This window comes from Agrobacterium sp. lyk4-40-TYG-31 (genome assembly GCF_030209855.1).
Classification (GTDB): Bacteria; Pseudomonadota; Alphaproteobacteria; order Rhizobiales; family Rhizobiaceae; genus Agrobacterium; species Agrobacterium vaccinii.
In genome coordinates this window covers 1-57,671 of sequence record NZ_JARVRE010000019.1, presented here as the reverse complement: position 1 = coordinate 57,671, position 57,671 = coordinate 1, and the positions used below count along the sequence as shown (strand labels likewise).

Here is a 57,671-nt window from a genome sequence, read left to right as displayed (position 1 = left end):
GATCCGGCCATCCGCCGGCGCGTCATGACGTTGCAGGCGGGTGGAGCACGTGTGAGCCTTGCCGGGTTCACCCGGGGTGAAAACAAGCTCGCTACGGTCGATGGTGTCTCCCCCATCGTGCTGGGCGAGACGGCGGATGGACGGTTTGCCCAACGCATCCTGTCTATCCTCAAGTCCAGCCTTGCGCTGCGCAGCGCGCTGAAGGGTGTGGCCAAGCCGGATGTCGTCATCGCTCGCAATCTCGAAATGCTGGCGCTCGCACGTCGGGCATCGGCTATCTACGGTCGCAGCGTTCCTGTTGTCTACGAGTGCCTCGACATCCACCGTCTGCTGCTGAATGATGGTGTTGTCGGCAAGCTGGTGAATGCGGCGCAGCGTTATTTCGCGCGCGATGCAAAACTGCTGATCACCAGTTCACCCGCCTTCGTCAGCCAATATTTTGCGCCGCGCTCCGGCCTGCAACTGCCGGTCCTGCTGCAGGAAAACAAGGTTTTGATGCTGGATCAAACCACGCTGGCGGCACCCACCCCGCGCCTGCCAAAGGCCGGAGAGCCCTGGAAAATCGGTTGGTTCGGCGCACTTCGCTGCCGCAAGTCCCTCGAAATTCTCGCTGATTTCGCAAAGCGTATGGATGGCAAGGTGGAAGTCATTCTGCGCGGACGTCCGGCTTATTCTGAGTTCGATGATTTCGATGGCTTCGTCGCCAACGCGCCGCATCTCAGCTTTCAGGGTCCTTACAAAAACCCCGAGGATCTCGCGTCGATCTATAACGAGGTGCAATTCACCTGGGCCATCGACTTCTTTGAGGAAGGCCAGAATTCCAGCTGGCTGCTGCCCAACCGTCTTTATGAGGGCTGCCTCTACGGCACGTTGCCCATCGCAGTCGCGCAAACGGAGACGGCTCGCTTCCTTGAGACGAGAGGTATCGGTCGTATCCTGCCATCAGCGGATGCCGCCACGCTCGAAGCTCTGATCCGGGGCCTCAGCGAACAGGTTTATCTCGATGATTGTCACAAGCTTGCAGCAATCGACCGTCAGCAATGGGTCACTGACAAGTCGGATTGCATTCAGCTCGTTCATAAACTCGCTTCCCTGGCAGCGCCGCATGATGGCCGCGCCGTGGAAGCGTCTCTCTCACCAGCTTGACGGGGGTTAAAGCCATGAAACTCACCAGTATTCCAGATGTCAAAACGCTCATCGTCATCCCCTGCCTCAATGAGGCACGGACGATTGACGATCTCCTGCTGAAGTTTTCCAGCACGCTCAACCATGCCCAGGACCGTATCATCGTCGCCGATGGCGGCAGCACGGATGGCACACGCGATATCGTGGCCAACTTCTCTATGCAGGACCCACGCGTCATTCTGCTGGCCAACCCCAAGCGTATCCAGAGCGCCGGTATCAACCTCGCGATTGAAATGTTCGGCGCGGAATACGACTACCTCATCCGCATCGATGCCCACGGCGATTATCCCGATGACTATTGCCATCGCCTGATCGAGGATGCCGTCAAAACCGGCGCGGACTCGGTCGTTGTTGCCATGGATACGGTCGGCCACGGAACGTTCCAGAAGGCGACTGCCATCGCCCAGAATTCAAAGCTCGGCAATGGCGGCTCCAAGCACCGCGAAGGCGCCAAGGGTCACTGGATCGATCACGGCCACCATGCCTTGATGCGTATATCGGCCTTCACCAAGGTCGGAGGTTACGATGAAAGCTTCAGCCACAACGAAGATGCCGAGCTGGATTATCGCCTGCGCAAGGCCGGCTTCCGCATCTGGATGACCGACAAGACGCGCATGACCTATTATCCCCGCTCCAATGTGCGCCCACTGTTCAAACAATATATGGCCTATGGTCGTGGACGGGCTAAAAACCTGATCAAGCACCGCTCATTGCCGAAGGTGCGCCAGATGATTCCGTTGGCTGTCATGCCGGTCGCGCTGTTTGCGCTGTTGGGTGTTTTCCACTGGGCGGCGGTCATTCCGCTCTGCCTTTGGATTGCCGCATGCCTCGGCTACGGCCTGTGGATGGCTATAGCGCAGAAAAATCCCCTCGGCCCCCTGGCGGCATTTGCAGCCATGGTCATGCATTTCGCCTGGTCCACCGGCTTCTGGCTGGAACTTGCGGGCTCGTTCAGTGCACCGGCCCCCGTACCGGGAAAGGCAGTTTCATGACCGGCACATCGCTCGCAACCGCCCCCGTGAGAGTAGACATCGGCACCTGCACCTTCCGCCGCCCCGCCGTGGTCGCGACGCTGCAATCGCTGTTCAATCTCGACATCCCCGAAGGCGTGACGGTGCGCCTGATCGTTGCAGACAACGACGCAGAACCGACGGCCCAGGCATCGATAGAACGCCTGCGCGAGGCATCACCCTTTGAGATCATCTATGTCCATTGCCCCAAGTCGAATATTTCGATTGCCCGCAATGCCTGCCTTTCCGCGTGCGACGCAGACTTCCTGGCCTTCATCGACGATGATGAAACCGCTCCCCGCGAGTGGCTTTCCGAACTGCTGAAAACCGCGCAGGAAACCGGTGCGGAAACCGTTCTCGGTCCCGTAACCGCCGTTTACAAACCCTCGGTGCCGGACTGGATGCGCAACGGTGACTTCCATTCTACGGCCCCCGTCTGGGTGAATGGCGAGATCATAACCGGCTACACCTGCAACACACTGCTGCGCATGGCCGCGCCGTCTTTGGCCGGTCGTCGTTTTGCCCTTTCACTGGGCCAGAGCGGTGGTGAAGACACGCATTTCTTCTCGCATATGCATGCTGCCGGTGGCCGCATCGCCTTTGCCGAAAAGGCTGTGCTGACCGAACCGGTGCCGGACACGCGCGCCAGTTTCATGTGGTTGGCCAAGCGCCGCTTCCGTTCCGGGCAGACCCATGGTCGTCTGCTGGCCGAGATGAAGCCCGGCATTCGCCGCATCGCGCAGGTACTGACGGCGAGCGCCAAGGTCGTCGCCTGTGCAGGTCTTGCGCTGATAGCCGTCTTCGATCCTGTCCGCCGTAGCCGACAGTTGCTGCGCGTTGCCCTGCACATGGGTTCCGTCAGCGGCGCCATCGGCGTGCGGGAAATCCGCCAGTACGGCACGGTGGAGGCGACGTGATGGATGCATCTGTAAATCCCGACGTCACCTTCGTCATCGCAGCCTACAATTCCGCCGATTGCATCGTTCCGGCCATCGAGAGCGCGCTCGCGCAGCAGTCGGTTACACTGGAAGTCATCGTCGTTGACGACTGCTCGGCAGACGACACGCGCGATGTCGTCGGCGCAGTTGCAGCGCGTGACCCACGCGTTCGGTTAATCGCGCTCGAAACCAACCTCGGCCCCGGCGGCGCGCGTAATGCTGGAATCGATGCGGCAACCGGGCGATGGATCGCGGTGCTGGATTCGGACGATGTTATTCATCCACACCGAACGGCGCGGATGATCGCGCGGGCAGAACAGATGTCGGCGCAGATCGCGGTCGATAATCTCGATGTCGTCTATACCGATGGGCGTCCGACCGAAACGATGTTCGAAGAGGCGTTCCTCCAGCAGCGTGGCACGCTGACGCTGGAGGATTTCATAGCCTCTAACATCCTTTTCCGCTCCACCTTCAATTTCGGCTACATGAAGCCGATGTTTGACCGCGCGTTTCTCGCCGCCAACGACTTGCGCTTCCACTCGACCCTGCGCATTGGCGAAGATTACCTCCTGCTGGCCTCCGCATTGGCGGCGGGTGGCATCTGCGCGATCGAGCCAACATCCGGCTACGTCTACAACATCCGTGAGGGATCGATTTCCCGGGTTCTGGAGCTTCGCCATGTCGATGCGATGATCGCGGCGGACGCGGAATTTCTCGCCCGGTATCCGCTGTCACCAGCCGCCCGCATGGCACAAACGCAGCGCAGCCGCAGCCTCATCGAAGCGCGGCATTTTCTCATGCTCGTCTCCGGCATCAAACGCCGGTCTCTGCCGGATGTGCTGAAGATCGCCGTGCGCGATCCTGTCGCCCTGCGGCATCTGCGCATGCCGATCGAGGTGCGGTTGAGAAAGCTACGGGACACCATCTTTACGCCCTCTGTCCAGACAGACGTGAAAAGGCAGGCTTCTTGAGCCCGCTAAACCGACACATGATCAAGGAGAATGCCATGGACCTAAATAGGACTGTCAGAAAGGCTGTTATTCCTGTTGCCGGCAACGGAACCCGCTTCCTGCCCGCAACCAAGGCGATGCCGAAGGAAATGCTGACGATCGTTGACCGGCCCGTTGTGCAATATGCCGTCGATGAAGCCATGCAGGCCGGTATCGAACATATCATCTTCGTGACCAGTCGCAACAAAACCGCCATCGAAGACTATTTCGACAGCGCGCCCGAACTCGTCAACACGCTGACGAAATCCGGCAAGACCATGCAGGTGCTTCAGCTCGAAAAGATGCTGCCGGTTGCCGGTACGGTCAGCTACACCCGCCAGCAGGTGCCGCTTGGCCTTGGCCACGCCGTCTGGTGCGCGCGCGAACTGGTGGGCAAGGAGCCCTTCGCGCTGCTGCTGCCGGACATGGTGTCCTATGGCGCACGCGGCTGCATCGCTGGTCTGATGGAACTTTACGACGAAGTGGGCGGAAACATTCTCGGAGTAGAGGAATGCTCGCCGGAGGAAACCTCGTCCTATGGCATCGTCGGCGTCGGCAACACGGTCAGCCATGGTTTCAGTGTCACTGAAATGGTGGAGAAGCCGGAACCATCCAAGGCCCCTTCGAATTACTACCTCAACGGTCGCTATATTCTGCAACCGGAAATTTTTGATATTCTCGCAAAGCAGGAACGCGGCGCGGGCAATGAAATTCAGTTGACGGATGGTATGAAGCGTCTGGCCGAAACACAGCCATTCCATGGCCAGAAATTTATAGGACGTACATTCGATTGCGGCAGCAAGCAGGGCTTCATCGCCGCCAATGTTGCATTTTCCTTGATGCGCTCGGATATGGAAGCCCAGGTTCTGGCCTCCATCAAGGAGCTGGTTCTGAACCATGAAAGCCGTGTAAAAGCGGCCTGAAACAAACAGTAGTGGGAGACGGGGAGGCAGGAGAACGGCCTTCCCGTTCGCCGTTTTTAATCACAAGGTGGGTCCATGCACCACAAGACCTTTAAATCGAACATGAATTTCCCGGATCAGTCCAAGGATTCCGACACGTTTATCGACCTCGACCGCCTTTGGGCCGCCGTGGTGCGACGTGCGAACATCATTGCGGCCTGCGTCATCGCAACGATGGTGCTTGCCGGGGCTTATCTCATAATGGCAACGCCGGTCTATACGGCGATGACGCAGGTGCTGCTCGATGACAGCCTGTCACGTTACGCAGAAGAAGAATCGCCGGTGCCTGCGGCGCAGGTCATCGATAACCGCATTGCCAGTGCCGTCGAAATCCTGAAATCCAAGGAAATGGCCGTCACTGTCGTTGACAAGGCGCGGCTGGACGAAAACGAAACCATCGTCAACCCGCCCATGTCGCCTGCCGATCTGGTCAAGGCGTCTGTGAAGGGTCTGGTCGATCTTCTGACCCCGAGCGACCCACCTGCTTCCGAAAATGCGATGCGCAATGGCCGTCGTGAGAAGGCAGCCGCCGTCATTCAGCAAGCGCTGACTGTCGAGCGCGTGGGCCGAAGCTCCGTCATTGCCATTTCCATCCGCTCCATCGACCGGCAACTGGCAGCCCAAATCGCCAAGACCTATGCCAATTCCTACCTGACGGAACAGCTTAACGCCAACTTCGATGCAACAGAACGTGCGTCCGTCTGGCTTCAGGAACGTCTGACAGACCTGAACCAGCGTTCGCAGGCCGCCTCGCTTGCGGTGGAGAAGTACAAGGCTGCCAACAACATTGTCTCGTCGCGCGGCGAGTTGATGTCGGAAAGCCAACTATCCGACCTGAACGGCCAACTCATCGCCGCCCAGGCAGATGCCGCCACGGCGTCCGCCCGCTATACCCAGTACAAATCCATCATCGATCAGGGCCCAGACAATGCCGTAAACAACGCCATCGTCTCGGCGCGTGATACGGATAACACCGTGATTCAGGATTTGCGCAAACGCTACATCGCCATTTCCGACCGGGAACGCGGCGTGGTGCAGCAGTTCGGCAAGGACCATCCGCAGGCCATTGCGCTTGAAAGTGAAAAGGGCGATCTCTCCCGCCAAATTTTCCAGGAATTGCAGCAACTCACCGGCAGCTTCAAGAATGACTACGACGTGACGCAGTCCCGCGTTCAGTCCCTGCGGGACAATATCGATCGCGTGGCCGGACGTAATTCCGAAGCCAACATGACGCTGGTCAAGCTGCGCGAGCTCGAGCAGCAGGCAGCGGCACTTAAGACGCTCTACGAATCCTATCTCGGTCGCTTCGAGGAAGCCGCGCAGAAGCAGTCCTTCCCGATTGCCAAGGCCCGCGTCATTTCCGAGGCAGGTCTACCGACCTCGCCGTCCAGCCCGAAGAAAACCATGACGATGGCGCTTTCCATCGTGCTTGGTCTGATGCTGGGTGGTGGCGTGGCAGCCGTCCTAGAGTTCCGTGACCGGTATTTCCACACCGGAAACGATGTGCGCGATAATCTGCGCATGCGTTTCCTCGGCTACCTGCCCTTCATCGGGGAGAAGGGCGTCGATACTGGAAAGTCCGAAACAGGCGCTGCGACGCCGGAAATTCCCGATAGCGATATCGAGGATAACGGTCAGGTCTCGTTCCAGAAAATGCTGCGGCTTGCGGTGGATAGCCCTCGTTCCAGCTTCACCGAGACGCTGCGCAACGTCAAACTAACGGCTGATGTGGTCATTCAGGAAAAGCAATGCCGGGTGATCGGCGTGGTGTCCTGCCTTCCCAACGAAGGCAAGTCCGTGGTTGCCCTCAACCTGGCTGGCTTGATCGCCACGACCGGCAAGCGGACACTGGTGGTGGATGCCGACATCCGCAATCCCGGCCTCAGCCGCATGCTGACCACGCGCCAGTCCGCCGGTCTGGTGGAAGTGGTGCTCGATGAAGTCCCATGGACGAAGGCCGTCAAGGTCGACAGCCGCACCAAAATGGGCATTCTGCCGGTCTCGACCAGCAACCAGTTTGCCCATTCCAGCGAGCTGCTTGCCTCTTCCGGCATGCGCAAGTTCATGGAACAGGCGCGTGAAGCCTGCGACTACATCATCGTCGACCTTGCACCCGTGGTACCGGTCATCGATGCCAAGGCCTTCGCATCGCAGGTGGATGGTTTCGTGTTCGTGACGGAATGGGGCAAGACGCCGATCCAGATGGTCCAGAACCTCATGAGCCACGAGCCGCAGATCGCCAACAAGACGCTGGGTATCGTGCTGAACAAGACCGATATGACCGAGCTGCAGCGCTACGCAGACCCGGGTGGCTCGGAACATTATCACGAGCAGTTCTCGGCCTATTATGGCGACGCCAAAAAGCCGGTGACAGAACCGGCCTGATCATCAAAACGAAAATGCCCGCATCCAGCGGGCATTTTTTTGAGCGCTGTCAGCCAATATTGCTGGATTTGACACCGGCTTTTCCGCATTGATGTCGCGGTACAGACACCAGCGCAGGATTTCCCCCATGGCCTCCCCCATCGCTTTCGTTGCCCGCACCACGCCAGAAAATGAGGCGGAGTGGCTGGAGATGTTGTCGGCAGCACTGCCGGGCGAGACCGTCATGTCGATCAAGTCGATGAGCGAAGAGCAGCGTGCCCAGGCGGAAATCGCCATCGTCGCTAACCCTGATCCTGCCGATATTGCAAAGCTGACTGAGCTCAAATGGATTCACAGCCTCTGGGCTGGCGTCGAGCGTCTCGTTGCTGAACTCGGCACATCGGCCCCCCCTATCGTGCGCTTGACTGACCCGGAACTTTCCCGTGTTATGGCAGAAGCCGTGTTGGCATGGACCTATTATCTGCACCGCGACATGCCAGCCTATAGAGATAACCAGCAGCGCACAGTGTGGAAAGAGATCGAATATAGACACCCCCGCGAACTCACAGTCGGCATTCTCGGGCTCGGCACCTTGGGCGCGGTCGCGGCGCAGAGGCTGCTTGATGCTGGCTTCAACACCATCGGCTGGAGCCGCTCACCCAAAGAGATCGAGGGCGTGGAGAGCATGGCGGGCGAGGAAGGGCTGACGGCGCTGTTGCCACGCAGCGATATCCTCGTTTGCCTCGTCCCACTCACTGCCGATACGAAAGGCCTGTTGAACCGGCACCGTCTCAGCGCCATGAAATCAGGGGCTTCTATCATCAATTTCGCGCGTGGAGCCGTGATCGTGGCCGACGATCTGCTGGACGCTCTGGATAGCGGCCATATCGCGCATGCGGTTCTGGATGTCTTCGAACAGGAGCCGCTGGATCGCGCCTCCCCCTTCTGGACCCACCCGAAAGTCACGGTGCTTCCTCACATCTCCGCGCCAACCAACCGCAAGACATCGGTCGGCATCGTGGCCGGAAACATTAGAGCATGGCGGGAGACTGGCAGATTGCCAGCGACCGTGGATATGACGCGCGGCTACTGACACGTCAGGAACCGCGCCATGCGCGAGATGATCACGCGCCCATCGTCTGCCCGATAGCAGAGCGCACGTCGCTCTCATTGTATGGCTTGCAAAGCAGTACCGAACCGGCTGGCGCATTGCTGGGCAGGAAGTTGTCGCCGGTGGCGAAAACCACGCCGATCTCTGGCTTCCGTTCCTTGATCAGCACCGCGAGATCGGCGCCGCTCATGTCAGGCAGGCCGACATCCGTCACAAGCACATCGATATTTTCGCGGTCGATGAGATCGATGGCCTGCGTGGCGTTCGCCGCCTCGACCACGATGTGGCCACCCTCGAGCAGAATGTCGGTGGTGTTCATGCGGATCAGGTCATCGTCTTCCACCAGCAAGACCCGCACGGCAGGCCGCGAGCGCAATTTGGCGATCGCATCCTGATTGGCTTCGCGGTCCTTGCTCGATTCGGCTCGCTGCCTCTGGTTGGCAATGACGTGGCGCAGACGTCTCGCCAGGGCTTCGCGCGTGTAGGGCTTGGACAACAGTTCTACGCCCGCATCCAGCTTGCCACCGTGGACGATGGAGTTTTCCGTATAGCCGGAGGTGAACAGAATGGCGAGGTTGGGCAGTCGCTCCTTGGCGCGCCGTGCCATTTCACTGCTCTTCAACGGACCCGGCATCACGACGTCGGTAAAGATGACGTCGATGGGAATGCCGCTTTCCGCAACGGTGAGACCAGCCTGCGCGTCGCGCGCGGTCAGCACCCGATAGCCCAGATCCGTCAGGGTTTCGACAACGATGCTTCTGACCTCGTCGTCATCCTCGACCACGAGAACCGTCTCGTTACCGCCCACGACAGGGCCGTCCTGCACCACGACTTCGCGATCTTCATCCGAGAGCGAGCGCGGCAGATAGACCTTGACCGTCGTTCCCTGCCCTATCTCGCTGTAAATCTTGACGTGCCCACCAGACTGTTTGACGAAGCCATAGACCATGGAAAGGCCAAGACCCGTGCCCTTGCCTTCCGGTTTGGTCGAGAAGAACGGCTCGAACACCTTGTCGACGATATCAGGGGCCATGCCGGAACCGGTGTCGGTCACCGCCAGCATGACATATTGCCCGGCCTCAACCTCGGCATGGGTGCGCGCATAATCCTGATCGAGCGATGCATTGCCGACTTCGATGGTCAGCTTGCCGGAGCCATCCATGGCATCACGTGCGTTGATCGCAAGGTTCAGCAGCGCGTTTTCCACCTGCGCCGGATCAGCGAATGTGTTCCAAAGACCGCCCGCCGTGATGACCTCTACCTCGACAGCCTCACCGATGGAGCGGCGCAGCAGATCGTCCATCCCCGCCACGAAACGACCGACATTGATGACGCGCGGCTCCAGCGCCTGACGGCGACCGAAGGCCAGCAACTGGCTGGCCAGTTTCGCGCCACGGCTGACACCGGCAAGCGCATTGCCCACCCGCCGCTCGGCGCGTTCATTGCCTGCGACATCCTTGACCAGAAGCTGGAGATTGCCCGCAACCACCTGCAACAGGTTGTTGAAATCGTGCGCCACTCCACCGGTCAACTGGCCGATGGATTCCATCTTCTGCGCCTGCTGCAAGGCGCGCTCGGCCTGCCGACGCTCGGCGATTTCGGAGGCAACACGCGCTTCCAGCCCCTCGTTCAACTGCCGAAGCTGGTCTTCCGCGCGTCTGCGATGGCGAATTTCACGCTCCAGATTGGCCGAGTGCTCCTGCAAGGCAGATTCTGCGGCACGCTGGTCGGTGATATCGGTGTGAACGCCCACCCACTCGATGATCTGAAAATTCGCATCCAGAATGGGAACGCTGCGCACGGCAAAGGTGCGGTAAACACCATCGCAGCGGCGAACACGGTGTTCCCAGATATAGGTGGACTTGGTGGCGACGGCTTCGTTCCAGCTTGCCAGCGATCCCTCACGGTCATCCGGGTGGACGGCATCGGCCCAGCCATAATCCTGATATTCTTCTGGCGTCTGGCCGGTCAGCCCGGCCCAGCCGCTCTGCACGCCCAGCATCTTGCCATCGGGACTGTTGGTCCACAACACGCCGTGAACCGCGTCAACGGCGGCGCGGAAGCGGTTGTTGCTGACGGTCAGCTCCATTTCCACGCGCTTGCGGGCGTCGATGTCGATGATCAGAACGTAGCTGCCGTCGATATCGCCCTTGGAGGTGTAGCGCGGCACATAGCGAATTTCCGCTGCCCGCGACGTTCCATCCGGGCACAGAATCGTCGTGTCGTTGATGACGGTCTCGCCAGCAAGCGCCCGTTCGATGAACGGCAGACGTTCCTGATAGAAGTGCGCGCCAACCACATCCGCAGCCTTGCGACCCAGCACATCTTCAGGCCGCTGGTTGAACCAGTCGAGATAACCCTGATTAGCAAAACGGTAGACGTGATCACGATCGATGAAGCCCACCAGAATGGGCAAAGCGTCCGTAAGACGGCTCAGTTCTTCGCGGCTTGAGGCCAGATCGGAGACGGCGCGCACCTTTTCGGTGTTTTCCAGCACCGTGCACAGCACGCCCCCAACAGTCCCATCCTCATTGTGAATCGGGGTGTAGAACAGGTCGAATACGACGTCCTCCGGCCTGCCGTTGCGGTTCAGCACCATCGTCTGGTCACGGTAGGACTGCACGGCTCCCTGAAAACCGGCTTCCAGTATTTTCTGGTTCCAGTCCCAGATTTCGGGCCATATGGCAGGCACGGTGCTGCCCAGTGCGGCAGGGTGATAATTCCCGGCAATTTCGATGTAGCCGTCATTATAGATCATGACGTGGTCTTGGCCCCACATCAGCACCTGGGGTATGGGCGAGTTGACGACGGAATTGACCTTGTGGCGAAGATTGGCCGGCCATGATGCAATGGGACCGAGCGAGGTTTTCGACCAGTCGAAGGCGCGCACCAGCGCACCGGCCACACCGCCACCAATCGGCCATGTGCCGAATACAGAAATATCAGTCATCATCATCACCAACGAAAGCCGAGGCTTTCATCCACCCAGAGCTCCGGCCAAATCACTGGCCAGAAACTTACCCACTTTATTCGAAGAAACTTATCAAGCGTTTTTTTAGGCCGGACGCAATAGGCACCTGCACGATATGGTTATCGCGCATGATCAAGCTGTGCAATAATGCCTTTTGCGGCGGATTTTCCCATCGCAAAACAAGCGGTTAAGAGATATCCGCCCGTTGGCGCCTCCCAATCCACCATCTCGCCTGCGACAAAAACATTCGGGCTGGAGGTCAGCATACAATGTGAGTCGATCTCTTTCCAGTCGATGCCGCCAGCGCTGGAAATCGCCTCGGCAATCGGCCTTGGCGCGTCGAGAGCAATCGGCGCGGCCTTGATGAGTGCGGCCAGTTCAGCCGGCGAAAGGGCGGTCAGGTCTGGGCGGCATTCCCTCAGCAGTGCGACTTTGACCGGCGAGAGGCCGGCAGCCTTGCGTAACCGGTTGGAAAGACTGTCCTTGCGTGGATGCCGCTCCAGATCCGTCACCAACCGCTCCACCGTTCTCCCCGGCATCAGATCAACGATCATATCAGACTTGTGCGAACCGTCGAAAGCGTCTCGCAACACCGCCGAATGCGCATAGACCAGACTGCCCTCGACGCCGTGACGGGTCACCACGAACTCACCTTCGAAACGTCCGGCAAGCGATGTGATGGCAACGGATTTCACGGGCACGCCCGCGAACCGCTCGCGGAAATAATCGCTCCAGCGCACGTCAAAGCCGCAGTTGGCGGGCTGGAAGTCGTTGACCGCGACACCGCGCTGCCGCAGCCAGGGCACCCACTCCGCATTCGAGCCCAGCTTGGGCCAGCTTGCACCGCCGAGCGCCAGAAGCACCGCGTCACTGTTGACCGTTACCGGCCCTGCTGGCGTCTCAAAGGCCAGCGCATCGCCATCGAAGCCGGTCCAGCGATGCCGGGTTTTGATCTGCACGCCCTGTCCGTCCAGCCGCGCCAGCCAGGCACGTAACAGCGGCGACGCCTTCATCGCCACCGGAAAGACCCGACCCGACGTGCCGGTAAATGTTTCCTCCCCGAGTGACAGCGCCCAGTCGCGCAGCATGGCCGGTGTAAAATCATCCAGCGCCGTAAGAAGTCGTGTGCCCGCCTGTCCGAAGCGGGTGACGAAGTCGGCATATGCCTCGGCGTGGGTGATGTTGAGACCGGATTTACCGGCCATCAGAAATTTGCGCGCCACCGTCGGCATCGCCTCATAGACCGTCACCGCAACGCCTGCCGCCGACAGCACTTCCGCCGCCATCAGCCCTGCGGGTCCGCCCCCAATGATTGCCACTTGCCTGCCATGCATGACACAATTTCCAACGCGGTTTGACTACATCCGCCTTATAACGATTTGCCCGCTGCGGTACATGCGCTATTGACGGTCCCATGTTCACGCTCAATCGCCTCGAGACCTATTCGCAAGACATCAAGAAAAGCCGCTTCATCGCCTTCGCCAGCCCGGTCGCGGATGAAGAGGCGGCGAAGCGTTTTATCGAAGCACAGTCGGATGTTACTGCAAACCACAATTGCTGGGCGTGGCGGATCGGGCAGGTCTATCGGTTCAGCGATGATGGCGAACCATCCGGCACCGCAGGCAAGCCGATCCTTCAAGCCATAGACGGGCAGTCGCTGGATGCCGTTGCCGTGGTCGTTATCAGGTGGTTCGGCGGCATTCTGCTGGGCAGCGGCGGGTTGATGCGGGCCTATGGCGGCACCGCTGCGACCTGCCTTCGCAACGGCGAGAAAACCCTTGTCATCCCCACGCTGTCCACCGAAATCGAGTGCGGCTTCTCCGATCTGGCGCTGGTGAAATCGAGACTGGCTGGAGTGCCCGACCTGACCATCGAGAAGGAAGCGTTCACGGCAGATGGCGCGCGGCTGAACCTCTCCATTCCCGTCGCCAGCGCTGACGATGTCGCCAGAATGGTGATGGACCTCACCAGCGGGCGTGTTACCGTTCCGCTTCCAGAACGATGAGCAAACGGCACTCGCCACGGCCACAAACCATGCTATGAGGCGGCATGACATCTGAGCTTGATAATCCGGTCTACAATCCCCCAATGGAACCCTATGTGTCCATCGTGCATCAGGATGAGGATTTCCTCGTTCTCGACAAGCCGAGCGGATTGCTGTCGGTTCCAGGCCGCGACCCCGCTTTGTTCGACAGTCTGGCCACGCGCGTCCAGAAGACGTTTCCCAAAGCGTTGATGATCAACCGGTTGGACAAGGACACATCCGGCATCGTGCTGATGTCGCTGAACCGCAAGGCGCATGCTTTCATTGCCGCCCAATTCGAAAACCGCACCACCCGCAAATCCTATACCGCTGTGGTCTGGGGCCACATTGCCGAAGACGACGGCCATATCGATCTGCCGCTGGCCATCGATCCCAACAACAAGCCGCGCCACCGTGTGAACCATGCAGGCGGTAAGTCCGCGCAGACGGAGTGGCACGTTATCGAACGCCTGCCACTGCCCGCCACACGCCTGCGGCTTCACCCGCTGACAGGTCGCACCCACCAGTTGCGCGTTCACATGCAGGCCATCGGCCATCCCATTCTGGGCGATGCGTTCTACGCCGACGGCGAGGCGCTTGCTGCCTCTTCCCGCCTGTTGCTGCACGCGCAGGAACTCGGTTTCCGCCAACCCGATGGCCACGATGTCACGTTCACCGTGCCCTGCCCCTTCTGAGATGACTATGACGGACAAACAACGCGACGAGACCTTCACCATCGATTTCGTAGGCGGCGCCGTGGGCCATCGTCTGCGGTCGGGCGAAGGACGCGGTCAGGCACTGGCAAAGGCCGCAGGTCTGAAAAACGGCAAAACCCCGAAAATTGTGGATGCCACGGCGGGCCTGGGACGGGACGCATTTCTGCTGGCGTCCCTCGGCGCAGAGGTGACGCTGATCGAGCGATCACCCGGCATGCATGCGCTATTGGCCGATGCCATGGCACGGGCAGACGCAGAAGGCGGCATATACCGCGAGATCGTCTCGCGTATGAACCTATTGCATGGTGATTCCCGTGCGCTCATCCCCACGCTGTCGCCGGAAGTGGTGGTCATAGACCCCATGCATCCGCCACGCCAAAACACGGCGCTGGTCAAAAAAGAAATGCGGGTTCTGCGGGAATTGGTGGGTGCTGATCTGGATCAGGCGGAGTTGATGGAGATCGCTTTGGCCCATGCTGCGAAGCGTGTCGTCTTGAAGTGGCCCTTGCGTGCCGAGCCTATGCCCGGCATCCGCAAACCCTCTCATCAGCTTCCTGGAAAATCGACGCGTTATGACGTCTTTATGATCTTGGTCGAAAAACCGGCCTGACTTCGTCTCAGCGGAACGTCGCCTTGCGTTGCGCATTCATCAAAAGCTCGTGGCGCGATGCGAAATCGCCAAACAGTGTGCGAAGCCGTGATTCCTCTGTCTTATCAAGGCGGTAGCGACGGCAAAACTCGACCACGCTCTGAATAGGCTTTATCTCTGTCGCCTCTATTTCCCTGTTGTCTATGACTTGCATGGTGTCCTCCTGCGTATTTCGACGACACAAAACAATTTCAGGCCCGTTATGTTCCTCACCAGTTCTCGCCCGCAAAATATAAGCGAACGATCATTTACACTTTGGAATCAAGTTTTGTTGAGACCGGGCAATGAAACGAAAATCTCACCTACATGTTTGCTGCTCGCAACTCATCCATGGAAGGGAGACCTATGCCACGCGCTATCCATCTGCTGACGACGACAGTTCTTTCGATGTGCCTCATTGCCCCGCTGGCCCACGCTCAATCGCAACCGCCCGCAGAAACCAAGCAGGCCAATGCGCCGGACCAGAAGCCCGCATTCGAAGGCCAGACCCGCGCGGCCCAGCCGGATAAGATGCCATCGCTCCAGAAGACCGTCATTGCAGATGACCTGCCGCATTTGTGGTCCATGGAAATCCTGCCCGACGGCCGCATGATCGTCGCCGCCAAGGAAGGCGCGATGCACATCGTCAAGGATGGCAAAGCAGGCCCGGCACTTGAAGGTGTCCCCGAGGTCGCCTCTGCCGGACAGGGCGGTCTGCTCGACATCGCACTCGCCCCCGATTTCGACAGCTCGAAAATGATCTATTTTTCCTTCTCCGAGCCCCGTGAAGGTGGCAACGGTACGTCGGTCGCATCGGCCAAACTGGTCGGGAGCGGCGACAAGGCCGTGCTGGAGGATACCAAAGTCATATTCCGTCAGATGCCGACCTATGATGGCGACAAGCATTTCGGTTCTCGCCTCGCCTTCGGACCGAACAACGAGCTTTACGTCACCGTGGGCGAACGCTCCGACAAGGAACCGCGCGTCCAGTCTCAGGATTTGGCCAGCGGTCTCGGCAAGGTCTTCCGTATCGACACATCCGGCAAAGCTTTCGAAGGCAACCCCTTCATTGGTCAGCAGAACGCGCTGCCGGAAATCTGGAGCTACGGCCACCGCAACATCCAGTCCGCGGCCATCGATGGGCAGGGTCGTCTGTGGACGGTGGAGCATGGCCCCAAGGGCGGCGATGAGCTGAACCTGCCCAAGGCTGGCCTCAACTACGGCTGGCCCGTAATTACCTACGGTATCGAATATAGCGGCGGCGCAGTCGGTGAGGGCGCGACGGCTAAGGACGGTATGGAACAGCCGGTCTATTACTGGGACCCCGTCGTCGGGCCGTCCGGCATGGCCTATTACGATTCGGACGCCATTCCCGAGTGGAAGGGCTCGCTGATCATCGGTGGGCTGGTCAGCCAAGGCATCGTCGTGCTGAAGATCGAAAACGACAAGGTCGTCTCCGAGGGACGCTTCCCTCTTGAAGCCCGCATTCGCGATGTGAAGATCGGCAGCGATGGCGCCGTCTACGCCGTGACCGAAGAACGCGGCGGTGGCAAGTCGCAGATTCTCAAGCTCGCACCCGACGCCTGAGACATGAAAACGAAGGAAGCGGCCAAGGTCGCTTCCCTTCTGCCCGCTGGCGGGAACTGACGCAGGGGCAGGCGCATTATTCCTCACAATGGTGAGGAGCAAAACAATCCAATGAACGAGCTTCCAATTCGCATCCTGAAAAAAGTCGGCCTGACCTATGTCAGCGATCAGGAGCCTGGTATTTCGCGAGAAAGACGCGGCAAGGGCTTTTCCTACCGCCTGCCGGACGGCGGTCTTCTCTCCGACAAGATCGAGATTACCCGCCTGAAATCTCTCGGCGTGCCGCCCGCCTACGAGCGGGTCTGGATTTGCATCGATCCCTCTGGCCACTTGCAAGCCACCGGTTACGACGCGCGGGGTCGCAAGCAATACCGCTACCACCCGGACTGGCATGCTTTGCGTGGCGAAAACAAGTTCTATCAACTCAAAACGTTTGGAGAAGCGCTGCCCGCCATCCGCCGACGCGCAACCGCTGATCTTTCGAAAAATGAACGTAGCGCCGATGTCACTCTTGCGGCACTCGTGCTGTTGCTGGATGCCGCCTATCTGCGCGTCGGCAACAAGACCTATCTCGAAACCAATGGCACCTACGGCGCAACCACGCTGTTGAAAAAGCACGTGTCGTTTGGAGAAACCATCGAACTGCGTTTTGCAGCCAAGGGCGGACAGAAGGTTCAGCGCAAGCTAAAGCATCCGCGCCTCCAACGTATTCTCGAAAACATCGCTGATTTACCGGGCAGGCAGCTGTTCGTCTGGCAGGATGAGAGCGGCATGGTCCATCCCGTCGATTCCAGCGCGCTCAACGCCTATATTTCGCAGAGCGCTGGCGAAGGCATTTCGGCCAAGACATTCCGCACCTGGGGCGGCACGCTTGCCGCGTTTGGCCACGCCGTCCGCGCCCTTGGCAGCGCCGAGCGCCCAACCATCAAGGGCATGTGCGTGGCCGCGTCCGAAGAGCTTTCCAACACACCGGCCATCTGCCGCAAAAGCTATGTCCACCCCGCCGTGCTGGACCTTGCGACGGAAGAAAAGTCGGTGAAGCGTCTGGAGAAAATTCTGGGCAGCGATCTGAAAGCGATAACCGGGCTCAGGGCCGATGAGCGCAGGCTGCTGGAATTCCTGCCATAAGCCACATTAACGGAGCGACACGTCCACCACCATCTTTGCGGGATCGATAATCTCGTATGTGCACTGAAACGCTTCGGCAGCGACGCGGTAAGTATCGCTCTCATCGTCTTCCACCTGCACGATGGCGTCGCCGGGTAACGCGATCATCGTCTCGCCCCACGGCGCGCGGAAGTTGAATGGGCCAATCTCATCGCTCACGATGAAGTAGCGCATATTGCCGCCCTTGGGTTCGAAAGTGCGATACCCGGCCGCGTCGGCCTCACTCAGAGGTTCGCCATAGCGCGTCGGAAAATTCCGCGCCTTGACCAGAATTTCTTCGTTTCCGGTTTCCTCACAGCGATTGCGCACCACCCAATCGCCGTCTTCGGCAGGCTTCGATCGGGTTTCCACGCCCTGTCCCTTAATGAAGGTTATGACGATTTCACCCAGCGATGCCGGACGCGCATCGACCAATTTCGTCTTTCGCGCAACGCCTGTCATGTCGGTTTTCTTGGCTTCTGCCATCAGCGCAATCTGGTCCTTGCGCGGCACTTCATCGAACGCAGACGCCGCAACCGGAAACAGCAAAGGGGCGAGCAAAAGCAGCTTTTTTGACAGAACCAACGGAGCCATCTGAATTCCATTCATAGCGGCGGGACGTGACCTGAGAAGTTTGGCCGTGTGTGCAATGCAAAAAAGTGACGGGAAGATCACGCAGAAATGACTTTACAGATATGCCGCCAAAGGAAAACGGCGCGTTTTGAAGGGTAGATTTTAACAATCCTTAACAGGCCGATTTTCCGCAGCGCAGCATGCACCGACCCTGCACCTGACAGGTTCGTTCAGTTTCATGTCAGGTAGATGACACATCCCGTGCTCATTCGCCGATGATGCCAGCACTCAGTGCCTTGCGCATCCCACGGCACAGGCAGTGGAAAGATAAGACATATGGCACTTTCGGTTCAGGGAATAAAAAGCGGGCGCAGCGAGGTCAGACGCCCGGTTGTCGGCAGCGTGACACTCAGCGTCATCACTGCTCTCTACCTGTTGTTTTTCACCAATCACACATTCTGGGCCAAGGTTCACACCTATCTCTCCGCCTATCCCGTAGCGATTTTCGGCCTATACGTCGCAATGATCGCAGCCTTTTCTGCGGTGTTCATCTTCTTTTCGGTCAAGTATCTAACCAAGCCCATCTTCGCGATACTGATCGTTATTTCAGCGGTGTCGTCCTGGTTCATGGATCGGTTCGGCGCGGTTATCGATAGTGATATGGTGCGCAATGCGTTTGAGACGACGCAGGCCGAAGCGGGCAACCTGATGACGCCAGCCTTCGCGCTGCACCTTGCGCTCTTTGCCGGCGTTCCGCTTCTCCTACTAGCCATCGTGAAGATCGATCACAGGCCGTTTTTCAGCAAGGTCCTGTGGAATTCGCTCAGTATCATCTGCTGCCTTGCCGTCGTGGTTGCCGTTGCTGCGGCAAACTCCAAGACCTTCACCACCGCCGTCCGCCAGCACAAGGATATCGTCAAGAGCCTCAACCCGATGACGCCGATCTCCTCGACTGTCCATTATTTCTCGCTGGCGGATAAGGAAGCGAAGCTCACCGTTTCACCAACGGGTCAGGATGCCAAGGTCATGCCAGCGCTGGGCGGCGTTACCAAACCGCGCATCACCGTTATCGTAGCTGGTGAGACCGGACGTGCCGTCAACTTCTCGCTCAACGGTTATGCCCGCGAAACGAACCCCGAACTGAAAAAGCGCAACGTCGTTTATTTCCCCAGCACGGTCAGTTGCGGCACCTCCACCGCCATCTCCATCCCCTGCATGTTCTCCCGCTTTCCGCGTTCGGAATACACCCACAGCAAGGCGCTTTCCAACGAGAACGTGCTCGACGTGCTGGTTCATGCAGGCGTCGATGCGCGCTGGTGGGACAACAACACCGGCAGCAAAAATGTGGCCGACCGCATACCCTATTTCGATCTGACGGCGTCGCTCGATCCAAAATTCTGCCCCACCGGCGAATGCCGTGACGACATTTTCCTCGATCGGTTGGATAGCTGGCTGGATGGCATCACTAAGGACAGTGTCATCGTTCTCCACCAGCTCGGAAGCCACGGCCCGACCTACCACCTGCGCTATACGGACGAGTTCAGAAAGTTCACGCCGGACTGTCAGACCGCCGAATTGCCCGACTGCAAGGACAATGAAATCGTCAACGCCTACGACAACACCATCCTCTATACAGACCATTTCCTCGCAAGCGTCATCGACAAGCTGAAGGCACGCTCCAACAAGCTGGCAACCGGCATGATCTACGCATCAGACCACGGCGAGTCGCTCGGCGAAAATGGCATCTACCTGCACGGCGCGCCCTATCTTCTCGCCCCTGCCGAACAGACCCATGTTCCATTCCTGGTCTGGTTCGATGACGATTTTGCCAAGTCGATGGGTCTGGATGCCTCCTGCATGATGAAGGAAGCACAGGCAGGCGGACGCTCGCACGACAACTTCTTTCACAGCATTCTGGGCATGATGAACATATCGACTTCGGTCTACGATCCATCGCTGGATGTGTTCAGTGCCTGCAAAAGCCGACCCTCGGCTTAGAAACAGGACGCTTGACGGGGCAAATCACGCAGCATACCCACTATCAGGGCCATGGATATTCTGGTCTGAAAGCGAGGTATGCTTGCGTGTTCTGCTTGTCGAAGACGACCATGTTCTGGGTGAAGCGCTGCGCGACCACGTGGCCGTCGCCGGGCACGCCGTGGACTGGTTCAAGACCGTGGCAGATTCCATCGCAGCAACCGAGACCGTCGGCTATGGCCTGATCCTGCTCGATCTTCGCCTGCCGGATGGCGAGGGCCTGACGATCCTGCGGCAGTTGCGGCAGCGAAACGATCCGGTACCGGTCATCATTCTCACCGCCCATGATCAGGTATCCGACCGCATCGAGGGCCTGAATGCCGGTGCCGACGACTATCTCGTGAAGCCGTTCAATCTGGGCGAACTCACCGCGCGCATGCTGGCGGTTTCGCGTCGTTACGAGGGGCGTTCCGCGCCGGTGGTCAAGCTGCCGGGCATCGAGATCAACCAGGTGGCCCGCAACATCGTCGTCAATGGCACGGCGCTGACGCTGAGCGCCAGAGAGTGGGCCGTGCTGGAAAAGCTGGTGGAGCGACCCGGTGCCGTGGTGTCCAAGGCGCAACTGCACGAGACGCTTTACGAATTCGGCGCTGAGATCGAAAGCAACACGGTCGAGGTCTATGTCAGCAGGTTGCGCAAGAAAATCGGCTCCGACAGGGTGGAGACAGTGCGTGGCCTTGGTTACACGATCAGGTAGACAGATGAAGCGTAGCGACAGCATGACCCGCCGCATGGTGATAGCGCTGACGAGCGTCGTGGCGCTCTCATGGCTCGTCGCATCGTCTCTGGGCATCATGGTCATGCAGGACGAATTCGCCGAAATCTTCGACAGCAGCGTGCAGGAAACCGCTGAAAGATTGCTCCCTTTGATCGCCGACGATCTCAAGGAACGAACACCCGAAGCAGAACGCGCGCTGGTTCAGCCGACCGTCGGCGAGGAATACCTGACCTATCAGGTGCGCGACAGCGAGGGTGAGGTTCTGCTGCGCTCCCGCGACAGCGCCTACGAACCCTTCGACGTGCCGCTGACACCCGGCTTTGCCGATACGGCGACCCAGCGCATCTACACGGTCGCGACGGAAGACGGCAGCATGGTCCTTCAGATGGCGGACGCCTTCGCCAATCGTCGCGAAGCCATCATTGAGGCTGGCACGGCGCTCATCCTGCCGCTGCTGCTTCTCATTCCTGCCAGCATCATCGCGGTTGTTCTCGTCGTCAGGCGAACGCTTGCGCCCGTGCAGACCCTTCGCGACGAAATCGGACGCAAGGACAGCGGCAACATGGTGCCAGTCGATGACGCGCATTTGCCCGCCGAACTGCATCCCATCGCCCGCTCGGTCAATCTGTTGCTGGAGCGATTGCGGGCGGCACTGGAATCGGAGCGCGCCTTTGCATCCAACAGCGCCCATGAGCTTCGAACGCCGATTGCCGGTGCACTGGCACAGGCGCAGCGCTTGCAGGCAGATATTCCCCCTGAATTTGCCCCCCGCGTCGGCCAGATCGAGCGGTCGCTGTCGCATCTTGCGCAACTGGCGGAAAAGCTGTTGCAGATGTCCCGAGCCGAAGCGGGCATCGGGGCCGCCGATACCGAGACGGACCTCCTGCCGATCGTCGAACTCGTGCTGGAGGACATTGGCCGCTCGAAACTTGGCGCAAAACGCATTCAGCTCCATCTGCCCGCGGAGGGCCAGCTTCGCGGCATGATCAACGCCGATGCGTTCGGCATCGTGGTGCGCAATCTGCTGGAAAATGCGTTGGTCCACAGCCCGTCCGGCAGCACCGTCGATGTCCACATCGGCACGGACAATACCTTGCGCGTCGTCAACCACGGCGCCATCATCGACAGGGCGCTGTTGCCGAAGCTGACCACCCGCTTCATGCGGGGCGCAACCGAGGCCTCCGGCTCCGGGCTTGGGCTAGCCATCGTCCACCACCTCGTTCAGCAGATGAATGGAACGTTGCACCTCGCTTCCCCCGCCACCGGCCGCAATGACGGTTTTGAAGTGAAAGTCACACTGCCCAACTGATAAAGACGGGCATAAAGCTTATGAAAGTCAATTCCCAGATTGTTTTCATATCGCCCGCATTCTATCAAATCCCATGCTTTACGATGTGAACCGATTGCCGTTCGCCACCTTGATGTCGCCCTGCGCCCGCGCAACGGATGCACTGGCGCGGCTGGATGAACGCATCTCACGCTCACCCTTCAGGGAAGGCTTTCTGGAACGGCAGGATTTCCAGGACGCAGCGGCCTCCATGTGGGTGGATGGCGAGCTTGTCCATATCGAAGACCTCGTTCTCCACGATTCCCATATGGACATCCGCGCACCAACCCACGAGCTGACCATCGCCAATCGCATATTGCGGGCGCGACGGCAGATTTTCACCCATGAACCGAAATGGGCGCTGAGCCCGCCGGGCCTGTCGCGTCTGCGCGGTGAAGAGCCGGTGGCCGAGACAACACCGGTTCCACAACAGATCGCATATCTGGACGAAGACGCCGAGGACACCCTCCTCAGCGACGAGCTTTCCGCTATCGACCGGCTCATTGCGCGCAGCACCGCCACGCTGGAAACCATCGCCAGAGACGAGCGCCCGCCATCTCACGCAACACCAGAGCCTCTGACGCGTGATACTGATTGGAACGAAGACGAGCGGCTGGATGAGTGGCGAACTATCCTCAAATCCACGGCAGGGCTTCCGGCAACTTTGCGTGCCGTTATCGCTCTTGATGCCTGGCAGCGGCTGGAAGTGCTTCAACGCAGCCCATGGCTCGGGCGTCAGCTCGCGGCGGCTCTGCTGCGGGAGGATGGGCTGACGCAGGCGCATCTCATCACACTCAATACCGGTCTGCGCGCCATTGCCAGAGAGCGGCGCAATGCCGCCAGCCTGCCAGAACGGCTCACCGCTTTTCTGGATGCCATTCATGAAGCAGCAACGCTCGGCATGAAGGAACATGACCGTCTGTTGAACGCCCGCAGCCGCATGGAGCGAAAGCTCGTCGGGCGCCGCTCCAATTCGCGCCTGCCCGATCTTATCGCCCTCGTTCTGGCCCGCCCGGTCGTCTCGACCTCGATGATTGTCAAAGCACTGGGCACCACGCCGCAGGGCGCGGTGGGTCTCGCCAACCAGCTCGAGTTGCGCGAGATGACAGGGCGCGGTCGTTTCCGCGCATGGGGTGTGCTCTGAGCCGCACCCGAAGCGCGCCCACCGCCCAGAATTGCAGCTTCACCATGCCTTCAGCAAATTGAGCATCTGAGGGTTGAAGCGTTTCTAAATTATTGGTCATAAAGCAGAATTCGGGCTATCCGGCACCCACCCGGCTGAACCAAATGCCATGCCGCAGCGTTTATCGAGCGCTTTCACGGAGTGGCATGCATGAAAAAACCTTTGGTTCAATTGCGTGCACTGTCAGGCACGGGCAAATGGGTTTCTCTTCTGGCTGGAATCGCGGCCTTCCTCCCCAGCCCATCGCATGCCGACGACGCCCCCGCAGTTCCTGTCACCGCCATAAAGGCAACCACCGAAACACTCGACCGCGTCATCAACGGTATCGGAACGGTGGCGCCCTTGCAGTCCGTCAATGTGCGCCCGCGCATCGATGGTCAGGTTTTGGATATCGCCTTCACCGAAGGCCAATTCGTGGAAAAGGGAGCCGTGCTGCTGACGATCGATGACCGCGAACTGGTCTCTTCGCTCACCTCCGCCAAGGCCAAAAAGGCGCAGGACGAAGCGCAGCTCAACAGCGCACGCACGGATGCCCAGCGTTATGCAGCCCTTGCCGAAAAGGGTGTCGCCTCAGCCTCGACGCTGGAGCAGAAAAACGCAGCCAGCGAGCAATATGCGGCAGCGGTGCAGTATGACGATGCGCAGATCAAGAACGCCGAAACGCAACTCAGCTTCGCTACCGTCACCGCGCCGATCTCGGGCCGCACCGGCTTCAAGCAAACCGATGTCGGCAGCATCATCAGTGCCAATTCCACCGATGGCATCGTCACCATCACGCAGATGGATCCCATTGCCGTATCCTTCGTCGCACCCGGCGACCGGTTCGGCGATATCCGCGAAGCGATGAAGCGCGGCATTGCGCAGGTGAAGCTGGTCAGCACGGACGGCAGCCAGACGCTGGCCACGGGCAACCTCACGACCATGGACAACGCAGTGGATGCCTCCACCGGCTCCATTCACCTGCGCGCCACCTTCGACAACAAGGACGGCAAATTGTGGCCCGGCCTTCCAGTGGCAACGATCCTGACCGTCGACAAAAAGGATGGCGTGGTCGTTCCCGACAAGGCGCTGGCGCGAGGCCGTGACGGGCTCTACGCCTATGTTGTCGACCCCAAGGGAAAGGTCGCGAAGAAAACCGTCAAGACGGCTTATGTCACGGATGCGCGCGCTTTGGTGACGGAGGGTATCGGCGATGGTGATCAGGTCGTCATGGATGGCCAGTCGCGCATCGGTGACGGCGATCAGGTGACTGTCACCCCATGGACGGGATCGCCGACCGGCGAGCTAGCGGAACAGGCAAAGCCATGACCGAAACGCCGCAGCCAGCACCAGACAAGACCAAGGCAGGTTTCTTCGATTTCTTCATTTTGCACCCGATTGCCACCAGCCTGATCATGGCAGGCATTTTTCTGCTCGGGGCGATCTGTTACCCCTTCATGCCGGTATCGGCACTGCCGCAAATCGATTTCCCCACGGTGCAAATCGCGGCCAATCTTCCCGGCGCATCACCTGACACAATGGCTTCCAGCGTAGCGCAGCCCATAGAAGAGGCCTTGTCGCGCGTCAGTGGCATTACCGAGATGACCTCCAACAGCTCGCTCGGCACCACGTCGATCACCGTACAATTCGGGCTGGATCAGGACATTCAGACGGCGGCAAGCGATGTTCAGACCGCCATCAGCGAAGCCGCCGGTCAGTTGCCCAAGGACATGACCTCGCTTCCGACCGTGCGCAAGGTCAACCCTGCCGATGCGCCCGTGATGCAGCTGTCTGCCAGTTCAGACACGCTGACCCTGCCGGAACTGGATGAATATATCGAACGCAATGTGGCCTCCAAGATCGGTCAAGTCTCCGGCGTTGCCTTCGTCAATATCGGTGGAAAGCAAAAGCCCGCAATCCGCATTGCGGTCGATCCGGGCCGGTTGGCGCAGGCCGATGTCACCATGGAAGACGTCAGAACCGCCATCGGCAATCTCAGCCTCAGCGCCCCCAAGGGCAACATAGACGATGCCACCCGCACCTTCCCGATCTACACCAACGACCAGATCGGCACCGCCGCCGAATGGAACGATGCCGTCATCGCCTATCGAAATGGCGGTCCGGTGCGCATTCGCGATATCGGACAGGCGGTCAACGGCGCCGAAGACAACAAGATGGCCCACTGGACCAACGGTGAACGCGGCATAGCGCTCGACGTTTTCCGCCAACCCGGTGCAAACGTCATCGCGGTGGTCAACGCAGTCAAGGACCAACTGCCTGCGTTGCAGGCGTCGCTGCCCAAGTCCGTCAAACTCGAACTCGTCACCGACCGCACCTCGACGATCCGCGCGTCGGTGGAGGACGTTCAGTTCACGCTCATCCTGACCATCGGCCTCGTGGTCGTCGTCATCTTCCTCTTTCTGCGCAATCTGCGCGCCACCATCATTCCGGTTCTCACCCTGCCCATTGCGCTGGTCGGTGCGCTCGCGCCGATGTGGCTGCTGGGTTTCAGCCTCGATAATCTGTCCCTGATGGCGCTCGTCGTTGCCGTCGGCTTCGTGGTGGACGATGCCATCGTCATGCTGGAAAACATCACGCGCCATATCGAAGACGGCATGGAACCGCTGGCAGCGGCACGCCAAGGTGCGGGCGAAATCGGCTTTACCATCGTCTCCATCAGCCTGTCCTTGATTGCGGTACTGATCCCCATTTTGTTGATGGGCGGCATTGTCGGACGCCTGTTCCGCGAATTTGCCGTGACGCTCACCCTCGCCATCATCATCTCCGCCGTCGTCTCGTTAACGTTGACGCCCATGCTAGCTTCGCGCTTCATCCGCCCAGTCGATGAGGGCAAGCGAGGCCGTTTCTACAAGGCCGGTGAAGCCTTTTTCGAGGGCCTCACTACGCTCTACATCCACAGCCTGAAACCCGTGATACGCCACAGATACATCACGCTGACGGTTTTTCTCGCCACCATTGCGGCTACGGGCTACCTCTTCGTCATCGCGCCGAAGGGCTTCTTTCCCGAACAGGATACCGGCTTTATCGCCGGTCTCTCGCAGGCATCGCCCGACATTTCCTTCACCGAAATGGCCAAGTTGCAGGAGCGCGTCAGTGCCATCATCATGAAGGACCCAGCGGTCTACAGCGTCTTCATGGATATTGGCGGCGGCAATGGCGGCAATGCGCTCAATCAGGGTCACGTCAACATCACCCTGAAACCGTTGGAAGAACGCGATGCCAGCGCCAAGCAGGTGATCGACCGGCTGAGTTCAGCGCTCAATGTGCAGCAGGGCATCAAGCTTTTCATGCAATCCGCGCAGGACATCAATATCGGTGCCCGCCCTGCCAAGACGCAATATCAATTCACCCTTCAGGATGCCAATATCGAGGAACTGGGGGATTGGGCCGGAAAGATCACCAGCCAGTTGCAGGGCCTGTCCCAACTGCGTGATGTGGGCAGTGACCAGCAGGCCGAAGCGCCCAATCTGTCCATCAAGATCGACCGCGCCGCCGCCACGCTCTTCGGCGTGCTGCCATCTGCCATCGACGATACGCTCTACGACGCCTTCGGCCAGCGGCAGGTCGCGTCCTACTCCACACAGACGGACACGTTCCGCGTCATCCTCGAAATCCTGCCCAGTCTGCAACGAGACATCGCCACCCTTGAGCGACTTTCCGTGCGCGCCAGCAATGGTACGCTGGTGCCGCTCTCCAATGTTGCGAAGTGGTCAACGGACGGCGTTTCGCCGGTCTCCATCTCGCACCAGGGCCAGTCACCCGCCGTTACCGTCTCGTTCAATCTGGCACCAGACGTCGCATTGGGCCAGGCCACCGCATCCATTGAAAACGCGGTTGCGCAGATGCAGCCACCAGCTTCACTGCAAACCAGTTTCTCCGGCAGCGCCAAGGCTTTCAAGGATTCGCTCGGCACCGTGCCCCTTCTCATCCTCGCCTCGCTCGTGGTGGTCTACATCATCCTCGGCGTTCTCTACGAAAGCCTCATCCATCCGCTGACCATCCTGTCCACCCTGCCCTCGGCTGGCCTCGGCGCGCTTCTTGCCCTCCAGATCGCAGGCTTCGATTTCGGGCTCGTCGCTATGATCGGGGTGATCCTGCTGATCGGTATCGTCAAGAAAAACGGTATCATGCTGGTGGACTTCGCCATTCAGGCAGAACGTGAAGAGGGCCTCAGCAGCGAAGACGCCATCATGAAGGCAGCCCATATGCGTTTTCGCCCCATTCTCATGACGACGATGGCAGCGCTTCTGGGCGGGCTGCCACTCGCCATCGGCCACGGCTCAGGCTCGGAACTGCGCCAGCCTCTCGGCTACGCCATCGTCGGCGGGCTCCTCGTCAGCCAGTTGCTGACGCTCTACACCACGCCGGTCATCTATCTTCTGCTCGACAAACTGCGCGGTGGAAACAAGACTGAAAACATATTGAGCGAGGCAAAGCCAAGCGCAGCATGAGGACGTTCCTCACTCCTCTCGAAAGGCGCGGTTGATCTGGTCTGTCAACGGTTTGACCAGATAGGACAGCGCCGTTCGATCTTCCGTTTTGATCATCGCCTCGGCGGGCATGCCTGGGACGATCCGCAAGCCTTTCAACTTGTCCAGTTCAGCCTTCGTAACCATGAGCCGGACGGTGTAGTAGCTAGCACCAGTCCTCTCGTTGGTCGCGAGATCGGCTGCGATTCGCGTCACATGCGCCTTCACCTGCGGCGTCGTTCGCTGGTTGAAAGCAGACAATCGCAACATTGCTTCATGTCCGAGGCTGATCTGATCTATATCCTTCGGCGCGATCTGCACCTCCAGCGTCAATTGATCATCTTCCGGCACGATGGACATGATGGCCTCCGCCGGACTGATGACTCCGCCCACCGTATGAACCGCAAGCTGATGGACGATGCCGGATTGCGGTGCGATGATATCGATGCGTTTCAGGCTGTCTTGCGCAGAAATCCGCCGCTCGACATATTCGCCCATCTGCGCCTGCACGTCGCTCAGTTCGCGCCCGACTTCGGATTTCAGATCCTGATCCACCTGTAGAATTTGCAGCCGCGTCTCGGAAATGCGCCCCGCCGCCTGCGCTTGATAGGCGATCTTTTCGCCCCGCTCGCCGCCAAATGTCGCCATCTGCGTCCTCAAGCCGTTCAGACGTTGGTCGGAAACGATGCCCTGCTGCTTCAGATTGGTGAGCGAGTTGATCTCCGTATTCAAAACCGCGATGCCATCCGTATACGCCACTTCCTGCGCCTTCAACCCGTCGATCTCGTGCTGAAATTGCGCAACGCGCTCCAGCAATTGCGCCTTCTTGCCCTCACGAGATTGTCTGCGAAACTCGAACAGCCGCATTTCGCTGTGAATGGCGGCGGCGACATCCGGGTCATCGCTCCGCGTTGCGAGTGCATCGGGAAAGTCGATCTGCGGCAGGTCGTCCCGCTCGGTTTCCAGCCGCGCCAGCCGTGCCGTCAGCTCATCCAGCCGCTTGGTGACGATGGCAAGGTTGGCGCGGGTCTGCGTCGCATCCAGCCGCATGACGACATCCCCGGCCTTGACGATATCGCCATCCCTCACCAAAATTTCCCCAACGACGCCACCGGTCGGGTGCTGGACTTTCTTGACGTAGGAATCCACGACGAAATGGCCTGATGCAACGACCGCACCGGATAGCGAAGTGCCCGCTGCCCATGCACCTGCTCCGCCCACCAGCACGACACCAGCAAACGCACCGGCCAAAAGGTGGTGGCGAATGGAGCGGCTGATGTCGTAAACCCTATGATTTGGCATCGTCGCGTTCCCGTGTTTCGATGGTCTCTTGCGCTGTTGCACGCAGCGGCTTGACGCCATAGGCAGTGACCGGAAAACCCTTGGATGGCCCTGGTTCAGGCGGATTTGCGCTTTTCAGCACCCTGGCAAGAACCTCGTCACGCGGCCCGAACGCTTTCTGCTGGCCGCCATCCATGACCAGCACCAGATCGACCACGCCAATCGCGCTGGGACGGTGGGCGATGACGACCGCGATGCCACCGCGATTGCGAACGGCAGCGATAGCGTTGACGACGGCAGCCTCGCCCTCCGAATCCAGGTTGGCATTGGGCTCATCCAGCACAACCAGAAACGGTAGCCGGTAGAGCGCACGGGCGAGCCCGATGCGCTGGCGCTGCCCCGCCGAAAGCGACGATCCCGCCTCACCGATGCGGGTTTCATATCCCTTCTCGAAGCGAAGAATGAGATCATGGGCACCAGCGGCCTTTGCGGCATCGACGATGGCTTTGTCTTCGGCATTGTCATCGAAACGGGCGATGTTTTCGGCAATCGTGCCATCGAACAATTCCACGCCCTGCGGAAGATAGCCGATGTGACGACCCAGCATTTCCCGGTCCCACTGGTCGAGGCTTGCGCCATCGATCCGCACTTTGCCCGATGCCGGTGCCCAGGCATTGACGAGGGCGCGAGCGAGCGTGGATTTGCCCGAGCCTGAGGCACCGATGATCCCAAGCGCGCTGCCCGCCCGCAGCGAAAAATTCACGCCGATGACCGTCGCCCGCTTTTCGCCGGGCGCAACGATGGCAAGGTTTTCGGCGCGCAATTCCTTCACCGGCGGCGGCAGTGCCGTCAGGTCCGTGTCCTGGGGCACATTGGCCAGCAGGTCCTGCAAACGGCTCCAGCTTTGCCGCGCCATCAGAAACGGACGCCAGTTGGCAATGGCCAGATCGACAGGCGCCAGCGCCCGACCCATCATGATCGAACTGGCAATCATGATGCCGCCGGTCGCCTCCTGACCGATGACGAGATAGGCGCCGACGCCCAGAATGGCCGATTGCAGCATGACGCGCAGCGTCTTGGACACGCCGCCAAGCCCGCTGGAAATATCGCCCGCCGCACGGTTGGCAGTCAGATAATCACCATTGGCCATGCTCCAGCGCGCCGCGATGCGCCTTTCCATGCCCATGGCCTGCACCACCTCGGCATTGCGACGCGCCCCTTCCAGCAGGGCATTGCGGCGCATGTTGTGCGTCATGGTTTCCCGCACGGGCCGGTTGGAGAGCGCATTGGTCAGAAGCGTCAGCGCAACCAGAACCACGGCGCCGACCAGCGCCGTCATGCCGATCCAAAAGTGGAAGAGAAAGCAGATGCCGAGATAAAGTGGCATCCATGGCAGGTCGAAAAAGGCGTTGGGGCCTTGGCCGGACAGGAAGCTCCTGACATTGTCGAGGTCCCGCAGCGGCTGCAACCCGTCGCCCGGCATGCGTGTCAGCAATGGCAGGCGCACCACGGCACCATGGACGCGGCCCGATAATCTGTTGTCGAACTGCTCGCCCACCCGCAGCAGCACGCGGGCGCGGATGATTTCCAGCGCCGCCTGCACCGTGAACATCGCCGCAGCCAGCACCGCAAGCCCCACCAAAGTCGGCACGCTGCCACTCGCCAGAACCCGATCATAGACCTGCAACATGAAGAGCGGCGACGTCAGCGCCAGAAGGTTGACGACGCCGCTGATCAGGGCCGTTGCCGTGATAACCCATTTGAGAGCAGGCGTTGCCGCGGCAGCTTCACGCTGCAACGGTGACCGCTTCGAAAATTCGACCAAGTTTAAATTCCGCGGGCCCAAGCAATATGTTCGACGATACCGGCAATCCACACAGCTCCGGCATCATCCGCGATCAGGATGGCCCCGGGCCCAACCGAGATGCATCATCGCGAGAGCGCACCGTGGATGTAACGAACCGGCGGGCCACGGATTTTTCAGCGCATAGTCAGGGTAGTCGCCGCCTGCCCGCGCTGTAAACCCTCATACCGTGTCAGTGGAAATTGAGGTAGACAAGAAAACTTGCATTGTGGCGCTGAGTCGCTAACATGCCAGACAGGTAACAGGCAGGTGAGGCACACAATGGACGCAGCAAGCACGACTGAGCGAGGGACTTCCCTCGCGTCCAAGATCAGCACCGCCTTACGGCGTGATCTGGTGGGCGGCGTGTTTCTGCCCGGCGACAGGCTGCCGAGCGAGAGTGCGCTGACACGGGAATATTCCGTCAGCCGAACCGTCGTGCGTGAAGCCATCGCCATCCTGCGTGCCGATGGTCTGGTCGAAGCGCGCAAGGGCGCTGGCGTGTTTGCCTTGCAGGTTCGCCAGGAAAAGGACGAGCCCTTCAAGGATTTGACCACCGAGCGCATCTCCTCCGTCATCGAGCTTCTGGAATTGCGGACCGTGTTTGAGGTCGAGTCCGCCGGTCTTGCCGCATCACGCCGCTCCGCCACGCAGATCGAAGCCATTCTGGATGCGCATAACCGTATCGGCGACTGTCTTGCGCAGGGAAACCCGACGCGAGACAGCGACTTCGACCTACACTTCAAAATCGCCGAAGCCACGCAGAACCGCCGTTTTCCAGAGTTTTTGCGCCTTATTCGGTCCGGCATCATCCCCCGTGGCGAATTGCAGGGTGCCGAGCCCGGCTCACGCCCGAAAGACTATAATCTGCACTTGCAGGAAGAACACGCCCGCATCGTGGACGCGATCATCGAGGGCGATGCGGAGGGCGCGCGCGAACAGATGCGCATCCATCTGCGCGGAAGTCTGGAACGCTACAAGGTTCTTCTGCGTTCCAAAACCGCGCATGTGGAAGACAAGGCCTGATACCAGCCGACTAGCCTCAAAAAGCTTCACCGACACCCATGGTATCAGGTCTCTGACCCGCACATGGCAATGCCGCGCGGAATCTTTCTTCTACCGGGAAGGGAGAAATGCAAAACCGCAAGACCCCTGCCTAGCAACGTCTTTCCAACACATGTCACCACCCTATGAGCCGCGCTTGACAGATAAGACGACATGTGACAGGTTTTGCAAAACTTGTCAGACATGAAGCGTTCGCTTCCGGAGGACTGGCAGAGGGAGGAACAATGACCATTCGGAGCCCGCGCCTTGCCGGCGTGGTAGGGCAAATCGGCACCATCGCCATCACGTTGCTCGGCCTGCTTTTGCTCACCTTCTTCATCGGACGCCTGATGCCTGCGGATCCTGTTCGCGCCATCGTCGGTGAAGATGCGACCCGCGAAACCTATGAGCAGGTTTTCCGCTCGCTGGGTCTAGACAAGCCGATCTGGCAGCAATTCTTCTATTATCTCGGCGATGTCTTCACCGGTAATTTCGGCACATCCATCAGAACCGGCCAACCTGTCATTCAGGATATCCTGCATGTCATGCCCGCCACCATCGAGCTTGCCACCTTCGCCATCATGATTGGCGCAGGCCTTGGCGTGCCCATGGGCGTCTTTGCCGCCGTCAACAAGGATCGCTGGCCCGACCATCTGGTTCGTGTCGTCAGCCTGTTCGGTCATTCCATGCCCATCTTTTGGACAGGCATGATCGCGCTGATCGTCTTTTACGCGAAGTTGGACCTTGTCGGCGGCAGCGGTCGCATGGACCAGTTCTACATCGGCCTTGTCGATGAGCGCACGGGTTTCCTGCTGATCGACAGCCTTCTGGCGGGAGACATGGATGTCTTCTGGTCCGCCGTCAATCACCTCATCCTGCCCGCCTCACTGCTGGGCTATTCCTCTTCCGCCTACATCACGCGCATGACCCGCAGCTTCATGCTCGACCAGTTGGGACAAGAATACGTAACGACGGCGCGGGTGAAGGGGCTTTCCAGCCGCCAAACCATCTGGCGGCATGCCTTTGCCAATATTCGCGTGCAGCTCGTCACCATCGTGGCGCTTGCCTACGGCTCGCTTCTGGAAGGTGCGGTGCTGATCGAAACGGTGTTTGCGTGGCCGGGCTTTGGCCAGTACCTCACCAGCAACCTGATCACCGGTGACATGAATGCCGTGATGACCTGCGTTCTCATCGTCGGCGTCATCTTCATCGGCCTCAATCTCCTGTCCGATATTCTGTATCGCTTCTTCGACCCGAGGACACGCTGATGACCGCGCAAGCAGAAAAAATCAGGCTCCCAGCCTCCGTAAATGCGCTGAAGAACATCTTTCTCTTCCTGTTGCGCAGCCCCACCTCGACCTTCGGGCTCATCGTCCTTGCCATCCTGATCCTCGCCGCCATCTTCGCACCGCTGATCGCCACGCATGACCCCTACGTGCAGGATCTGACAAATGTGCTGAAAGCACCGGGCGATGGCCATCTGTTCGGCACCGACGAACTGGGCCGAGACATTTTCAGCCGCCTCATCTTCGGTGCACGCATCACGCTCACCATCATCTTTCTCGTCTCTATCGTGGTCGGCCCCATCGGGCTCATCATCGGCACGGCGTCTGGCTATCTCGGCGGCAAGTTCGATACGGTCATGATGCGCATCACCGATATCTTCCTGTCGTTCCCCAGCCTCATCCTGTCCCTGGCCTTCGTTGCCGCACTGGGCCCTAGCCTCAACAACGCGATCATCGCGATTGCGCTGACCTCGTGGCCGCCGATTGCCCGCCTTGCCCGCGCCGAAGCGATGACATTCCGCAACGCCGATTATATCGCCGCCGCAAGACTTCAGGGCGCATCGCCCATGCGCATCATCGTCAAGTCGATCATGCCCATGTGCCTACCGTCGGTCCTCATCCGCCTGACGCTCAACATGGCAACCGTCATCCTGACCGCCGCCGGTCTCGGCTTTCTCGGCCTTGGCGCACAACCACCCTTGCCGGAATGGGGCGCGATGATCGCCACGGGCCGCCGCTACATGCTGGATAACTGGTGGCTGGTCACGTTCCCCGGCGTCTCCATCCTCTCTGTCAGCCTTGCCTTCAACCTTCTGGGCGATGGATTGCGTGATGCGCTCGATCCCAAGCAGATGAACCGGAGATAAGCCATGGAACGGACCATTCTGGACGTCGAAAATCTCCGCATTCGGTATGGCGGCTCCCCAACGGAAGCCGTGCGCGGCGTGTCTTTCACACTGGGCCGTGAGAGACTGGGCATCGTCGGCGAAAGCGGCTCCGGCAAGTCCACCGTCGGACGTGCGCTTTTGCGCCTCCTGCCGGGTGCGACAATCACTGCCGATACGCTTCGGTTCGACGATGTCGATCTCTTGTCGCTGTCTGAAAAAGAGATGCTGAAGATCCGCGGCAGACGCATGTCGATGATCCTTCAGGACCCGAAGTTTTCGCTCAACCCTATCAGGCGCGTCGGTGATCAGGTGGCCGAAACCTATCTGCGGCATTTCAGATGCACGAAAGCGGAAGCCAAGATCAAGGCGCTGGTCATGCTGGAAGCGGTCAAAATCCGTGATCCCGAACGGGTCTATGCGCAATATCCGCACGAGATTTCCGGCGGCATGGGCCAGCGCGTGATGATTGCGATGATGCTTCTGGCAGACCCCGATTTGGTGATTGCCGACGAACCGACCTCGGCGCTGGATGTCACGGTGCGTTTGCAGGTTCTCAATATTCTCGACGGGCTGGTCCGCGACCGTGGCATCGGCCTGATCATGATCAGCCACGATCTCAATCTGGTGCGCAATTTCTGCGATCGCGTTCTCATCATGTATGCCGGTCAGGTGGTCGAAACCCTGTCGGCCCGCGATCTCGATAGCGCGCAACATCCCTACACACGCGGCCTTCTGGCAGCCCAGCCCCGCATCGGCGGCAGCCGTTCGCCGCTTGCCGTGCTTGACCGTCGCCCGGAATGGCTGGAGGAAAAAGTCTGATGTCAGTGTCCGTCGAAATCAGAGATTTGTCGATCACCTTCGGCGATGGCCCGGCCGCCGTCAAAGTTCTGCCCTCGGTGTCCTTTTCGGTCAAACCAGGCGAATGCTTCGGCTTGGTGGGTGAATCAGGCTCGGGCAAATCCACCGTGCTGCGTTGTGTCTCCATGCTCACGGATTTCTGGAAGGGCGAGGTTCTGATCGACGGAAAATCGGTCCGCGACATCCCGCTGATAGACCGTTGCCGCACCCTGCAAATGGTCTTTCAGGACCCTTACGGCTCGCTGCACCCGCGCCAGTCGGTGCGCACCGTTCTGAACGAGCCCCTGACCATCCACAAGCTCGACAACAAGGAAGAGCGGATGCGCAAGGTCATCACCGATGTCGGTTTGCCGGTGTCGTTTCTGGACCGCTTTCCGCACCAGCTTTCCGGCGGTCAGCGCCAGCGTGTTGCCATTGCCCGCGCGCTTATTCTCGAACCATCGCTGCTATTGCTGGACGAGCCGACGTCGGCGCTCGACGTCTCCGTTCAGGCGGAAATCCTCAACCTGCTCCAGCGCCTGCGGGAAGAGCGCGGCTTCACCTACATCATGGTCACCCATGATCTGGCGGTGGTGGACCACATGTGCGACCGCTTCGCGGTGATGCTGCGCGGCGAAGTCACCGAAATCCTGCCAAGAAGCGCGATTGCCGATAACGGCGCAACGCACCCTTACGCCCGCGAGCTCATCGGCGCATCGCTGGAATATGAGGGCGCGAACGCTTGAGAGACGAGCCTCAATCCACGTCGGGATCGTATTCTCTCGGCGTGTCGTCTTTCGAAAACAGCACACAGGGTCCGCGTGAGCCGCGCGGATCATAGGAATAGCCCTTCAGCGCCAGCGCCTGTGTAATGTCGCGGATGCCTGCCAGATGGTAGAGGTGGTCGTGCAACTCTACGAAGATGCGCTCCACGCCCTCCAGCTTGGCATTCTGCAACAGGTCGTGCTCGGCCCCTTCGATATCCATCACCAGCGCATTGATGCGATGGTGAGCAATGAACGCGTCGATATTCTCTGAGGGGATTTCGATCCGGTGTTCGTAAGGCCCCTGATTTTCATCCATGGATGACATCCACAGGTCCTTGCGCACGTAAAACGGATGCACATGCGGCGCGTGGGCCGTCAGCAAGCCTTGCGAAAACACCACATTGTCAGGGCAGTTGGCCTTGATGACCCGCTCAGCCAGCGCTGCGGTTCCCGGGTTGGCCTCGAAAGCCCAGACCGACACGTCCTCGATGCCGGCAATGATGGAGGTAATGATGCCTATGCCGGAGCCCAGTTCCAGCACGCGGTCGCCGGGCTTGATGGCTTTGAAAATGCTGCGGGCTTCTTTCGCCTCGTAGCTGCCATCCTCCAGCGCTTTCCAGATGACGGGAGAAACCTCTGTTCTTGCCAGATCCAGTTTCACCCCGTGCACGTCAAGCCGTTCCATTTTCAAAATTCCTTTTGGGCAGCGCCCTGATATAAGCCAGTTATCGATGGTTCAAATCGCGCGGCGAAAGACATTCAGCCTGTCGGCAGGTGACGGTCTTCCGATCAGATAGCCCTGCATCTGATCGCAGCCAAGACGGGTCATGCAGTCGAATTGTTCCTGCGTCTCGATCCCCTCCGCAATCGTCGTCATGCGCAGGCTCTTGGCCATGCCGACAACGAACTCCACAATCGCCAGCGCATCCGTGTCGGTCGCAACATCGCGCATGAAGGACTGGTCGATCTTGATCTTGTCGAAGGGCACACCGCGCAGATTGCCCAGCGACGAATAGCCGGTGCCGAAATCGTCCATGGCGATCTGGATGCCGACATCCTTCAGCTTCTGAAGCGTGTCGAGCGTCTGTTCACTCCTGTTCAGCAGCACGGATTCGGTGATTTCCAGTTCCAGCCTGCTGGCATCCAGCCCACTCTTGTCCAGAGCATCAACCACATTGTTGATCAGGCTCGTGCTGTGAAACTGAACGGGGGACAGATTGATCGCCACCTTCAGATCACCCTTCCAGGATTTGGCTTCCTGACAGGCCGTGTCCATCGCCCACTTGCCCAGCGAATGGATCAGGCCGGTTCGCTCAGCCACGGGAATGAAGGCGGATGGCGGCACGCTGCCGCGCACGGGATGCGTCCAGCGCAGCAGAGCCTCAAAGCCGCATATTTCGCGGCTATTGGTCAGCATTTGCGGCTGGTAATAGACTTCCATCTCATTGTTCTGCACAGCCGTTTGCAAATCCGCCTCGAAAGAGCGTTTCTCGGTCAGTTGCTGCTGCATATGGACCTTGAACACGCTGACGCGTCCCGGCCCCATCCGCTTGGACTCGTAAAGCGCAAGGTCGGCGCGCTTGAACAGCTCGTCGGCATTGGTGACATCGCTCGACACGGCAATGCCCACACAGGTGCCGATCTTGATTTCAAGCTCGCCCAGATTATAGGGGTGACTGATCTGCGCTATCAGCGTGTCGGCAAAGCCAATCGCCTCGTCTTCGTTTAGACCGCTGGTGATGACAGCGAACTCATCGCCACCCAGACGGCAGACCATATCCCCATTGCCCAACAGCGACGACAACCGCGTTCCGACCGCCTGCAACAGCGCATCACCGACGTCGTGACCCAACGTATCATTGATGTCCTTGAAACCATCGAGGTCCAGCAAAAGAATGGTCGCCGTGCGCTTGTCTGCCGATGCCAGCCTGTCGTTCAATTCCTTGCGGAACAAGGACCGGTTGGGCAGTTCTGTCAGCGCGTCGTGATAGGCGTCGTGCTCAAGCCGCGCATTGTTTTCCTTCAGCTCCAGCGTCGCTGCGCGCAGATCGTCGGTGAGGCCTCGCATATCCTTGTGGGCGCGGTCGAGAAGATTGTTGTGGCGGTTCAGCAGAAGAATGAGCGCGACACCGCAGACGATCAGGCCGCCAGCCAGCCCGGTGAAGATCATGTGCAACGCGCGCACTTCGGAATGCGCGTTATCGACAACGGCGACATCATAGGCAACGGAGGAGGACGCAAGGGTCGTCAGGGGCCCATCCAGCTCCCGCATCGTTTCCAGTATCGGCTTGACGGCGGCGGGCTGTAGCGTGTCGATCTGGCCGTCGAGATCATGCAGAACGGTGTTCAGCGAAGCGACCAGTTCCTTCCACTCGGGTCGCTCGGCAATGAAGGCTCCCAGATTGCCCTGGTTGAGAAGCTCCAGCCTACCCAGCATCAAATCCATGCGCAGGCGCAGATTGTCACGCGTGACTAGCTCCGGGTCCATCAGGAAGCCATAGAGATTGTTCTGGAGGCGCAGATATTCCGAAACGGTCTGGCTTACCGCCCATGAGTCATTATATCTGGCAAATTTCTGTAGCGCGGTTTGCCGCTGCGCAATGACATAGGCTATATAGCCCGTCGCCAGAACGAAGCAGCAAATGATAACCGCCAATACTTTGCGCAATCGGCACCTTTATTCGACTTTAAGCTTTGCAACCTGCCACGCGGAGCGGGTGTAATATGTTTGTGTTTGAAGCTCTGCAGAAGTATCATAGGGATATATCACGAAGAGTGGGCCTTTTTCACGGACCTCCATATAATTTCCGTCCCGCTTCATGGCCAATATGACATTGAATTTGTCGATGTCGGACATGGGCAGCGTACTGACATAATCGTTGAGCGCAACTGCCGTCACTGTCGTACCCTTGGCACCCACGAACTCCAACAGTTTTTTCAACGGCACGCCTTCGAATCGCGTCAGCCCGTCATACCATGGCGAATGCGTTTCGACCGTGACAAGGCCGATCGCCTCCAGCATGTCGCGGTCGAATGTCGCGACACCCTTGCCGTTGGTGTTGGCGATGTTGCCGGAGATCGACAGAATGGGTTTGCCCGCTGGCTGTGGCAAACTGTCCGCATGAGCAGAAGACAGCCATGTGAGTGCCAACATGGCGCTGAGAATGAACCGCACGATAGGCATAGACTTGTTCCCTCGATAGAACCGCCCGGGCTGACTTCCGTCAAACATCGGATCCTGCTCAAACCTTATATCAGCAATTCACGATATGCGTGATGAGATTTTTTCCCAAAGTGCAGGCTGAAGAACCGGACGTCAGATCGAGCATTCAGCCGAGACCGCGACAGCACCAAAGCATGATAATGGATATCTAATGTTTGTGATCACGGTTAGCGAAATCGTAAAAAAATCTGAAAATGGTTGAGGAAAATTAAAGACATAGCCACCGGACGTGGCAGTCGCCACGCCCGGTGCTATCTACGGTTAAATCTGAGGGGGGTATCGTGCCGCTGCCTTCCAGCAACGGCACACTCTGAGCGAATCGCTGTTACCAGCGCCGCATCAGACCAGATCGAAACGATCTGCGTTCATCACCTTGTTCCAGGCAACCACGAAGTCCTTGACGAACTTCTGCTTCGCATCCGAGGACGCATAGACTTCCGACAGGGCGCGAAGCTGGGAGTGCGAGCCGAAAATCAGATCGACGCGTGTGCCGGTCCATTTCGTTTCGCCGGTCTTGCGGCTGCGTGCCTGGTAAACGCCCGTCTGGCCAGCCACCGGCGACCATTCGAGGTCCATATCCAGCAGGTTGACGAAGAAGTCGTTGCTGAGCACGCCCACGCGGTCGGTGAACACGCCGCTGGCAGGCTCACCGATATCGAGCACACGCAGACCACCCACGAGAACAGCCATCTGCGGTCCCGTAAGCGTCAGAAGCTGGGCCCGGTCCACGAGTGCTTCTTCCGGCTTCATGAACTGATGGCGCGTTTTGCTGACATAATTGCGGAAACCATCCGCACGCGGCTCGAGCGCTGCGAAGGACGCAGCATCCGTCTGTTCCTGCGATGCATCGGTACGGCCCGGCGTGAACGGCACGGTGATGTCGTTTCCGCCTGCCTTGGCAGCCTTCTCGATACCGGCCGCACCGGCCAGAACGATCAGGTCGGCGAGCGAAATCTTCTTGCCGCCGCTCTGGGCCGCGTTGAAGTCGCGCTGGACGCCCTCCAGAACGCTGAGCACCTTTGCAAGCTGCTGAGGCTCGTTGACTTCCCAGTTCTTCTGCGGCTCCAGACGGATACGCGCACCGTTTGCACCGCCACGCTTGTCCGAACCACGGAACGACGAAGCGGAGGCCCAGGCCGTCGCAACCAGTTCCTTGACGCTGAGACCGGTCGCGAGAACCTTTGCCTTGAGATGCGCGATATCGGCATCGTCCACCAGCGGATGGTCGACAGCGGGAACGACGTCCTGCCAGATCAGGTCTTCCGATGGCACTTCCGGTCCGAGGTAGCGTGCCTTGGGGCCCATGTCGCGGTGGGTCAGCTTGAACCAGGCGCGGGCAAAGGCGTCAGCGAACTGATCCGGGTTTTCGAGGAAGCGGCGCGAAATCTTCTCGTAGGCCGGGTCAAAACGCAGAGCCAGATCGGACGTCAGCATTGTTGGAAGATGCTTGGTCGTTGGATCATAGGCATCAGGAATCGATGGCTCGGCATTCTTGGCTACCCATTGCTTTGCACCGGCGGGGCTCGTCGTCAGTTCCCATTCGAAAGCGAAGAGGTTTTCGAAGAAGAAGTTGCTCCACTGCGTCGGTGTCTGCGTCCACGTCACCTCAGGGCCACCGGTCGTGGTATCCTTGCCGATGCCGGTGCCGAAGGAGTTCTTCCAGCCCAGACCCTGCGCTTCCAGCTCACCGCCTTCCGGCTCCGCACCGATCAGCGACGGATCGCCCGCGCCGTGGGTCTTGCCGAAGGTATGGCCGCCTGCGATCAGGGCCACCGTTTCTTCATCGTCCATCGCCATGCGGGCAAAGGTCGAGCGAATGTCGCGGGCAGACGCCAGCGGGTCCGGGTTGCCGTTCGGTCCCTCGGGGTTAACGTAGATCAGACCCATCTGCACAGCGCCCAGCGGCTCTGCCAATTCACGCTCGCCGCTGTAGCGCTCATCGCCCAGCCACGTGCCTTCCGGGCCCCAGAACAACTCTTCCGGCTCCCACACATCGGCGCGACCACCCGCGAAACCGAAGGTCTTGAAGCCCATGGATTCCAGCGCGACGTTGCCGGTCAGGATCATCAGATCGGCCCAGGAAATGCTGTTGCCGTATTTTTGCTTGATCGGCCACAACAGGCGGCGGGCCTTGTCGAGGTTGGCGTTGTCAGGCCAGCTGTTGAGTGGCGCGAAACGCTGCTGACCGGCACCGGCGCCACCACGACCGTCGGTAATGCGGTACGTGCCCGCGCTGTGCCACGCCATGCGGATGAAGAGACCGCCATAGTGGCCGAAGTCTGCTGGCCACCACTCCTGGGAATCGGTCATGAGAGCATGCAGGTCGCGCTTCACCGCATCCAGATCAAGCTTCTTGAACGCTTCCGCGTAATCGAAATCCTTGCCCAGCGGGTCCGAAAGGGACGAGCCATTGTGCAGGATCTGAATGTTGAGCTGGTTCGGCCACCAGTCCCGGTTTGCACGAACGGCTTTGGGTGTCTGGCCGTGGGCTACGGGACATTGGCCCGCGCTGTCGGTTTTCTGGTCCATAATGGTCTCCATATCACTTTTGAGTGGGCGTTTGAAAAGGCTCTTGCTGTTAAAATTGCAGGATTTCAGTCGACCTTGATCGCGTTTCCACGACCTCAGCGAAAATGTAACCTCGCCTCAAGACCTTTTAACGACTGACGGCGATAAATTTAAGTTGGATTTACTGATCGATGCGATAATCTCAGCTTATGAAAAATCTGACACTGAAGCAGATGCGCTATTTCGAAGCGCTTGCGCGTCACCGCCGCTTTCGGCTGGCCGCCGATGCCTGCGCCATTTCCCAGCCCGCGCTTTCCATGCAGATCAAGGAGATGGAGGCGGACGTTGGTCACGAGCTGTTCGAGCGCAGCGCGCGGGACGTCAAGCTGACGGCATTCGGCGAGACCTTTGCGGTGCGTGTGCGTGAAATCCTGCGTGCCGTCGATGAGTTAGCGGAACTGGCGCGCGCCTCCAAGAACGCCTTCCTGTCGCGCCTGCGGATCGGCGTCATTCCCACCGTGGCGCCATACCTTTTGCCTACGATCATCAATGACCTCAACAGAACCTTCGAGGGCATCGAAATCCAGATCCGGGAAACCCAGACCGCCCGTCTCCTGGAGGAGTTGAAGCAGGGCGATCTCGATCTCGCCATCGTCGCGCTGCCGATATCCGAACCGTCCCTGACCGAACTGAAATTGTTCGATGAGGAATTCGTCCTCGTCAGGGGCCGCGAGGATGAGGGCAAGCCGGTGCCGGAGCGGACCACGCTGCCGAAGATGCGGCTTCTGCTTCTGGAAGAAGGCCATTGCTTCCGTGATCAAGCTCTGTCCTTCTGCCATGTCGGCTCTTCGCAGCCGCGCGAAGTCATGGAAGGCAGCTCACTCTCCACGCTTGTGCAGATGGTCAGCGCTGGTATCGGCATCACCCTCATCCCGGAAATGGCCGTGTCAATGGAAACCCGCTCCGCCCATGTTTCCGTCTCGCATTTCGAAGCCCCCGCCCCGGTTCGCAGCATCGGCATGATCTGGCGAAACTCCACGCCTCTCAGCAGGCAATTGCGAGAAATCTCCGAGGTTATCAGGCGCTCGACAGAGCGCATGCGCGAAACAAAGAGCGAAATGCAACCGGGAAAGCTCGCCGCAACTGACCGCCCGCATTTAAGGTGAATCTCGCAAGCAGTTGATATCGTTCGACCTTCCGCAAAAATTCGAATCACGAGCCGCAAAAAACTGAATCTGAGGGAACGACCCGGCTACCGAACGGCGGATCAAAAAAATCTGGGCTAGTTCACACTTTCCGACTTTGGCTCAGAGAAACATCAATGGTCGCTATCGCGTAATTCGATCAGAGGAAATGCCGATGAAAAACAAATGAGGTTGGTGGTAAAGCGCGGATCGTCGACATGATAACTGTGCAAGACGACTAAGCCGCAAGGTAGCGTAATTTGACTAAGCGGCCCTTATGGCTGGGGCGGATTGGGGATATGTCGCGAAAGAATTAAACGTTTGAAAAGGCGCGCAAAGCTGTGAATGGGCAATCTTGCACGTCGCTCACCTGTCAAGGCTACTCAACACGTCTTTCCGACGCCATATCTCACGCGCGACGTCGCGCGACACATGTTTTATGCCGGCCGTCTTGCACCAGCGAATTGCATCCTCCTTGGTGTAGGGCAAACGGCGCTCCTTGAGGAGCAACTGCACATCGGTCGAGAACAGGTACAGTTCGGTCATTTTTAATATGTCGGCCTCGTAAAATTCAGTCGGTATGAGATCCAGCTCGATTAGTGTACGAACCTGAAACTTGTGCCAACCGAAGTCTGCAAAGACTTCTGTCTGACGTAAAGGTATGGCGCGCTTGGACAGTCCCAACGCTTTGGTGACAGCTAGAGGCGAGGACACGCACAGGTTTGCAAGCAGGCGAAAGGTCTTCTTTTGCCACACCCTCAACCTCCCGGATAAAATGCAGTTTGCAATGTCGAGCCATGTCGTTGGCGACCTCTCCGCTAAGCGTAGAACGACGTCGCTTATGGTAAGACCCTTCCCCTCGAAATGCGGCTTGTCAGCATTCCCGCTGATAGCTTGGCAGAGATCCTCTATCGTCTGGATGTCGAAATCGTACATCGCCCGTGGTGACCTCAACGGGTGCCTCCCGGCTTTCAGCAAGCCCGCGTCAACGAAGTTCGTCATGTCAGCATAGGGGATACCCAACCGAAGTTCGGCAGTGGAAAAAGGCACCATCAACCCGCAGTCCCTTTTTACCGACGCGATATCCTTTGCTCTGTATCTGATCGCTCCTTTGTTGTCGTTCGGTCGATCTGACTTCAAGGAGAACGCTTTGAGATGTCTCGCGACGGTATCTTCGGAACAGCCGAGTTCTAGCGCAGCCTGCTTTTGATTGATCAGGACGTCGGAACTATAAACGTCGAAAACTTCGCCTGAACGGCGTCGCGAGGTGATCACCTTATTATCCTGCATCGCCTGCTTCAGGATTTCGCGGACAGGCTTCCGATCTAGGCCGTCTCTGGCGATTGCCAACGCGCCAAGTTCCTTCTGCGTCTCGGACATCCAATCTTGACACGTTTGCGCTTCACGCATCCTATCGGCGAATTCGTGAAACGCCTTAGGCCATCCGAGCAGTACACGGCCCGCCTGCGCAAGATTCTCTGGATCGGTGGAATCCACGGAATGTCGGCCAAGGCGACCAATCAATCTGCTGTCACCGAAGTTGTCCCGGCGATATTCCGCGCGACACAATGCAAGAGCGAGTTCGAACAAATCGCCTCTGGACGTGTGTTGAAGGTCTTCATGAAGCGCCCGTTGAGGGGGATCGGCTTCCTGCCGACAAGGATCCACCAAGCTTGTTACAAAATCGAGCGCTTGCTCGTCGCTTACCTCTACGCGTGGCTGGGGAAAATCTCTCAGGTCGACGGAGGGACGCTCAAATCCCTCCTCATCGATACAGGTACAAGAGGGACACGACCAGACCTCATGGATGTCGGTAAACGAAAACCGCTTTTCGCATACTGGGCAATGGTCTAAAAGCTGTTCACGCGTGCTGGGATCGAAAGAAATCGGTCGTACGCACCATACCGCATTGAGATGCGGCGACGATCGCAACGCCGTAGGGGATACCCGCCGAAACTTCATGGTCAGGTTCGTCGAGCGCATTTCAACGCCAAAAAAATTCACCCAGTTGGGCTGTCCAGGACATCTTATATACGCTCTAGACGTCAGCGAGCCCTCGTCGCATCCAAGAATGTCCTCTAACTTCGCAAGCACATCAGTTGAATGTTGGAGGGCGGTATAAGCAAAGCGCGTGTCGATAAGTGACATGATCAACGAGACCTTTCGGTATCTTCGAGTGATACGGCGCCCGACGTCTCGGTTGCTTAGGGTCACGTTGCGGTACCTTGTTCCGCTTTGGTTTAAACCGGCAAGCAGGGAAATTGGAACAGGACTGAAAATCTCCATACTTCCCAGATCTCCACAAGATGACGCCTTGCCGGCAAGCCGGACAGCGTTCCTCTTCGACAGGTGTCCCAACCGGTTCGGAGACAATCAAAGCGGTGTCGTTGACGAGCTCGTCCACGAATGGCGAAACCTGTCCTTGCACCGTGAACATCGCCACGCTCTTTCTTGCGCGGGTCAACGCTACGTAAAAAAGGCGGCGCTCCTCGCTGTCCGGATATATGTCACCATTCGGCATAGCCAAAGCAAGGACAGGGTCATCGACACGCCTATTGGGAAAACTGCGTCCACGGGGTCTACTGATCATTTCCGGAAGGATAACAAAATCCGCTTCCGCCCCCTTCGATTTGTGAATCGTTAAAAACGAGATATCAACCCATCGTTCGAAAGCTGACCACGTCACAGGCATGTATTGCCGATCCGCATTGTACCTGCCAAGCAAAAATACCGTTACCTTCCCTCGCGAGTTGGTGGCGTGCTTTCCGTCCCGCACGTCGCGGGCCAATTGATGTACGAAGTTTTCGATAGCATCCCGTAGGTGGTCCCTTCTCTCGACCTGAAACGCTTGGAGAACTGGACTTTCTGAAACTTTGTCCGATTGCACCCTCTCGGATATCGGGCCTGGGTTCTTACCGACAAATTGGCTCGATATATCGCACAGCTCCTGAGGACACCGAGACGTCCGCGCCAGCGAAGCGGTTAATCGATTGCCAGTCATCGCCCACAGCGAAAAAAGTTCGGTTGGGCTTCGCTACCAAGGCTCTGCATAGGCGAGACCGCGCCTTCGAGGCGTCCTGAAATTCGTCCGCCATAACCAACTCATAATGCTCGTCATGGGTCCCATTCTCTAAATGTTCGGCCGCGAGATTTAGCATGTCTTCAAAATCGATGCTCTCCTCCGCCGCGAGCGCAGCATCCCACTCCTGTAAAATCGGCAGCGCGATGTCCAGAAACATCCTGAAGCGCAGCTTGAAGACGTCGCGAGGTAATGACTCAACTTTCTCGTATAGTTGATCCTTCGTCAGACCGTTGCTTTTCGCGTGACTGATGAATGTGCGAACAAGCGTCGTCAGCTCTTCAGGAGCGAGTGGCCTAGCTCCCTCGTCGGGCAAAGGCCGATCGGGATTGGGATCCAGTTCGATACCACGGGCTGTGAGTTCTTTCGACAGGTGCTCAAATACGAGATCCTGCTTGATTTGATGCGAGGTCGTCTCAATAAGAGCGGTTCCTTTGGTCTCATGGAGTTCGCGCTTCCATTCGACCCCGGCGATGTAGTCACCGAAATGTTCCGGCGCGTTGCCTTGGGCGTCTAGCGCAAAATGCTCATGGTAGAGACCAATGTCCGGGTAGTAGAAATCTGGACGGTACTGACGATGAAGCGCGTCAACAGTGTCAATTTCATACTGTTGTTCGTAAGCGTAGTTTACGCCGTTATAGAAAAGCCAGTCGGCTATCAGGGCCTTTTCACGGCTTCGAACCGTTTTGCCGTCGAGCGTCTGAACTCTCCCGCGCCCCTTCTCGTCCCAAGTATCGGCGACGCCATTGGCTCCGGACACTTTCAGATCGTTGCGGAACACTAAGCGAAAAATGTCCCACTTCACTCGAAAGGTCGGAGATCGATCTTTGAGGTCGTCGACGATGGTCATCAGCTTCTTTATGCCGCCCGCGGCGTCGATCGCCCAATCCGGGATATCTGGTTTCCGGCCTGTTGCCTTTCCCACGATCTTCAATCCAAGAGCGTGGAAGGTTAGAGCGTCAACGCTCACATCGCCCATGCCCAATCGAGCGAATGATCTGGATGCGCGCTCGGCTAACTCCTCCGCGGCCTGTTTGTTGAAGGCCAACATGACGATGTTCTTAGGCTCTACTAATTTACGCTGGAGAGCGTACGCTGCTTTCGCGACCATTGTCGACGTTTTGCCAGATCCGGCAGAGGCGACAACCTGGATACGATTTTCAAAGCAGATGACGGCTCTTGCCTGTTCTTCGGTGAGTGGCCTGCTCTCGACATTTTCAAAAAGGCTTCGGCATTCAATCAGCTCGCGCTCAACGTGATCAAAATTTCGCTGTCGCCAATCCTGCTTTATTGTTTCCAGCGACAAGGATTTAAGTCGATCTATGAGTGAAACCGCTTTCGTCCCGAGGGCCTCCCGCACTTCGGGTTTCGCAAGGAGCCTCTCGACAGTCTCAATATCTGACACCGGAAGACCATTCGCTGACGCCAGCGCCATTTCGTGCGTAAGCCAACGAAATTCTGACCGAGCCTTTTCCTCGAAACCAAGTTTTTCCACCTCGCTTAGCGATAGACGTCGGTCGAAATCATCGAGGACGGAGAGATCGGACATCAGTGCCGCATGCGCAACGTACGCGTCGATTGTCTTGCGGAGCAACCTACCCTGTTTGCGTGGAAGACCGCCGAGCGTCCGCTCGTCCGAACAGAGTGGATGTATCACCAGCTTCGTCCATATGAGGCCTTGCCTAACCTTATAGGCTTGGGCCTCAAGTATCGGCAACCTGATCTCCGCCAAGCCCGTTTTGATCAACAGCTCGCCATCGTTCTGAGACACGTCCCACGCTGGAGACCCTGATATCAAGCGCCCAAGCAGAGTGGGTCTCCATACATCACCCATGCTCTTGGCGTCATTTACAGAGATAGCTTTTCGCGCCATCATTGAGAAACCAACCTGTTATTGGCCAAATAGGCCGACATTGAAACCGGCCAATACGACATCCAATACCTAGAATGAGTTAAGCGAGAAAGAGGCGATCGCCTTGAGGAAGTGTGTGTTGGTGTCAATCGTTATAACTCACTAAGATCCTTGACTTTCCTACGCGGTGCACAATGCGCGAGGCTCAGGCGGCGGCTATCTCCGAAAGTCACTCATCATCCTTCAATGCATCGGGATCGACTGCGCGCAGGAGAATTTCCTCGCAATGGTGCTGGAACAACGTGGACTGATAGAAGCGGCTGTATTCGGCTAGCGTCCGACGTTTCTCCCGCACGTCTTCATTAGTTATCGGATCCTCCGCCGGCACTCTCGTGGTGAGTGCCATGCGGTAGAGCGCGGCCGGGACGTGGAGGATCGAAGTGGCGTTTTCCATATCGAATCCGCGCGCATCGACCGGATTGCCATGTAAATAATCGTTTCTCAGCTTGAAGAGGCGATGATAAAGCCACTCCGCAAGCGTTCGATCGGACGCAGGACCTCTGCCGATTTTGACTGAGTGGCTTTTTTCGATCAGCATGCCGCGGCGCCATTCCACTCGCGCCAGCATGTCGAGGACCATGCGCTCATCGGCGCGACCGTCCGCACCCGGATGCACGAGGATTTCGAATGCACTGACCCAGTGGGCAATCACCCTGCCCCAGTCATAGATTGTTTCCGTGACGCTCGTGTTGGGCACCTCCATCGCCGTCGCCGCCATGTTAAGTGACCGTAGGATCGAGCGAACCTCCCAGGCTTCCCCCTTCTCTTCGAGATACTGCTGCGTCCAAAGACGATAGAGTCCTTCGAACAGGCCTGAGTGAACGTGGCTGTCCTCCACTTGATGAATTGGCACACTGGGAGACGCAATGCCGCGGAACCCTTTCAATTGGTGGAGCGCAGAGATTGCGGGGGTCATCGCAACTAGCCTATCGCTGCGGTTTGTGACCATCCACGGATAGATGTCGAAGGAACTCGAGTAGAATGGCCCGCGGTTGTTGTCCGACAGGATTGTGAGCACTCGGGTGTCGAGCGTTACGGCGGCGACAACGATGTCTTTGAAGCTGGCAATCGCATGCGCGACGGGTTTCCCTGCATATTCGCTGCTGACTGCAATGACGCTAGGGCGCAAGGCCTCGCCGTGACTTCCGGTGAATCGGGCCAAGAATGTCATCAGGTCGTCATTCGCCCCAACGAAAGCCTGGTAGCGTGGATCGCCGGAACCTATCAAAGCGATATGGGCGCCGCCAAGCTTGTTGGTGCGAACATCGACACTCGGCAAAACGGCAATCGGAGTCCACATCCTAGTTTCCTTGTCGGGATTGGACTTGCTCAAGGCTGGTCTCCTGATGAAATTCCGAGGTTCCGGATCGAACCCTTGGCTGTCGTAAATGGGGCGCCAATCGATTTGCGCGGTGCTCGAAGCCTGACCGCGAATCTCAGCGGCACCTCCCAGCGGACACTCTGGCTCGGCAGAACCCTTCAGCATTGCCTCACGCGAACGACGTGATTGGAGATTTCCCGTTCTCCCTTTCGACAATCACACTCCAGCCAAAAGTAATCCTTGCGAAACTCGTCCGTTTCTACTTGGCATTCTTCGTCTCCTGCTTTGTCGGCCGGGCAAATCTTCCAAACGCTCGTCTGAACAATCCATCCCCTTCCATAGCGTCGCGGATGAACGTCCGTGTTTCTGCTCGGACGACCTTAAGCATGCTTCACCGTTGCCGGTTGCAAGTTCATCGTCGAGCGTTGTGGTGAATGGAGGACGCAAATGATCATCGAGCACACATCGCTGGGAGCCATTTCCGTAACTGGTTGCGAGCTGAACGGGTGGGCGATCGGCTTATTCTTCGAGCGAACCGCTTTTGGGAAAATCGCGGCGGAAGCATACCTTGTCGGCCCTAAAAACAATGACATTTCCCTCAAAGGTCGGTTCACCTGCACCAAGTCTCTGCTTGCGGAACTAGCAACATTGGACAACATATGGGATGCATCATCCCCGTTGCTACGAGCTATTCCTGAAGATTTAATTGAAATCGAGATCGCGAAGTTGCAGGCGATTTAATCATCATCCGCACCATCCCCAGTTTTAGATCTGCTCGAAAGGAGCCCAAACGTTTGGCTTCGGACATTTTGGTGCGAACATCCGCAGCGTGATCAGCCATCACAATCTCCAACATCTGTCCGCTTCCCCGCAAGCACGTGAAGAGGAATTGGAAGTCGATATAGTCTGCATGCGACCAGCACCAGGTTTTCATGCCTAAATCTAACTGCTGACAATGCGCCGAAATCTTTCGAGTTCGTTATTTCCCGACTTGCCAGCTCAAGGAGCTTTTCCTTCCCGATGGATGCCTTGATCTCTGTAATTGCGGCACCATGAGTTTTGGTGTTCCTGTATAGGTGATCCTCGGAAATGTCGTCCGGCAACCAGAACTGCCATGTACAATGCGCGAGATGCTTCTCCTGAAATTCGGCCAGTTCCTCAAATGCGTCTCCTCTTTGTAGGAGCGCAAGCCAAAGGGCCAATGAGGGGTATAGCTCGCTTCCGGATGTGACGTCCTTCCTATACGCGTCCGAGGGTTGCGGATGCAGGGCGAGCTGACTGTATTCCGTAAGGATACACGGATACGCACCTCCAGTCAGGTAGGCGAACGCCGAGGCTTGGAAGATGCTCTCGATCCACCCTGCCAGAAACTGGAGATCCCCGCATCGTGTGAGGAACATTGCCGCAAGCGTTATCTCAATCGCGTGATCGTCTCGCAGCGGGCACTCAAGAACGCGATTGTTCCCGATTATGTCTCGGACTATGCGATGAGCGCGTTCGACCCCAACCTCGGCCGCCGCGACGACCTCTGCCTTCTCGTTAGGGTGGAGATTTTCTCGGGCATCAAGGATCCAAAGACCATGCAACGCAACTCGTCCTAGAACATCGAACACACGAAGATTAACATCGACTGGCGACCTTGATCGAACAGCCAGAGCAAGACCGTTTTCAATCTGCGAATATGCGTCGACGTGGGACCCGATATACTGTTCTGAGATCATCTGATGGAGCTGCACGCATCGCATCATCATCGACCCGACTTCCCTGCCCTTGGCGGTGTCGGCAATGTGCCGTCTCCCAAGATCCCACATCCACAACGCTGCGAGCTCGCTCGTTTGATAGGCAGCCTCCAAGTTTTGCGCATCGCGTGCCCAGACGAACACATTCCATGCGGCGAGATGCATTTGGCGTGCTTTGCGCATGAGACCGCCGTGATCTGTTGGCAGTATCTCTAGCAATTGCCATAGCAACTGACTGAAGTGCGCGACGCAGACTGCGGGCTCGTCTACGAACGCCAGCGCCTTGCGAAACGAGGCCTGCATCTGTTTGGGAAACATCTTTTCCCGCAACAGGCCCGAGACCATCATCTCAGCGATCTTGTCGCCATTCCACTCAACGAATTCGATCTTTCCTGGGACAATGTTCTTGTCCATGTACTTCTGGATCCGGAGGCGCACCTCCTCCTGTATGTCGCCACCGAAGCAAAGCGCGATCACAACCGGAAGCTTTTTGAATTGGGCGGCAACGTGCGTTGGGATGTAAACCTCGAGGATTTGTTCCAACGACACCCTGAGGGCCTGGCTGCCGTCCTCCCAGTGGCTTCTGCTTAGATTGCCAGCTTTGATAGAAAGGAGATAGACCGCCTTTTCTCCGGTAACCGGGTGCGGCCCGATGGCGACCACATCAACGCCGTACTGGGTCGTCCCTCGCTTTGGTCTCGATATCACGTTGAAGCCAAGCTCGCTGAGGACATCCGGCAAAATGACGTCCAACTCCTCCCGTTCATTGAGCGAAGCGAGATACTGTTTCAGCATGAGCTTCATGACACCAGTTCCTCTACTCGGAACAAGCGCACCATGCGATCAAACACCACTGGCTGGAGCACGCCCATGCGGGCAATTGGGGTGGAAACCTCGTAGCTTGCCAATGGCGTGACCTGCCTTATGGGTTCGCCGCCTGACAGGTCTTCCATATAGAAAATCGAGGACCGTCCGTGCAGGATCGTGCTTTTGTGGAAAAGGTTGCTGAAGATCGAGCGCTCTTCCGCAGACCTGTTGATCTTGGTTCGCTGCTCAAAATCTATCTCTGCCTGAACGCGGCGCTCGCTGGTCGAAGGCTGGAGCGCGGGGTTGGAAGGAAGAGCTGCATACTTTGCTTCTCGAGCTTCATGCGACTTTCGGACACGTCCGATCGAACTCTTCAAACTCCGAACTTTGGACTTCGCCGCTAGCTTTTGGTAAAGCTCTATGTCGCCGGGATAGTTCATCAACCAGAAGGAGACGATCCCGATTTCGAGGTCCTTCTGAGGTTTGCCACTGAGCGATTGCAGGCAGGCGCACAGGAGTGATGCAGCGGGCCCGTGAGCGACCAGCAAGAAGCCAAAAATCTTCCTGGCGAGAAAAAATATGCCCTCTTCGGTCAGGCCGAAGGGCTTGAGATTGAAATCATAGATTTTCCTGTCCAATGGATCGAAAAGATCATGCACTTGATCACGGATCGCGATCCCTCCGTGAAGTAACCACTCGGTGGCGAACCAACCAAGATTTTCGTCGCCCGACGCCTGGATCTTGTAGATTGTGCTTTGGAAGTTCTCTAGGTCAACGTCTGCGCTTGCGTTGCCAACGATTGCGGAAATTGTATCCGCGACCATCTGCCGGTCCGTCAGAAGGTCTGCCTCCGACAACGCTGCATCGACTAGACCGAGAACACGCGGGTTCTGCGACGTCACATTTTTCATCAGCTCAAAGGTGCGCTGTCGCAGCGGTTCAGGGTATGGATACCTGTTCTGGACAAAGCAGGTAATCAACTGATCACGGTCATCTGGACCTGGATCATGGGCCAGCGCTTCCAAAGATGCAATAAGACTTAGCGGGAGGTTCCCCTCAGCGAGATGACGAGCAGCTCCAAAAATAGCAGCATGTCGAATTGCGGAGTTTTCATCAGCAAGCCTCGCGACGAGCTCTTCAACCGCCTGCTCTCGAATATCGCATGTGGCACCGGCATACCCACCAAGGGCGATGACAGCAGCTCTAACAGCAGTCGGTGCTTTGTCCACACTGAATTCGAGTGCAGCGCCAAGTGCCGCGGACGGGTCCTTTTGGCGCCATTTATCAAGCAGCAGCGCAACGAAAGGACTGTCGCTTTTCGACCGGAGGACTTGCATTGTCGCCACACAGCGCGCCACGTCACCCTCGAGCCAGCGTCCGATAGCCTGCTCGTAACCGTAGGAACTGTGCTCTGACGACATTGAAATCAATGAATGCGTGAAAGGGATCAAACGTGATGCCGTTTCGGCGGTGGCGCCGATGAATCCCCTCAGCATAAAAGCGAGGCGTACGGCGTGGCTCCGATCAAGAACGAGCCATTCCAAGGCCTCGGCCAGCGAAATGATGTCGATGGCACGAGCGTCATGACTCTCCGCAGCAAGGACACCCGCCGCTTCCGCTGCTTCAAAGCTCATTCCAGCAACCAAAGCAACGAGACCGCCATCTGCGATTGCGGCTGAGAAGGTCTCTCTTGAAAACGGATCGGACGTCATCGTCTCTCCCGAAAAGCGAATCCTTGAACATTCAAGAAGGTAATAAATTTCACGGATGTTCGCTTGAAAAAATAAAACTTTCACCTGCCGGTGAATATGAAGAGAATTTCAAAGCTTGCTTTGGAAAGTGCCTTGATAGCGAAGGGAGCTGGACAACGTGCCACTAGCTACGCGCAAGTCGTCATTGACAATCAACTAGATTTTCGTCGGCAATAAAGACATCAATTGGGGTCTTCAGTTTCTGAAGTGGGGGCAAAACCTTACCAACACATCACGGAGCCAGAGCGTTTCGTGCCTGCCAGCTTTGGATGATAGCGGTTTAATAGGGTAGCTATTGATGGGACTACCACGACGCCAGATCAATGTGATCTAAGCAACCATTCGTCAAATTGATTGATGAACTCTCCGATGCTTGTAACTTTTTCCTTCTTTCCGTATTTTGTGCTTTTCGCGGAAGCGAATATCAGCTCAGCATCAGGTTCCCTATCAGCTTCATCCACCGTCAGAACACCGACAGCAGGAAGCGCGATAGCGTCTTGCTCCCTCACGATCGTAAGTTCACCTTGCTTCTCCACCACCTTCCAATATCCTGTCAAAACGGCCTTTGATCGGGTGATGTGGTAGTCGATGAGCCAATCGCCAACTTCTATGCTTATCTCCCCAACCTTCATAGTAGTCGGTGCCTTCCAAGAGACGATCTGCTTTTATCGCACTGTTGTGCGCCTCTTCAGCCTCATCGGTAGCCTTCCGGGCCCACCGCACTACTTTGATATTTGAGTCAGCGAAATCCGAAGGCTTTTCCCGTACAGCTTGGATCAGATCGTGCGCCGAAGCGACAGTGCGATCAGACGCTTCCTTCCTGATATTCCAGAGCCCCTGAGCAGCAACAATTTCGGCTTGAGTTACAGGTTTTGCCCCTGCGAAACGCTCATTGCACCAGTCTTGGATTTTGGAGTTTAGGTCGGTATCGTCGGAGAAGACATTTGCCTCTGACCAGCCGTAAGCAGCAACGCCCTCAACGACCAGCCCGTTGGTTGATGCGTTCGAAGAACCGAGGACGACGCCGGATCCGCTTGAGTAAACCTTGCCGTGAAGTCGCAAGTCAGATCGAACTTCAACGGAAGAGCCGAGTTGCAGTAGCTCCTCAATTTCGTGAGGATTACAGGCCCCAGACTCGAGATTGCACACAATCTTCAGGGATCGCCAAGGCTTGCGGAGTCCTAGTGAATCGATTGCTCCCGTGCCCCAGAAGGCGACCACTATCGTAGCCTCGTCAGTGGCTTCGAGAATTTCGCGGACCTTCGTGAGGGCTTTGTATTCATCTAGAAAAATCATGGTTGATCCTGAGGTAATTGGCTGGTTTTAAAGCTGGAGATTCTATCCATCGCACTCAATAAATCGGCCGCGTCACATGGTGGATGCACCGATCAGCATATTCTCGCGAACTTGAACCCGTCCCTCCGCCACCAGCAATCCGATGCGCGACTTGATGACTTCTTTCAATTGCGAGCTCGTCGCACGGAAGCCGAGACCGCGTGCGATCGCGTTTACGGTTTCATCTTCCGTAGCACCGAAACCCGCTTCCAAGACTGAAAGTATCCCCTCATCGACCTCCATGGGAGGTATCATCTCGATCCTTCTCAGGCTCGGCGAAAGCGCTGAGCTGCGGTCGCGGAGCCTCGCATCTACGCCTGGCCACAGCAGGAACTCTCCCGATCTGTAAACGTGTCCGCCGCTTACCGCCGCATCAAGTGCACGACCGACGTGCGCACGGATACGTCCACCTGCTTGCTGTAGGCCCCAGGCTGTGCGAATCCGGACCACGACCTCGTCGCGATGCACCGGTCCTTCTATCTCCACCATTTCCTTGATCAGCGAGACCAGCAGAGGTAGAGGCACCTCGTGAAGCTCGTATCTGAAGTCTGCCCTTAGTGATGCTTCCTCGTAGAAAGGAGTGGAACTTGCGAACGAAACAGGTTCCAAACTAATTTCCGTCACCGCGTCCCTTTCGATCGTGACTACCTCGACCAAAACTGCGCGGCGCGCGCCTTCTGCTGCTGAATCGCCCTGAAGTACATTGGCTTTCGCACGCTCGATGGCCTCAACGACCCGGTCGAGCTCTGCCTTGGGTCGTTGAAACCAATCGGAACTCCAAATCCGATGTATCGTCCAACCGTGGTCCTCGAGGACCGCTTGCCGTAACCGATCGCGATCCCGAGCGGATCTGGAATCGTGATAGGATGCACCATCGCATTCGATGCCGAGGAGATATCGGCCAGGGACTGCGTCGTCAGCCACGGCAAGATCAATGAAAAAGCCGGCGATCCCAACTTGCGGATGAACCTGATAACCTCTCTCATGCAGCGCGGTCATAACCTGCTCTTCGAATACGCTTTCCATATCACGTTCGGCGCGCTGAGAAATAGATAGTCGCCCAGTCCGCGCGTAGTGCAGGAACAGCTTGAATGCGGCAACGCCCTTCCCCTTAGCCCGCTCAAGGTCAATGTCTTCATCGGTGATCGAGGCGTAAACTTCGCATCGACGTTTTGCTCGGCTGATCAGTACGTTGAGCCGACGTTCTCCTCCTTCCGCTCCTAGCGGACCGAACCGCATCCCCATGTAACCTTGTGCGTTCTTTGCATAGGCCACGGAGATTAGAATTACGTCGCGTTCGTCGCCCTGAACGTTTTCAAGGTTTTTGATAAAGAACGGTTCGTGTGGATGGGAATGGAAGAAGTCCTCAGTCGCGGGATTGAGACGCCGAAGGATTTCGAGTTGGTCTTGAATTTCGCGCCTCTGCTTTACAGAGAACGCAGCGACGCCGAGCGAATGCTGCGGCGTGTTGATGGCGTGGCGGATGACCGCCTCCGCTACGGCCCTCGCCTCGACTTTATTTACGCCGTCATCGAACGTGCCACCGCTCACGGGGTGGAACCGAAGGCCCATACCAGCCTCCTGCGTATACGGGCTCGGTACGATGAAAAGTTTGTCGTCGTAGAATTGGGAATTCGAGACCGCAATCAACGACTGGTGTCTACTACGATAATGCCACCGCAGCATTTTTTCCGGAAGACCCCGCGCCGAGAACAAACCGAGGATGCTTTCGATGTCCGAGACGCTTGCACCATCCTGCTCGTCGTCGTCCTCAGATCCGCTTGAGGTCATCTTCGAGAAGAATTTCGTCGGAGGCAACTGACGCTCGTCGCCGACCACGACGACCTGCCGGGCGCGCGCAATCGCTCCCAGAGCATCGACTGGTTGGATCTGGCTGGCCTCGTCCATCACGAGGAGGTCAAACTCGAGAGCACCCGGCGGCAGAAACTGTGCAATTGACAGAGGACTCATCATGAAGACAGGCTTCAGCGCCTGTATGGCTGGTGAGGCCCTCTGCATGAGTTGCCGGATCGGCATGTGGTTACGCCTGCGCGCCATCTCTCCGCGCAGAATGCCGACTGGTCCTATGCCGCTGACCTGAGGAATCCTGCTATGATGAGCCCTGACGACCTCGAGCCTCGACAGGCGCATGCGGTTGCGATCGAGTTCGGCGAACTCGTTCACTAAGCGACCATGAACCTCACCATCAAACCGCGCAAGCTCAGGATCCCTTGATTGCTGATGCCGCAAGATCGCCTCATAGAAGGCGATTTCAAAATGATCGATGACTTGGGATGTTTTGAATGCGCCGCTCTCAAGCCCCTCGACGATTGCACCGACGCCGAGTTGCGCAGCATCGGTGGCCCTTCCGTTGTAAGCAACAAACTTCGAGAGTTCCTCGTCGCTCTCCACCCATCGCTGGAGAACGTTTCCGATGTTTTCGAGTCCGATGTCTGCGAGCACGTCGCTGGCAAAGATGAAATCAAGGTCTGCTCGGAGAAACTCAGTTATACCGGCAATGCGCTCGATCATCCTTGCGCAATCGTCAGAAGCTCTGCGGGCTTTAACGGCCAATCCAGCACGGTCCGATACCTTGGACGCCAGAATGCGAAGATGCCGATTATTCTCGATCCATTCGACGATTCCCGACAAGGTAGACCAATCGGACGCACCATCCCTCCAGAGTTCTCCAAAAGCGGCGTTACCCAGATCGCCGAGGCTCGACATGGATTTCTTGCGATCGCGCCCAGTAGCAAGCTGCTCCAGCCACTGAACACGAAGGCCATTGTTCTCTGGAGATGAGAGCGCGACTGTTGAAAACGACATGTCTGCGGTCGTGATCTCTTTTAAGACCGGAATCGCGTGAGCGAGAGGTTGAACCGCACCGGGTTTGCCGGAGGCTTCAACTTCTGAGAAAGTGGAGTCATCAT

At 58.0% G+C, this 57,671-nt stretch carries 47 protein-coding genes (1 of these 47 running past the window's edge); 27 read left to right on the top strand and 20 right to left on the bottom strand.

Annotated features, from left to right (window positions below):
- The 6 genes from QRN55_RS22805 to QRN55_RS22780 form a co-directional block, all read left to right on the top strand.
- Positions 1-1,146 carry the 3' portion of a glycosyltransferase gene (locus QRN55_RS22805; RefSeq protein WP_284778390.1) on the top strand. It extends 36 nt beyond the left edge of the window, so only the last 1,146 of its 1,182 coding nucleotides appear in the window; its start codon lies off the left edge, out of view; it ends in the stop codon at positions 1,144-1,146.
- A 14-nt stretch (positions 1,147-1,160) separates the two neighbouring features.
- A complete protein-coding gene (locus tag QRN55_RS22800; RefSeq protein ID WP_111841741.1) occupies positions 1,161-2,177 on the top strand; it encodes a glycosyltransferase family 2 protein in 1,017 nt (338 codons plus the stop codon).
- Positions 2,174-3,112: a glycosyltransferase family 2 protein gene (locus tag QRN55_RS22795; protein ID WP_284778389.1), complete on the top strand. Its 939-nt coding sequence runs from the start codon at positions 2,174-2,176 to the stop codon at positions 3,110-3,112. Before QRN55_RS22800 ends, QRN55_RS22795 begins: the two co-directional genes overlap by 4 nt.
- A complete protein-coding gene (locus QRN55_RS22790) occupies positions 3,109-4,104 on the top strand; it encodes a glycosyltransferase family 2 protein (RefSeq protein ID WP_502871365.1) in 996 nt (331 codons plus the stop codon). The genes QRN55_RS22795 and QRN55_RS22790 overlap by 4 nt, the downstream gene beginning before the upstream one ends.
- Positions 4,105-4,139: 35 nt before the next feature.
- Positions 4,140-5,045 (top strand): UTP--glucose-1-phosphate uridylyltransferase, encoded by a 906-nt coding sequence (locus QRN55_RS22785; RefSeq protein ID WP_111841774.1) that lies wholly within the window; start codon positions 4,140-4,142, stop codon positions 5,043-5,045.
- Positions 5,046-5,120: 75 nt separating this feature from the next.
- Complete coding sequence (locus QRN55_RS22780) at positions 5,121-7,469, top strand: polysaccharide biosynthesis tyrosine autokinase (protein WP_284778387.1); 2,349 nt, start codon at positions 5,121-5,123, stop codon at positions 7,467-7,469.
- A gap of 3 nt (positions 7,470-7,472) precedes the next feature.
- Here the strand turns inward: QRN55_RS22780 and QRN55_RS22775 are convergent, their stop codons facing one another.
- Positions 7,473-7,598 carry a hypothetical protein gene (locus tag QRN55_RS22775; protein WP_284778386.1) on the bottom strand — a complete coding sequence of 42 codons (126 nt, stop codon included), beginning with the start codon at positions 7,596-7,598 and terminating at the stop codon, positions 7,473-7,475.
- Here QRN55_RS22775 and QRN55_RS22770 point away from each other — a divergent pair.
- Complete coding sequence (locus tag QRN55_RS22770) at positions 7,597-8,541, top strand: 2-hydroxyacid dehydrogenase (protein ID WP_284778385.1); 945 nt, start codon at positions 7,597-7,599, stop codon at positions 8,539-8,541. The two genes, QRN55_RS22775 and QRN55_RS22770, sit on opposite strands and share 2 nt — an antisense overlap.
- A 31-nt stretch (positions 8,542-8,572) precedes the next feature.
- Here the strand turns inward: QRN55_RS22770 and QRN55_RS22765 are convergent, their stop codons facing one another.
- Together QRN55_RS22765 and QRN55_RS22760 are read right to left on the bottom strand one after the other, a co-directional pair.
- Positions 8,573-11,509, bottom strand: coding sequence for a PAS domain-containing protein (locus QRN55_RS22765; RefSeq protein ID WP_284778384.1), 2,937 nt, complete (start codon positions 11,507-11,509; stop codon positions 8,573-8,575).
- Between the two features lie 140 nt (positions 11,510-11,649).
- Positions 11,650-12,864 (bottom strand): TIGR03862 family flavoprotein, encoded by a 1,215-nt coding sequence (locus tag QRN55_RS22760; RefSeq protein ID WP_284778383.1) that lies wholly within the window; start codon positions 12,862-12,864, stop codon positions 11,650-11,652.
- Between the two features lie 80 nt (positions 12,865-12,944).
- Between QRN55_RS22760 and QRN55_RS22755 the strand changes: the two genes are divergently transcribed.
- From QRN55_RS22755 to QRN55_RS22745, 3 genes are read left to right on the top strand one after another with little or no spacing between them, the layout of a single operon-like run.
- Positions 12,945-13,535 (top strand): IMPACT family protein, encoded by a 591-nt coding sequence (locus QRN55_RS22755; RefSeq protein WP_284778382.1) that lies wholly within the window; start codon positions 12,945-12,947, stop codon positions 13,533-13,535.
- 44 nt (positions 13,536-13,579) lie between these two features.
- Complete coding sequence (locus QRN55_RS22750; protein ID WP_284778381.1) at positions 13,580-14,248, top strand: pseudouridine synthase; 669 nt, start codon at positions 13,580-13,582, stop codon at positions 14,246-14,248.
- Positions 14,249-14,255: 7 nt separating this feature from the next.
- Positions 14,256-14,879 (top strand): class I SAM-dependent methyltransferase, encoded by a 624-nt coding sequence (locus QRN55_RS22745; RefSeq protein WP_284778380.1) that lies wholly within the window; start codon positions 14,256-14,258, stop codon positions 14,877-14,879.
- A 7-nt stretch (positions 14,880-14,886) separates the two neighbouring features.
- Here QRN55_RS22745 and QRN55_RS22740 read toward each other — a convergent pair whose 3' ends face one another.
- A complete protein-coding gene (locus QRN55_RS22740; protein ID WP_111841732.1) occupies positions 14,887-15,072 on the bottom strand; it encodes a hypothetical protein in 186 nt (61 codons plus the stop codon).
- Between the two features lie 191 nt (positions 15,073-15,263).
- Between QRN55_RS22740 and QRN55_RS22735 the strand changes: the two genes are divergently transcribed.
- Together QRN55_RS22735 and QRN55_RS22730 are read left to right on the top strand one after the other, a co-directional pair.
- A complete protein-coding gene (locus tag QRN55_RS22735; protein WP_284778379.1) occupies positions 15,264-16,484 on the top strand; it encodes a PQQ-dependent sugar dehydrogenase in 1,221 nt (406 codons plus the stop codon).
- Positions 16,485-16,595: 111 nt separating this feature from the next.
- On the top strand, positions 16,596-17,612 hold the full coding sequence (locus QRN55_RS22730; protein ID WP_284778378.1) for a DNA topoisomerase IB: 1,017 nt from the start codon (positions 16,596-16,598) through the stop codon (positions 17,610-17,612).
- Positions 17,613-17,618: 6 nt separating this feature from the next.
- Here the strand turns inward: QRN55_RS22730 and QRN55_RS22725 are convergent, their stop codons facing one another.
- Positions 17,619-18,224, bottom strand: a complete 606-nt coding sequence (locus QRN55_RS22725) for a hypothetical protein (protein WP_284778377.1) — start codon at positions 18,222-18,224, stop codon at positions 17,619-17,621.
- Positions 18,225-18,539: 315 nt separating this feature from the next.
- Between QRN55_RS22725 and QRN55_RS22720 the strand changes: the two genes are divergently transcribed.
- The 6 genes from QRN55_RS22720 (at position 18,540) to QRN55_RS22695 (ending at position 27,919) form a co-directional block, all read left to right on the top strand.
- A complete protein-coding gene (locus tag QRN55_RS22720; RefSeq protein ID WP_284778376.1) occupies positions 18,540-20,201 on the top strand; it encodes a phosphoethanolamine transferase in 1,662 nt (553 codons plus the stop codon).
- Between the two features lie 82 nt (positions 20,202-20,283).
- Entirely contained in the window at positions 20,284-20,937 is a 654-nt protein-coding gene (locus QRN55_RS22715) for a response regulator (protein WP_284778375.1), read from the top strand.
- Between the two features lie 4 nt (positions 20,938-20,941).
- Positions 20,942-22,267, top strand: a complete 1,326-nt coding sequence (locus QRN55_RS22710) for a sensor histidine kinase (RefSeq protein WP_284778374.1) — start codon at positions 20,942-20,944, stop codon at positions 22,265-22,267.
- A gap of 73 nt (positions 22,268-22,340) precedes the next feature.
- The gene (locus QRN55_RS22705) at positions 22,341-23,429 is read left to right on the top strand and encodes an RHE_PE00001 family protein (protein ID WP_284778373.1); all 1,089 of its coding nucleotides are present in this window, start codon (positions 22,341-22,343) and stop codon (positions 23,427-23,429) included.
- Between the two features lie 189 nt (positions 23,430-23,618).
- Positions 23,619-24,776 carry an efflux RND transporter periplasmic adaptor subunit gene (locus QRN55_RS22700; RefSeq protein ID WP_284778372.1) on the top strand — a complete coding sequence of 386 codons (1,158 nt, stop codon included), beginning with the start codon at positions 23,619-23,621 and terminating at the stop codon, positions 24,774-24,776.
- Positions 24,773-27,919 carry an efflux RND transporter permease subunit gene (locus tag QRN55_RS22695; RefSeq protein ID WP_284778371.1) on the top strand — a complete coding sequence of 1,049 codons (3,147 nt, stop codon included), beginning with the start codon at positions 24,773-24,775 and terminating at the stop codon, positions 27,917-27,919. The genes QRN55_RS22700 and QRN55_RS22695 overlap by 4 nt, the downstream gene beginning before the upstream one ends.
- Before the next feature lie 9 nt (positions 27,920-27,928).
- Here QRN55_RS22695 and QRN55_RS22690 read toward each other — a convergent pair whose 3' ends face one another.
- A complete protein-coding gene (locus tag QRN55_RS22690; protein ID WP_284778370.1) occupies positions 27,929-29,239 on the bottom strand; it encodes an HlyD family type I secretion periplasmic adaptor subunit in 1,311 nt (436 codons plus the stop codon).
- Positions 29,226-31,043: a type I secretion system permease/ATPase gene (locus QRN55_RS22685; protein WP_284778369.1), complete on the bottom strand. Its 1,818-nt coding sequence runs from the start codon at positions 31,041-31,043 to the stop codon at positions 29,226-29,228. Before QRN55_RS22685 ends, QRN55_RS22690 begins: the two co-directional genes overlap by 14 nt.
- A gap of 26 nt (positions 31,044-31,069) precedes the next feature.
- On the opposite strand from QRN55_RS22685, the gene QRN55_RS22680 reads away from it, so the two are divergent.
- The 6 genes from QRN55_RS22680 to QRN55_RS22655 all read left to right on the top strand — a co-directional run bounded on the left by QRN55_RS22680 (position 31,070) and on the right by QRN55_RS22655 (position 35,861).
- Positions 31,070-31,240, top strand: a complete 171-nt coding sequence (locus tag QRN55_RS22680; RefSeq protein WP_233137576.1) for a hypothetical protein — start codon at positions 31,070-31,072, stop codon at positions 31,238-31,240.
- A gap of 103 nt (positions 31,241-31,343) precedes the next feature.
- Positions 31,344-32,087, top strand: a complete 744-nt coding sequence (locus tag QRN55_RS22675) for a FadR/GntR family transcriptional regulator (protein ID WP_284778368.1) — start codon at positions 31,344-31,346, stop codon at positions 32,085-32,087.
- Positions 32,088-32,350: 263 nt separating this feature from the next.
- Positions 32,351-33,373: an ABC transporter permease gene (locus QRN55_RS22670; protein ID WP_284778367.1), complete on the top strand. Its 1,023-nt coding sequence runs from the start codon at positions 32,351-32,353 to the stop codon at positions 33,371-33,373.
- A complete protein-coding gene (locus QRN55_RS22665; protein ID WP_284778366.1) occupies positions 33,373-34,257 on the top strand; it encodes an ABC transporter permease in 885 nt (294 codons plus the stop codon). The genes QRN55_RS22670 and QRN55_RS22665 overlap by 1 nt, the downstream gene beginning before the upstream one ends.
- 3 nt (positions 34,258-34,260) lie before the next feature.
- Complete coding sequence (locus QRN55_RS22660) at positions 34,261-35,097, top strand: ABC transporter ATP-binding protein (protein WP_284778365.1); 837 nt, start codon at positions 34,261-34,263, stop codon at positions 35,095-35,097.
- Positions 35,097-35,861: an ABC transporter ATP-binding protein gene (locus QRN55_RS22655; RefSeq protein WP_284778364.1), complete on the top strand. Its 765-nt coding sequence runs from the start codon at positions 35,097-35,099 to the stop codon at positions 35,859-35,861. Before QRN55_RS22660 ends, QRN55_RS22655 begins: the two co-directional genes overlap by 1 nt.
- Positions 35,862-35,871: 10 nt before the next feature.
- Here the strand turns inward: QRN55_RS22655 and QRN55_RS22650 are convergent, their stop codons facing one another.
- The 4 genes from QRN55_RS22650 to katG form a co-directional block, all read right to left on the bottom strand.
- The gene (locus tag QRN55_RS22650; protein WP_284778363.1) at positions 35,872-36,567 is read right to left on the bottom strand and encodes an FkbM family methyltransferase; all 696 of its coding nucleotides are present in this window, start codon (positions 36,565-36,567) and stop codon (positions 35,872-35,874) included.
- A 51-nt stretch (positions 36,568-36,618) separates the two neighbouring features.
- A complete protein-coding gene (locus tag QRN55_RS22645) occupies positions 36,619-38,550 on the bottom strand; it encodes a putative bifunctional diguanylate cyclase/phosphodiesterase (RefSeq protein ID WP_284778362.1) in 1,932 nt (643 codons plus the stop codon).
- Between the two features lie 9 nt (positions 38,551-38,559).
- Positions 38,560-39,066, bottom strand: coding sequence for a putative pterin-binding protein (locus tag QRN55_RS22640; RefSeq protein ID WP_111841713.1), 507 nt, complete (start codon positions 39,064-39,066; stop codon positions 38,560-38,562).
- Between the two features lie 378 nt (positions 39,067-39,444).
- Positions 39,445-41,634 (bottom strand): catalase/peroxidase HPI, encoded by a 2,190-nt coding sequence (gene katG / locus QRN55_RS22635; RefSeq protein WP_284778361.1) that lies wholly within the window; start codon positions 41,632-41,634, stop codon positions 39,445-39,447.
- Between the two features lie 188 nt (positions 41,635-41,822).
- Between katG and QRN55_RS22630 the strand changes: the two genes are divergently transcribed.
- A complete protein-coding gene (locus QRN55_RS22630) occupies positions 41,823-42,779 on the top strand; it encodes a hydrogen peroxide-inducible genes activator (protein ID WP_284778360.1) in 957 nt (318 codons plus the stop codon).
- A 384-nt stretch (positions 42,780-43,163) separates the two neighbouring features.
- Here the strand turns inward: QRN55_RS22630 and QRN55_RS22625 are convergent, their stop codons facing one another.
- Entirely contained in the window at positions 43,164-44,177 is a 1,014-nt protein-coding gene (locus tag QRN55_RS22625; RefSeq protein ID WP_284778359.1) for a hypothetical protein, read from the bottom strand.
- A 6-nt stretch (positions 44,178-44,183) separates the two neighbouring features.
- Between QRN55_RS22625 and QRN55_RS22620 the strand changes: the two genes are divergently transcribed.
- Positions 44,184-44,651, top strand: a complete 468-nt coding sequence (locus tag QRN55_RS22620) for a hypothetical protein (protein ID WP_284778358.1) — start codon at positions 44,184-44,186, stop codon at positions 44,649-44,651.
- A gap of 241 nt (positions 44,652-44,892) precedes the next feature.
- Here the strand turns inward: QRN55_RS22620 and QRN55_RS22615 are convergent, their stop codons facing one another.
- The 3 genes from QRN55_RS22615 to QRN55_RS22605 all read right to left on the bottom strand — a co-directional run bounded on the left by QRN55_RS22615 (position 44,893) and on the right by QRN55_RS22605 (position 49,274).
- Positions 44,893-45,489, bottom strand: coding sequence for a 3'-5' exonuclease (locus tag QRN55_RS22615; RefSeq protein ID WP_284778357.1), 597 nt, complete (start codon positions 45,487-45,489; stop codon positions 44,893-44,895).
- Positions 45,490-45,709: 220 nt separating this feature from the next.
- Positions 45,710-47,623: a UvrD-helicase domain-containing protein gene (locus QRN55_RS22610; protein WP_284778356.1), complete on the bottom strand. Its 1,914-nt coding sequence runs from the start codon at positions 47,621-47,623 to the stop codon at positions 45,710-45,712.
- Between the two features lie 334 nt (positions 47,624-47,957).
- Positions 47,958-49,274, bottom strand: a complete 1,317-nt coding sequence (locus QRN55_RS22605) for a hypothetical protein (protein WP_284778355.1) — start codon at positions 49,272-49,274, stop codon at positions 47,958-47,960.
- 282 nt (positions 49,275-49,556) lie between these two features.
- On the opposite strand from QRN55_RS22605, the gene QRN55_RS22600 reads away from it, so the two are divergent.
- The gene (locus QRN55_RS22600) at positions 49,557-49,850 is read left to right on the top strand and encodes a hypothetical protein (protein ID WP_284778354.1); all 294 of its coding nucleotides are present in this window, start codon (positions 49,557-49,559) and stop codon (positions 49,848-49,850) included.
- Positions 49,851-49,942: 92 nt separating this feature from the next.
- On the opposite strand, the gene QRN55_RS22595 is transcribed toward QRN55_RS22600, so the two are convergent.
- The 5 genes from QRN55_RS22595 to QRN55_RS22575 form a co-directional block, all read right to left on the bottom strand.
- Positions 49,943-51,652: a hypothetical protein gene (locus QRN55_RS22595; protein ID WP_284778353.1), complete on the bottom strand. Its 1,710-nt coding sequence runs from the start codon at positions 51,650-51,652 to the stop codon at positions 49,943-49,945.
- Positions 51,649-53,367 carry a hypothetical protein gene (locus tag QRN55_RS22590; RefSeq protein WP_284778352.1) on the bottom strand — a complete coding sequence of 573 codons (1,719 nt, stop codon included), beginning with the start codon at positions 53,365-53,367 and terminating at the stop codon, positions 51,649-51,651. The genes QRN55_RS22595 and QRN55_RS22590 overlap by 4 nt, the downstream gene beginning before the upstream one ends.
- Before the next feature lie 359 nt (positions 53,368-53,726).
- Positions 53,727-53,945: a hypothetical protein gene (locus QRN55_RS22585; RefSeq protein WP_284778351.1), complete on the bottom strand. Its 219-nt coding sequence runs from the start codon at positions 53,943-53,945 to the stop codon at positions 53,727-53,729.
- Positions 53,926-54,702, bottom strand: a complete 777-nt coding sequence (locus QRN55_RS22580) for a phospholipase D family protein (protein WP_284778350.1) — start codon at positions 54,700-54,702, stop codon at positions 53,926-53,928. Before QRN55_RS22580 ends, QRN55_RS22585 begins: the two co-directional genes overlap by 20 nt.
- Positions 54,703-54,774: 72 nt before the next feature.
- Positions 54,775-57,671, bottom strand: a 2,897-nt coding sequence (locus QRN55_RS22575) for a DUF3320 domain-containing protein (RefSeq protein ID WP_284778349.1), incomplete at its 5' end; no start/stop codon positions are given.

Excerpts from the sequence above, each read along its gene's own strand:
- QRN55_RS22800 (WP_111841741.1), top strand. The coding sequence starts at position 1,161 with ATGAAACTCACCAGTATTCCAGATGTCAAAACGCTCATCGTCATCCCC.
- QRN55_RS22795 (WP_284778389.1), top strand. The coding sequence starts at position 2,174 with ATGACCGGCACATCGCTCGCAACCGCCCCCGTGAGAGTAGACATCGGC.
- QRN55_RS22785 (WP_111841774.1), top strand. The coding sequence starts at position 4,140 with ATGGACCTAAATAGGACTGTCAGAAAGGCTGTTATTCCTGTTGCCGGC.
- QRN55_RS22780 (WP_284778387.1), top strand. The coding sequence starts at position 5,121 with ATGCACCACAAGACCTTTAAATCGAACATGAATTTCCCGGATCAGTCC.
- QRN55_RS22770 (WP_284778385.1), top strand. The coding sequence starts at position 7,597 with ATGGCCTCCCCCATCGCTTTCGTTGCCCGCACCACGCCAGAAAATGAG.
- QRN55_RS22775 (WP_284778386.1), bottom strand. The coding sequence starts at position 7,598 with ATGGGGGAAATCCTGCGCTGGTGTCTGTACCGCGACATCAATGCGGAA.
- QRN55_RS22765 (WP_284778384.1), bottom strand. The coding sequence starts at position 11,509 with ATGACTGATATTTCTGTATTCGGCACATGGCCGATTGGTGGCGGTGTG.
- QRN55_RS22760 (WP_284778383.1), bottom strand. The coding sequence starts at position 12,864 with ATGCATGGCAGGCAAGTGGCAATCATTGGGGGCGGACCCGCAGGGCTG.
- QRN55_RS22755 (WP_284778382.1), top strand. The coding sequence starts at position 12,945 with ATGTTCACGCTCAATCGCCTCGAGACCTATTCGCAAGACATCAAGAAA.
- QRN55_RS22750 (WP_284778381.1), top strand. The coding sequence starts at position 13,580 with ATGACATCTGAGCTTGATAATCCGGTCTACAATCCCCCAATGGAACCC.
- QRN55_RS22745 (WP_284778380.1), top strand. The coding sequence starts at position 14,256 with ATGACGGACAAACAACGCGACGAGACCTTCACCATCGATTTCGTAGGC.
- QRN55_RS22740 (WP_111841732.1), bottom strand. The coding sequence starts at position 15,072 with ATGCAAGTCATAGACAACAGGGAAATAGAGGCGACAGAGATAAAGCCT.
- QRN55_RS22735 (WP_284778379.1), top strand. The coding sequence starts at position 15,264 with ATGCCACGCGCTATCCATCTGCTGACGACGACAGTTCTTTCGATGTGC.
- QRN55_RS22730 (WP_284778378.1), top strand. The coding sequence starts at position 16,596 with ATGAACGAGCTTCCAATTCGCATCCTGAAAAAAGTCGGCCTGACCTAT.
- QRN55_RS22725 (WP_284778377.1), bottom strand. The coding sequence starts at position 18,224 with ATGGCTCCGTTGGTTCTGTCAAAAAAGCTGCTTTTGCTCGCCCCTTTG.
- QRN55_RS22720 (WP_284778376.1), top strand. The coding sequence starts at position 18,540 with ATGGCACTTTCGGTTCAGGGAATAAAAAGCGGGCGCAGCGAGGTCAGA.
- QRN55_RS22710 (WP_284778374.1), top strand. The coding sequence starts at position 20,942 with ATGAAGCGTAGCGACAGCATGACCCGCCGCATGGTGATAGCGCTGACG.
- QRN55_RS22705 (WP_284778373.1), top strand. The coding sequence starts at position 22,341 with ATGCTTTACGATGTGAACCGATTGCCGTTCGCCACCTTGATGTCGCCC.
- QRN55_RS22700 (WP_284778372.1), top strand. The coding sequence starts at position 23,619 with ATGAAAAAACCTTTGGTTCAATTGCGTGCACTGTCAGGCACGGGCAAA.
- QRN55_RS22695 (WP_284778371.1), top strand. The coding sequence starts at position 24,773 with ATGACCGAAACGCCGCAGCCAGCACCAGACAAGACCAAGGCAGGTTTC.
- QRN55_RS22690 (WP_284778370.1), bottom strand. The coding sequence starts at position 29,239 with ATGCCAAATCATAGGGTTTACGACATCAGCCGCTCCATTCGCCACCAC.
- QRN55_RS22680 (WP_233137576.1), top strand. The coding sequence starts at position 31,070 with ATGTTCGACGATACCGGCAATCCACACAGCTCCGGCATCATCCGCGAT.
- QRN55_RS22675 (WP_284778368.1), top strand. The coding sequence starts at position 31,344 with ATGGACGCAGCAAGCACGACTGAGCGAGGGACTTCCCTCGCGTCCAAG.
- QRN55_RS22670 (WP_284778367.1), top strand. The coding sequence starts at position 32,351 with ATGACCATTCGGAGCCCGCGCCTTGCCGGCGTGGTAGGGCAAATCGGC.
- QRN55_RS22665 (WP_284778366.1), top strand. The coding sequence starts at position 33,373 with ATGACCGCGCAAGCAGAAAAAATCAGGCTCCCAGCCTCCGTAAATGCG.
- QRN55_RS22660 (WP_284778365.1), top strand. The coding sequence starts at position 34,261 with ATGGAACGGACCATTCTGGACGTCGAAAATCTCCGCATTCGGTATGGC.
- QRN55_RS22655 (WP_284778364.1), top strand. The coding sequence starts at position 35,097 with ATGTCAGTGTCCGTCGAAATCAGAGATTTGTCGATCACCTTCGGCGAT.
- QRN55_RS22650 (WP_284778363.1), bottom strand. The coding sequence starts at position 36,567 with ATGGAACGGCTTGACGTGCACGGGGTGAAACTGGATCTGGCAAGAACA.
- QRN55_RS22640 (WP_111841713.1), bottom strand. The coding sequence starts at position 39,066 with ATGCCTATCGTGCGGTTCATTCTCAGCGCCATGTTGGCACTCACATGG.
- katG (WP_284778361.1), bottom strand. The coding sequence starts at position 41,634 with ATGGACCAGAAAACCGACAGCGCGGGCCAATGTCCCGTAGCCCACGGC.
- QRN55_RS22630 (WP_284778360.1), top strand. The coding sequence starts at position 41,823 with ATGAAAAATCTGACACTGAAGCAGATGCGCTATTTCGAAGCGCTTGCG.
- QRN55_RS22625 (WP_284778359.1), bottom strand. The coding sequence starts at position 44,177 with ATGTCCGAGACGCAGAAGGAACTTGGCGCGTTGGCAATCGCCAGAGAC.
- QRN55_RS22615 (WP_284778357.1), bottom strand. The coding sequence starts at position 45,489 with ATGCCTGTGACGTGGTCAGCTTTCGAACGATGGGTTGATATCTCGTTT.
- QRN55_RS22605 (WP_284778355.1), bottom strand. The coding sequence starts at position 49,274 with ATGCTGAAGGGTTCTGCCGAGCCAGAGTGTCCGCTGGGAGGTGCCGCT.
- QRN55_RS22600 (WP_284778354.1), top strand. The coding sequence starts at position 49,557 with ATGATCATCGAGCACACATCGCTGGGAGCCATTTCCGTAACTGGTTGC.
- QRN55_RS22595 (WP_284778353.1), bottom strand. The coding sequence starts at position 51,652 with ATGAAGCTCATGCTGAAACAGTATCTCGCTTCGCTCAATGAACGGGAG.
- QRN55_RS22590 (WP_284778352.1), bottom strand. The coding sequence starts at position 53,367 with ATGACGTCCGATCCGTTTTCAAGAGAGACCTTCTCAGCCGCAATCGCA.
- QRN55_RS22580 (WP_284778350.1), bottom strand. The coding sequence starts at position 54,702 with ATGATTTTTCTAGATGAATACAAAGCCCTCACGAAGGTCCGCGAAATT.